54 protein-coding genes (2 of these 54 only partly in view) are annotated in these 56896 nt (G+C 60.3%); 32 read left to right on the top strand and 22 right to left on the bottom strand.

The features are described 5' to 3' along the window. Positions 1 to 50 carry the 5' portion of a helix-turn-helix domain-containing protein gene (locus tag PSH90_RS13770; RefSeq protein WP_305380785.1) on the bottom strand. Its footprint begins 847 nt before the window's first position, so only the first 50 of its 897 coding nucleotides appear in the window; the start codon lies at positions 48 to 50; the stop codon falls past the left edge of the window. 162 nt (positions 51 to 212) lie between these two features. On the opposite strand from PSH90_RS13770, the gene PSH90_RS13765 reads away from it, so the two are divergent. From PSH90_RS13765 to PSH90_RS13745, 5 genes are all read left to right on the top strand, one after another. Beyond that, entirely contained in the window at positions 213 to 1571 is a 1359-nt protein-coding gene (locus PSH90_RS13765) for a glutamine synthetase family protein (RefSeq protein WP_041480368.1), read from the top strand. 187 nt (positions 1572 to 1758) lie between these two features. Continuing rightward, the gene (locus PSH90_RS13760) at positions 1759 to 2847 is read left to right on the top strand and encodes a polyamine ABC transporter substrate-binding protein (protein ID WP_305380784.1); all 1089 of its coding nucleotides are present in this window, start codon (positions 1759 to 1761) and stop codon (positions 2845 to 2847) included. After that, positions 2844 to 4145: an FAD-binding oxidoreductase gene (locus PSH90_RS13755; RefSeq protein WP_150635323.1), complete on the top strand. Its 1302-nt coding sequence runs from the start codon at positions 2844 to 2846 to the stop codon at positions 4143 to 4145. The genes PSH90_RS13760 and PSH90_RS13755 overlap by 4 nt, the downstream gene beginning before the upstream one ends. A gap of 245 nt (positions 4146 to 4390) precedes the next feature. Continuing rightward, positions 4391 to 6046 (top strand): intermembrane transport protein PqiB, encoded by a 1656-nt coding sequence (locus PSH90_RS13750; RefSeq protein ID WP_095180020.1) that lies wholly within the window; start codon positions 4391 to 4393, stop codon positions 6044 to 6046. Between the two features lie 17 nt (positions 6047 to 6063). Then, a complete protein-coding gene (locus tag PSH90_RS13745) occupies positions 6064 to 6612 on the top strand; it encodes a membrane integrity-associated transporter subunit PqiC (RefSeq protein WP_305380783.1) in 549 nt (182 codons plus the stop codon). 6 nt (positions 6613 to 6618) lie between these two features. On the opposite strand, the gene xerC is transcribed toward PSH90_RS13745, so the two are convergent. Continuing rightward, positions 6619 to 7557, bottom strand: coding sequence for a tyrosine recombinase XerC (xerC, locus tag PSH90_RS13740; protein ID WP_305965242.1), 939 nt, complete (start codon positions 7555 to 7557; stop codon positions 6619 to 6621). 241 nt (positions 7558 to 7798) lie between these two features. Here xerC and PSH90_RS13735 point away from each other — a divergent pair, with 241 nt between their 5' ends. The 5 genes from PSH90_RS13735 to PSH90_RS13715 all read left to right on the top strand — a co-directional run bounded on the left by PSH90_RS13735 (position 7799) and on the right by PSH90_RS13715 (position 13936). Then, a complete protein-coding gene (locus tag PSH90_RS13735; protein ID WP_056785994.1) occupies positions 7799 to 9178 on the top strand; it encodes a UDP-glucose 6-dehydrogenase in 1380 nt (459 codons plus the stop codon). Between the two features lie 234 nt (positions 9179 to 9412). Next, on the top strand, positions 9413 to 10591 hold the full coding sequence (locus PSH90_RS13730; RefSeq protein WP_305380782.1) for an MFS transporter: 1179 nt from the start codon (positions 9413 to 9415) through the stop codon (positions 10589 to 10591). Between the two features lie 156 nt (positions 10592 to 10747). Further along, positions 10748 to 11434: an HPP family protein gene (locus tag PSH90_RS13725; protein WP_252880110.1), complete on the top strand. Its 687-nt coding sequence runs from the start codon at positions 10748 to 10750 to the stop codon at positions 11432 to 11434. Positions 11435 to 11674: 240 nt separating this feature from the next. After that, positions 11675 to 12781 (top strand): enoyl-CoA hydratase/isomerase family protein, encoded by a 1107-nt coding sequence (locus PSH90_RS13720; protein ID WP_305380781.1) that lies wholly within the window; start codon positions 11675 to 11677, stop codon positions 12779 to 12781. Positions 12782 to 12784: 3 nt separating this feature from the next. Continuing rightward, positions 12785 to 13936 carry an acyl-CoA dehydrogenase family protein gene (locus PSH90_RS13715; RefSeq protein ID WP_041480377.1) on the top strand — a complete coding sequence of 384 codons (1152 nt, stop codon included), beginning with the start codon at positions 12785 to 12787 and terminating at the stop codon, positions 13934 to 13936. A gap of 91 nt (positions 13937 to 14027) precedes the next feature. On the opposite strand, the gene PSH90_RS13710 is transcribed toward PSH90_RS13715, so the two are convergent. The 6 genes from PSH90_RS13710 to PSH90_RS13685 form a co-directional block, all read right to left on the bottom strand. Next, positions 14028 to 14801: an enoyl-CoA hydratase gene (locus PSH90_RS13710; protein WP_024012950.1), complete on the bottom strand. Its 774-nt coding sequence runs from the start codon at positions 14799 to 14801 to the stop codon at positions 14028 to 14030. Between the two features lie 15 nt (positions 14802 to 14816). Continuing rightward, positions 14817 to 15944 (bottom strand): acyl-CoA dehydrogenase, encoded by a 1128-nt coding sequence (locus PSH90_RS13705; protein ID WP_305380780.1) that lies wholly within the window; start codon positions 15942 to 15944, stop codon positions 14817 to 14819. Positions 15945 to 16086: 142 nt separating this feature from the next. Then, a complete protein-coding gene (locus PSH90_RS13700; RefSeq protein WP_305380779.1) occupies positions 16087 to 17280 on the bottom strand; it encodes an acetyl-CoA C-acyltransferase in 1194 nt (397 codons plus the stop codon). Between the two features lie 12 nt (positions 17281 to 17292). Continuing rightward, positions 17293 to 18054, bottom strand: a complete 762-nt coding sequence (locus PSH90_RS13695; RefSeq protein ID WP_041480381.1) for an SDR family NAD(P)-dependent oxidoreductase — start codon at positions 18052 to 18054, stop codon at positions 17293 to 17295. Between the two features lie 18 nt (positions 18055 to 18072). Then, positions 18073 to 19737 carry an AMP-binding protein gene (locus PSH90_RS13690; protein WP_305380778.1) on the bottom strand — a complete coding sequence of 555 codons (1665 nt, stop codon included), beginning with the start codon at positions 19735 to 19737 and terminating at the stop codon, positions 18073 to 18075. Between the two features lie 291 nt (positions 19738 to 20028). After that, positions 20029 to 21045: an AraC family transcriptional regulator gene (locus PSH90_RS13685; RefSeq protein WP_252884204.1), complete on the bottom strand. Its 1017-nt coding sequence runs from the start codon at positions 21043 to 21045 to the stop codon at positions 20029 to 20031. 273 nt (positions 21046 to 21318) lie between these two features. Between PSH90_RS13685 and efeU the strand changes: the two genes are divergently transcribed. The 4 genes from efeU to efeO (PSH90_RS13665) are packed head-to-tail and all read left to right on the top strand — an operon-like array spanning position 21319 to position 25518. Next, entirely contained in the window at positions 21319 to 22158 is an 840-nt protein-coding gene (gene efeU / locus PSH90_RS13680; RefSeq protein ID WP_041480384.1) for an iron uptake transporter permease EfeU, read from the top strand. An 8-nt stretch (positions 22159 to 22166) separates the two neighbouring features. Next, the gene (gene efeO, locus PSH90_RS13675; protein ID WP_305380777.1) at positions 22167 to 23351 is read left to right on the top strand and encodes an iron uptake system protein EfeO; all 1185 of its coding nucleotides are present in this window, start codon (positions 22167 to 22169) and stop codon (positions 23349 to 23351) included. A 17-nt stretch (positions 23352 to 23368) separates the two neighbouring features. Further along, positions 23369 to 24667, top strand: coding sequence for an iron uptake transporter deferrochelatase/peroxidase subunit (efeB, locus tag PSH90_RS13670; RefSeq protein WP_305380776.1), 1299 nt, complete (start codon positions 23369 to 23371; stop codon positions 24665 to 24667). Positions 24668 to 24693: 26 nt separating this feature from the next. Then, positions 24694 to 25518: an iron uptake system protein EfeO gene (gene efeO / locus PSH90_RS13665; RefSeq protein WP_095180004.1), complete on the top strand. Its 825-nt coding sequence runs from the start codon at positions 24694 to 24696 to the stop codon at positions 25516 to 25518. Between the two features lie 105 nt (positions 25519 to 25623). Here the strand turns inward: efeO (PSH90_RS13665) and pssA are convergent, their stop codons facing one another. Next, positions 25624 to 26967 (bottom strand): CDP-diacylglycerol--serine O-phosphatidyltransferase, encoded by a 1344-nt coding sequence (pssA, locus tag PSH90_RS13660; protein ID WP_305380775.1) that lies wholly within the window; start codon positions 26965 to 26967, stop codon positions 25624 to 25626. Positions 26968 to 27182: 215 nt separating this feature from the next. Between pssA and PSH90_RS13655 the strand changes: the two genes are divergently transcribed. From PSH90_RS13655 to PSH90_RS13645, 3 genes are all read left to right on the top strand, one after another. After that, positions 27183 to 27746, top strand: a complete 564-nt coding sequence (locus tag PSH90_RS13655; RefSeq protein WP_150742221.1) for a TetR/AcrR family transcriptional regulator — start codon at positions 27183 to 27185, stop codon at positions 27744 to 27746. Positions 27747 to 27800: 54 nt separating this feature from the next. Then, positions 27801 to 28280, top strand: coding sequence for a nuclear transport factor 2 family protein (locus tag PSH90_RS13650; RefSeq protein WP_305380774.1), 480 nt, complete (start codon positions 27801 to 27803; stop codon positions 28278 to 28280). 252 nt (positions 28281 to 28532) lie between these two features. Further along, positions 28533 to 29312 carry a TSUP family transporter gene (locus tag PSH90_RS13645; protein WP_016774706.1) on the top strand — a complete coding sequence of 260 codons (780 nt, stop codon included), beginning with the start codon at positions 28533 to 28535 and terminating at the stop codon, positions 29310 to 29312. Here the strand turns inward: PSH90_RS13645 and nudC are convergent. The 4 genes from nudC to PSH90_RS13625 all read right to left on the bottom strand — a co-directional run bounded on the left by nudC (position 29280) and on the right by PSH90_RS13625 (position 32654). After that, positions 29280 to 30110 carry an NAD(+) diphosphatase gene (nudC, locus tag PSH90_RS13640; protein WP_095180000.1) on the bottom strand — a complete coding sequence of 277 codons (831 nt, stop codon included), beginning with the start codon at positions 30108 to 30110 and terminating at the stop codon, positions 29280 to 29282. The genes PSH90_RS13645 and nudC overlap by 33 nt on opposite strands. A 7-nt stretch (positions 30111 to 30117) precedes the next feature. Continuing rightward, entirely contained in the window at positions 30118 to 30930 is an 813-nt protein-coding gene (locus PSH90_RS13635) for a crotonase/enoyl-CoA hydratase family protein (protein WP_095179999.1), read from the bottom strand. A gap of 205 nt (positions 30931 to 31135) precedes the next feature. Continuing rightward, positions 31136 to 32281 (bottom strand): PQQ-dependent sugar dehydrogenase, encoded by a 1146-nt coding sequence (locus PSH90_RS13630; RefSeq protein WP_305380773.1) that lies wholly within the window; start codon positions 32279 to 32281, stop codon positions 31136 to 31138. A gap of 52 nt (positions 32282 to 32333) precedes the next feature. Continuing rightward, positions 32334 to 32654: a hypothetical protein gene (locus tag PSH90_RS13625; RefSeq protein WP_042609927.1), complete on the bottom strand. Its 321-nt coding sequence runs from the start codon at positions 32652 to 32654 to the stop codon at positions 32334 to 32336. A gap of 188 nt (positions 32655 to 32842) precedes the next feature. On the opposite strand from PSH90_RS13625, the gene PSH90_RS13620 reads away from it, so the two are divergent. Next, positions 32843 to 33709, top strand: coding sequence for a Ku protein (locus PSH90_RS13620; RefSeq protein WP_073474486.1), 867 nt, complete (start codon positions 32843 to 32845; stop codon positions 33707 to 33709). A 131-nt stretch (positions 33710 to 33840) separates the two neighbouring features. Here the strand turns inward: PSH90_RS13620 and lpxO are convergent, their stop codons facing one another. After that, positions 33841 to 34740 carry a lipid A hydroxylase LpxO gene (lpxO, locus tag PSH90_RS13615; RefSeq protein WP_041480397.1) on the bottom strand — a complete coding sequence of 300 codons (900 nt, stop codon included), beginning with the start codon at positions 34738 to 34740 and terminating at the stop codon, positions 33841 to 33843. A 309-nt stretch (positions 34741 to 35049) separates the two neighbouring features. Between lpxO and PSH90_RS13610 the strand changes: the two genes are divergently transcribed. After that, positions 35050 to 35484, top strand: coding sequence for a hypothetical protein (locus PSH90_RS13610; protein ID WP_056785950.1), 435 nt, complete (start codon positions 35050 to 35052; stop codon positions 35482 to 35484). Between the two features lie 33 nt (positions 35485 to 35517). Here the strand turns inward: PSH90_RS13610 and PSH90_RS13605 are convergent, their stop codons facing one another. The 4 genes from PSH90_RS13605 to PSH90_RS13590 form a co-directional block, all read right to left on the bottom strand. Further along, entirely contained in the window at positions 35518 to 36462 is a 945-nt protein-coding gene (locus tag PSH90_RS13605) for a class I SAM-dependent methyltransferase (protein WP_305380772.1), read from the bottom strand. Positions 36463 to 36476: 14 nt separating this feature from the next. Further along, positions 36477 to 37844 carry an iron-containing redox enzyme family protein gene (locus PSH90_RS13600; RefSeq protein ID WP_305380771.1) on the bottom strand — a complete coding sequence of 456 codons (1368 nt, stop codon included), beginning with the start codon at positions 37842 to 37844 and terminating at the stop codon, positions 36477 to 36479. A 109-nt stretch (positions 37845 to 37953) separates the two neighbouring features. Continuing rightward, positions 37954 to 38883, bottom strand: a complete 930-nt coding sequence (locus PSH90_RS13595; RefSeq protein WP_056785943.1) for a ZIP family metal transporter — start codon at positions 38881 to 38883, stop codon at positions 37954 to 37956. A 15-nt stretch (positions 38884 to 38898) separates the two neighbouring features. After that, positions 38899 to 40125, bottom strand: a complete 1227-nt coding sequence (locus PSH90_RS13590) for a zinc-dependent alcohol dehydrogenase (RefSeq protein ID WP_056785940.1) — start codon at positions 40123 to 40125, stop codon at positions 38899 to 38901. Between the two features lie 376 nt (positions 40126 to 40501). Here PSH90_RS13590 and PSH90_RS13585 point away from each other — a divergent pair, with 376 nt between their 5' ends. Both PSH90_RS13585 and PSH90_RS13580 read left to right on the top strand, forming a co-directional pair. Beyond that, the gene (locus PSH90_RS13585) at positions 40502 to 42088 is read left to right on the top strand and encodes an ABC-F family ATPase (RefSeq protein ID WP_016774693.1); all 1587 of its coding nucleotides are present in this window, start codon (positions 40502 to 40504) and stop codon (positions 42086 to 42088) included. Positions 42089 to 42371: 283 nt separating this feature from the next. Further along, positions 42372 to 43559 (top strand): MFS transporter, encoded by a 1188-nt coding sequence (locus PSH90_RS13580; protein ID WP_056785939.1) that lies wholly within the window; start codon positions 42372 to 42374, stop codon positions 43557 to 43559. 127 nt (positions 43560 to 43686) lie between these two features. Here PSH90_RS13580 and PSH90_RS13575 read toward each other — a convergent pair whose 3' ends face one another. Then, positions 43687 to 44724, bottom strand: coding sequence for a dienelactone hydrolase (locus tag PSH90_RS13575; protein WP_150635350.1), 1038 nt, complete (start codon positions 44722 to 44724; stop codon positions 43687 to 43689). Positions 44725 to 44891: 167 nt separating this feature from the next. After that, positions 44892 to 45503 carry an FMN-dependent NADH-azoreductase gene (locus PSH90_RS13570; RefSeq protein ID WP_305383098.1) on the bottom strand — a complete coding sequence of 204 codons (612 nt, stop codon included), beginning with the start codon at positions 45501 to 45503 and terminating at the stop codon, positions 44892 to 44894. Between the two features lie 126 nt (positions 45504 to 45629). Here PSH90_RS13570 and PSH90_RS13565 point away from each other — a divergent pair, with 126 nt between their 5' ends. Further along, positions 45630 to 46538 (top strand): LysR substrate-binding domain-containing protein, encoded by a 909-nt coding sequence (locus PSH90_RS13565; RefSeq protein ID WP_305383097.1) that lies wholly within the window; start codon positions 45630 to 45632, stop codon positions 46536 to 46538. Continuing rightward, positions 46535 to 46894 (top strand): MmcQ/YjbR family DNA-binding protein, encoded by a 360-nt coding sequence (locus PSH90_RS13560; protein ID WP_110645259.1) that lies wholly within the window; start codon positions 46535 to 46537, stop codon positions 46892 to 46894. The genes PSH90_RS13565 and PSH90_RS13560 overlap by 4 nt, the downstream gene beginning before the upstream one ends. Positions 46895 to 47060: 166 nt before the next feature. Here the strand turns inward: PSH90_RS13560 and PSH90_RS13555 are convergent, their stop codons facing one another. Then, positions 47061 to 47489, bottom strand: coding sequence for a DUF1294 domain-containing protein (locus PSH90_RS13555; RefSeq protein WP_252887929.1), 429 nt, complete (start codon positions 47487 to 47489; stop codon positions 47061 to 47063). Beyond that, the gene (locus tag PSH90_RS13550) at positions 47486 to 48316 is read right to left on the bottom strand and encodes an undecaprenyl-diphosphate phosphatase (RefSeq protein ID WP_016774688.1); all 831 of its coding nucleotides are present in this window, start codon (positions 48314 to 48316) and stop codon (positions 47486 to 47488) included. The genes PSH90_RS13555 and PSH90_RS13550 overlap by 4 nt, the downstream gene beginning before the upstream one ends. 304 nt (positions 48317 to 48620) lie before the next feature. Between PSH90_RS13550 and PSH90_RS13545 the strand changes: the two genes are divergently transcribed. The 9 genes from PSH90_RS13545 to PSH90_RS13505 form a co-directional block, all read left to right on the top strand. Next, positions 48621 to 50255, top strand: coding sequence for a methyl-accepting chemotaxis protein (locus tag PSH90_RS13545; protein WP_095179989.1), 1635 nt, complete (start codon positions 48621 to 48623; stop codon positions 50253 to 50255). 726 nt (positions 50256 to 50981) lie between these two features. Beyond that, positions 50982 to 51545, top strand: coding sequence for a nicotinamide riboside transporter PnuC (pnuC, locus tag PSH90_RS13540; RefSeq protein ID WP_041479688.1), 564 nt, complete (start codon positions 50982 to 50984; stop codon positions 51543 to 51545). Continuing rightward, the gene (locus tag PSH90_RS13535) at positions 51542 to 52066 is read left to right on the top strand and encodes an AAA family ATPase (protein ID WP_305383095.1); all 525 of its coding nucleotides are present in this window, start codon (positions 51542 to 51544) and stop codon (positions 52064 to 52066) included. The genes pnuC and PSH90_RS13535 overlap by 4 nt, the downstream gene beginning before the upstream one ends. A 331-nt stretch (positions 52067 to 52397) precedes the next feature. Next, entirely contained in the window at positions 52398 to 52847 is a 450-nt protein-coding gene (locus tag PSH90_RS13530) for a hypothetical protein (RefSeq protein ID WP_150742105.1), read from the top strand. A 1-nt stretch (position 52848) separates the two neighbouring features. Then, a complete protein-coding gene (locus tag PSH90_RS13525; protein ID WP_095179986.1) occupies positions 52849 to 53421 on the top strand; it encodes an adhesin in 573 nt (190 codons plus the stop codon). 73 nt (positions 53422 to 53494) lie between these two features. Further along, positions 53495 to 54487 carry a heme utilization protein gene (locus PSH90_RS13520; protein ID WP_252869514.1) on the top strand — a complete coding sequence of 331 codons (993 nt, stop codon included), beginning with the start codon at positions 53495 to 53497 and terminating at the stop codon, positions 54485 to 54487. Between the two features lie 64 nt (positions 54488 to 54551). Next, on the top strand, positions 54552 to 55232 hold the full coding sequence (locus tag PSH90_RS13515; RefSeq protein ID WP_024012915.1) for a C39 family peptidase: 681 nt from the start codon (positions 54552 to 54554) through the stop codon (positions 55230 to 55232). 43 nt (positions 55233 to 55275) lie between these two features. After that, complete coding sequence (locus PSH90_RS13510) at positions 55276 to 56022, top strand: hypothetical protein (protein ID WP_252876272.1); 747 nt, start codon at positions 55276 to 55278, stop codon at positions 56020 to 56022. Positions 56023 to 56067: 45 nt separating this feature from the next. Then, positions 56068 to 56896, top strand: partial view of a hypothetical protein gene (locus tag PSH90_RS13505; RefSeq protein ID WP_110645251.1) — the 5' portion only. The gene runs 488 nt beyond the window's last position; the window shows 829 of its 1317 coding nt (coding positions 1–829); its start codon is at positions 56068 to 56070; its stop codon lies beyond the right edge, outside the window.

The raw sequence follows: 56896 nt of genomic DNA, 5'->3' as shown, positions 1-56896 counted from the left end.
ACATCGGCGGTATTGAACGCTTGAACCTGAAGCGGATTGCACGTTGTCATGGGGTGACCCTGCGCACTCTTTTGGTGCGCTTTGGTGCTGCTGAAAGTGGATAGATGGAATCGCAAGCCGCGCCCAAGATAGTCGCCAACGCGCCACAGGGGAAGGGGCGGAAGATGAAACCCGCCCTCCCCGGCGTCTACAAAGCCAATAACGAGGTCTTTATGAACGCCCCTTTCGATCAGCTGTTCACCTGGCTGAAAGATCACAAGATTACCGAAGTCGAATGCGTGGTCAGCGACCTGACCGGCATCGCCCGCGGCAAGATTGCACCGACCAACAAGTTCCTGCATGAGCGCGGCATGCGCTTGCCGGAGAGCGTGCTGCTGCAAACGGTAACCGGGGATTTTGTTGACGACGACATCTACTACGACCTGCTCGACCCGGCCGACATCGACATGGTCTGCAAGCCGGTTTCCGACGCCGTGTACGTCATTCCTTGGGCAATCGAGCCGACCGCCATCGTCATCCATGACACCTTCGACAAGTTCGGCAACCCGATCGAACTGTCGCCGCGCAATGTGCTGAAGAAAGTCCTGCAGCTTTATACCGACAAGGGCTGGAAGCCGATTGTCGCGCCGGAAATGGAGTTCTACCTGACCCAACGCTGTGAAGACCCGGACCTGCCGCTCAAGGCACCACTGGGTCGTTCGGGTCGTGCGGAAAGCGGTCGCCAGTCATTCTCGATCGATGCCGCCAACGAGTTCGATCCGCTGTTCGAAGACGTCTACGACTGGTGCGAACTGCAAGGTCTGGATCTCGACACGCTGATCCACGAAGACGGCCCGGCGCAGATGGAAATCAACTTCCGCCACGGCGATGCGCTGGATCTGGCTGACCAGATCACCGTGTTCAAACGCACCCTGCGCGAAGCAGCGCTCAAGCACAATGTCACCGCGACGTTCATGGCCAAACCGATCGGCGACGAGCCCGGCAGCGCCATGCACCTGCACCAGAGTGTGGTCGAGATCGCGACGGGCCAGCCGATCTTTGCCGATGCCGAGGGCAACATGAGCGAGCTGTTCCGTCATCACATCGGTGGCTTGCAGAAATACATCCCGAAAGTGCTGCCGATGTTCGCGCCGAACGTCAATTCGTTCCGCCGTTTCCTGCCGGACACCTCGGCACCGGTCAACGTCGAATGGGGTGAAGAGAACCGCACGGTGGGCCTGCGTGTGCCGACTTCCGGGCCTGAATCGATGCGCGTGGAGAACCGCTTGCCCGGTGCCGACGCCAACCCGTATCTGGCGATTGCCGCGAGCCTGCTGTGCGGCTACATCGGCATGGTCGAGAAGATCGAGCCGAGCGCGGCGGTCGAAGGCCGGGCCTATGAACGCCGCAACCTGCGCCTGCCCATCACCATCGAAGAAGCCCTGACGCAGATGGAAGACTGCCCGAAAGTCGCCGAATACCTGGGCAGCAAATTCGTCCGCGGTTACGTCGCGGTCAAACGCGCCGAGCACGAAAACTTCAAGCGCGTGATCAGCTCCTGGGAGCGAGAGTTCCTGCTGCTGAGCGTCTGACGGCGCAGCCGTCCCTGTGGGAGCGAGCCTGCTCGCGAAGACGGCCGCACAGTTGATCGTTCCCACGCTCCCGCGTGGGAATGCATCCCGGGACGCTCTGCGTCCCATCCAAAGCCGAACGCCGAGCGTCCGTTGCGGCATTCCCACGCAGAGCGTGGGAACGATCATTACAAGAAGAGGTGTCGATATGCGTCTATTGAAATCCGTACTCCCGGTCGCGCTGAGCGCGCTGTTCAGTGCCGTAGCCCACGCCGAGCCCCAGGTCAGCGTCTACAACTGGACCGACTACATCGGCGAAACCACCCTCGCCGACTTCCAGAGCAAGACCGGGATCAAGGTGATCTACGACGTCTTCGACTCCAACGAAACCCTTGAAGGCAAACTCCTCGCCGGCCGCACCGGTTACGACGTGGTCGTGCCGTCCAACCACTTCCTCGCCCGTCAGGTAAAGGCCGGCGCGTTCATGAAGCTCGATCGTTCACAGTTACCAAACTGGAAGAACCTTGACCCGAAACTGCTTGAATTGCTTGAGAAAAACGATCCAGGCAATGAGCACTCGGTGCCCTATCTGTGGGGCACCAACGGCATCGGCTACAACGTCGACAAGGTCAAGCAAGTGCTCGGCATCGACCACATCGATTCCTGGGCCGTGTTGTTTGAACCGGAGAATCTGAAGAAGCTCAGCCAGTGCGGTGTGTCGATGATGGACTCCGCCGACGAAGTCTTCCCGGCCATCCTCAACTACATGGGCATGGATCCGCGCAGTGAAAACCCTGAAGACTACAAAAAGGCCGAAGCCAAGCTGCTGAGCATCCGTCCGTACATCACCTATTTCCATTCTTCCAAGTACGTGTCGGACCTGGCCAATGGTGACATCTGCGTCGCGTTCGGTTACTCCGGCGATGTGTTCCAGGCGGCCAACCGCGCCAAGGAAGCGAAGAACGGCGTCAATATCGCTTACGCCATCCCCAAGGAAGGCGCCAACCTGTGGTTTGATCTGCTGGCGATTCCCGCTGATGCGAGCAACGCCAAAGAGGCCCATGCCTTCATCAATTACCTGCTTGATCCGCAGGTGATCGCCAAGGTCAGCGCCACCGTCGGCTACGCCAACCCGAACCCGGCGGCCAAGCCGTTCATGGATGAGGAACTGGTCAACAACCCTGAGGTTTATCCGCCGCAGTCGGTGCTCGACAAACTCTACATTTCCTCGACCCCGCCCCAGGCGATCATGCGTCTGATGACCCGGTCGTGGAGCAAAGTGAAGTCGAACAAATGAATCAGCACAATTCACAGCACGCCCGCTCCTGGTACGCCGCTTCTGCGCGGGCGAGCACGGCCTACCCTGCGCTAAACGGGGATTTGATTGCCGATGTCTGCGTGATCGGTGGCGGTTTCACTGGCGTCAATACCGCGATTGAGCTGGCGCAGCGCGGTCTGTCAGTGGTTTTGCTCGAGGCGCGACGTATCGGCTGGGGCGCCAGCGGGCGCAATGGCGGGCAGCTGATTCGCGGCATCGGCCATGAAGTCGAGGGTTTCGCCCGTTACGTTGGCCAGGACGGCGTGCGCTATCTGCAGCGCGCCGGCATCGATTCGGTGGAGCTGGTGCGCCAGCGCATCACTGACAACGCCATCGACTGTGATCTGCGCTGGGGCTTTTGCGAACTGGCCAACACCGCCGCGCAATTTGCCGCGTTCCAGCAAGAGCAGGACAGCCTTGCCGAACTCGACTATGCCCACGCAACGAGGCTGGTCGGGCCGGAGCAGATCCGGCAGCAAGTGGTCGACGCCGGTGTGTACGCCGGCGGATTGATCGACATGGGTTCGGGCCATTTGCATCCGCTTGATCTGGTTCAGGGCGAAGCGCGTCTCGCCGCGTCGCTGGGCGTGCGGATCTTCGAGCAGAGTCCGGTCCTGGAAATCCTCCATGGCCCGACCGTCGAGGTGCGCTGCGCCACCGGTTCAGTACGCGCCGGCAGCCTGGTGCTTGGCTGCAACGCGCATCTGGATGACCTCGAGCCGAAACTCAGCGGCAAAGTGCTGCCCGCCGGCAGTTACATCATCGCCACCGAGCCGCTGGACGAAAGCCGTGCCGCGCAGTTGATTCCACAGAACCTGGCGCTGTGCGATCAGAAAGTCGGGCTCGATTATTACCGTCTCTCGGCGGATCGACGTCTGCTGTTCGGCGGTGCTTGTCATTACTCCGGGCGCGATCCGGCGGATATCGCCGCCTACATGCGACCGAAAATGCTCAAGGTGTTCCCGCAACTGGCCGACGTGCGCATCGACTACCAATGGGGCGGGAAGATCGGTATTACCGCCAATCGTTTCCCCCAGGTTGGCCGGCTCAAACAGCACCCGAACGTGTTTTACGCGCAGGGCTATTCCGGCCATGGCCTCAACGTCACCCATTGGTGCGCGAAATTGCTGGGCGAAGCCATTCACGCCGGGCATAGCCAGGGCATGGACGTGTTCAGCAGCGTGCCGCACATGACCTTCCCCGGCGGCCCGGCGTTGCGTTCGCCGTTGTTGGCGCTGGGCATGTTCTGGTATCGCCTGCGCGAAATGCTCGGCTGAGCCCGCCACGACTCTGGCCCCAGTAGGAGCTGCCGAAGGCTGCGATCTTGGGACGCAGAGCGTCCCGGGCTGCATTCCCACGCAGAGCATGGGAACGATCAGGTCGCAACCTTCGGCAGCTCCTTGCACCGCAATCGCGTCCCACGCCAGCTATACACATTTGCTCTATCGCCAAGCACTTCTATATTGATGAAGTGCTTTTGCGTTCCTGACGCTCAGTGCCCGATTAATTGAGGAGGACATGGATGAAGTCGTCAGCCAGCGACGAGCCGCGAGCACCCGGTCAGGCGCCGGTCAAAACCCGCCGATTCGGTATCTCGCTGGTATGGATCGTGCCGATCGTGGCGGTGCTGGTGGGCATTTCGCTGGTGATTCACAACATCCTCCAGGAAGGCCCGACGATCACCGTCACCTTCAAGACCGGCGATGGCCTGACCGCCAACAAGACCGAAGTCAGGTACCGCAACGTAGTCATCGGCCATGTCTCCGATGTTGAACTGGCCAACGACCATAAACACGTCAACGCCACGATCAAACTCGCCAAGCAGGCCGAAGCCTTCACCCGCGAGGACTCGCAATTCTGGGTGGTACGTCCGCGCATCGGCGCCGGCGGGGTATCGGGCATCGACACATTGCTGTCGGGCGACTACATCGGTGCCGACATTGGCCAGGCCAATACCCGCTCAAAAAACTTCAAGGGTCTGGAGAACCCGCCGCCGATCACCTATGGCGAACCGGGCAAGCGTTTCACCCTGCACACCGCCGACCTCGGCTCGCTGGACATCGGCTCCCCCGTCTATTACCGCAAGATCCCGGTTGGCCAAGTGGTGTCCTATGCCTTGGACCAGGACGGCAAAGGGGTCAATATCGAAGTCTTCGTGCATTCGCCGAATGACGCCTACGTCACCGAAAACACCCGTTTCTGGAACGCCAGCGGCATCGACATCAATGTCGGTGCCAACGGCTTTGCGGTGAAAACCGAGTCGCTGTCGACCCTGCTGGTGGGCGGCATCGCTTTCCGCGCTCCGGATTACAGCCCCAACGATTCGCCAGCCAGTGAAGACAAGGGTTTCGAACTGTTCGCCGACCAGGCCACCGCCCTCGCCCCGCCCAACGGCAAGGCACAGTATCTGTCGCTGCGCTTCGATCAAGCCTTGCGCGGGCTCAAGGTTGACGCGCCGGTGGAGTTCCTCGGAGTTGAAATCGGTCGCGTGGTGGCAGTCAATCTCGACTTCGACGAGGTCAAGCGCACCTTCCCGGTGAATGTCGGCATCGTCATCTATCCGCAGCGCCTGGGTCGCGCCCACGCGAAAATGCTCAAGGCTTACCATGGCGACGAAAACGACGAGGCCACCGGCGCGCGCCTGATCGGCACGTTCATCGAAAACGGCCTTCGCGCCCAGGCCCGCAACGGCAACCTGCTCACCGGTCAGTTGTATATCTCGCTGGATTTCTACCCCAAAGCGCCGAAAGTCGCGTTCGACCCTACGGCACGGCCGGTCACCATTCCGACCGTCCCCGGCAGCCTCGAACAGTTGCAGGAAAAACTCGAGGCGATGGTGAACAAGATCAACGCGCTGCCAGTGGAGCGCATCGCCAGCAACCTCGACGGCAATCTGGTCGAGCTGCGCAAAGGCCTGAAGCAGTTCAACGCCAGGACTCTGCCGGGTGTACAGAGCACCCTCGCCGATGTCAGCAAGACCTTGCAGTCCGCCAATTCGACCCTGGCCGAGGATTCACCGCAGCGCGAGCAACTCACCGAGACCCTCGACGAGCTCGGGCGCATGTCGCGCTCGTTGCGAGAGCTGTCGGATTACCTCGGTCGCCACCCTGAGTCGCTGATTCGCGGACGCCCCGACAACGCCGCGCCGCTGGACCTCAAAGGGCCGCCACGCAATTGAGCACAGGAGCTGCATCCATGGTTTTACCGTTGAAGATCTCCCTGCTCGCTGCGCTCGTGCTGCTGGCCGCGTGCCGTAGCGACCCGATCAGCTTCCATACGCTGACCCCGGCGCAACCGGGCGCCAGCCGCACCGGCGCCGACATCGCCATCGAAAGCATCAGCGTGCCGCCGCAGGTCGATCGCGCGCAGATCGTGATTCGTCAAGGCAACAGCGGCGTGGCCATCCTGGATACCGATTGGTGGAGCGCCACCCTTGCCGATGAATTGCGCGGTGCGCTGGTCGATCAATTGAGCGGCGGCGTCGGCCAGCAGCGCGCTTCCGTGCGAATCGACGTGCAGCGCTTCGATTCGATTCCCGGTCAGTACGCCTTGATCGACGTGAAATGGCGAGTGCGCCCATTAGGTGCTGCGGACGCGGCCCTGCTGAGCTGTCGCTCGGTGTTGCAGACACCTTCAGGCCCGAGCATCGACGAACTGGTAACCGCGCAACAGAACAACATCAAACGCCTCGCTGCGCACATCGCGCAGGGTGCCAGCGGCTCGCGCTGCCCGCCGCAGACCTGACACCGTTTACAAATCGAAGCGATCCACCGCCCGCCGCCGCTCGTTGTCATCACGCACATCGTAGTTGGCAGTCGTCTGGATATTGCTGTGATGCGCCAGTTTCTGTGCGATCGACAGGTCGTGCTCTTCGATCACCCGGGTGATGAATGAACGACGGAAGTCATGGGGCATGATTTTCACCCCGACCTGCGTACCGCGCTGGCGGGCAATGTAGTAAATCGCGTGTTTGGTGATGCGCTCGCGGGTGATGTGGCTGCCCCGGCGAATACGGTTGAACAGAAACGCATCGTCGCTCTCGCCTTCCTTGAGCTGTGAACGACGCAGTTCCAGCCAGGCGTCGAGCTTGGCAAAGGCCCAGGCCGGCGCGTATTTGATCAACTGCTTGTTGCCTTTGCCGGTCACCGTCAGGCTGCGTTCGTGAAAGTCGACCTGGCTCAGATCCAGATCCACCGATTCCGACTTGCGCATGCCGGTGCCGTACAGCAGCGCTATCACCGCCGCATCACGCAGGCCCTGCGGGCGCGGGTCGGCAGCGCAGACTTCCATCAGTTCATGAATCAGCGTGCGCTTGAGGTTGCGCCCCTGGGACAGCCGCGTGCCGGCTATGCCCTTGACCGAACGCATCTTCAGCAGGTGATCCTGGCTGATCAGGCTCATGCGCCATGCTTCGTTCATCACCCCGCGTACGGCGTTCACGTACAGCGACGAGGTGTTCGGTGCATAACCATCGGCGCGCAAAGCGGCGACCAGCGCCACCACGTCTTCCGGTTGCAGGCCGTGCCAGGGGATTTCTTCGATATCGACGTCCTCGAAACCGAGGCGGTCAGCGGCGTCTTGCAGCACATAACGCATGGTCAACTGGCTGGAAGGTGCCAGTCGCGCCAGGTAAACGGTCAGCGGATTGTTGTTGGACGGTGCAGGTTGGGTACTCGACAAATCACTCAAACGAAACGGCCTTGAAATAAAAAACGATTCAACAAAAACAATAAATGCATGAAATGAAACGCAAAAAACGGCATGACTCGATGACAAGGGTTACCGCGAAAGGCCGACAACCTGCCGTTCGAGGCGGTAAAAGTCAATCGGGCATTCCCCGAACGGTCTGTTTGCTGATTCTTCAGCAGTAGGCGAACTGAAACATCGCGCTCTTATGTTCAGTGCAGGGAACTGCGAGCAGGAGTGCGGCATGAAGATCACGGTGTTTGGCAGTGGTTATGTCGGTCTGGTGCAGGCGGCGGTGCTGGCCGAGGTCGGTCACGAGGTCGTGTGCATGGATGTCGACGCGCAGAAGATCGAGCAGTTGGGCCAGGGGCACGTCAGTATTTACGAGCCGGGGCTGGCCAGTCTGGTGCGTGAAGGCCTGGATTCGAAACGCCTGCAATTCACCACCGATGAGCGGTTTGCGGTGTTGCATGGGCGTGTGGCGTTCATCGCGGTGGGCACGCCGTCACGCGAGGATGGTTCGGCGGACCTGCGCTACGTCCTCTCGGTTGGCGACGCGATTGCCCGACATCGCGAGCAGCCATTGATCGTGGTGGAAAAGTCCACGGTGCCGGTGGGCACGGGCGACGCTTTGCGCAGCCACATCGAAAAGGCCCTGATCAAGATTGGCCGCCTGCTGCAATTCGATATTGTCTCCAACCCGGAATTTCTCAAGGAAGGTTCAGCGGTTGCTGATTGCCGGCGACCGGATCGCATTGTCATTGGTTGCGAAGGCACTGAAGTGCGCGATGTGATGCGCGATCTGTACGCGCCGTTCAACCGCAACCATGACCGCATCCTGTTCATGGACTTGCGCAGTGCCGAGCTGACCAAATACGCCGCCAATTGCATGCTGGCGACCAAGATCAGCTTCATCAACCAGATCGCGGAACTCGCCGAGCACCTGGGCGCAGATATCGAAGCAGTGCGCCAGGGCATCGGTGCCGATACGCGGATTGGCTATCACTTTATCTATCCGGGTTGCGGCTACGGCGGTTCGTGTTTTCCCAAGGACATGCGCGCGTTGATTCACAGTGCCGAGCAGGCACATTGCTCCAGTGATCTGCTGCAAGCGGTCGAGGCGATCAACCAGCGCCAGAAGCACAAGCTGTTCGAGCGCATCAACGTGTTCTACCGGGGCGATTTGCGCGGCAAGACCTTTGCCCTGTGGGGCCTGGCGTTCAAACCCAACACCGACGACATGCGCGACGCGCCGAGCCGGGTTCTGCTCGAAGACTTATGGGCTGCCGGTGCCAGCGTGCGCGCGTTTGATCCGGAGGCCATGGTCGAAACGCAAAAGCTCTATCCAGATGAGTCGAAGCTGATGTTGATGGGCACGCCGGAATCGGTACTGGCCGGCGCCGATGCGTTGATCATCTGCACCGAATGGCAACAGTTCAAGGCCCCGGATTTCGAGCTGATCAAACAGCGCCTCAACAGCCCGGTGATCTTTGACGGCCGCAACCTGTACGACGCCGAGCGCCTGGCGCGCAATGGCTTTCAGTATTTCCCGATGGGGCGCGGTGAGTCTTGCAAGTTGCCGATCACCTTGCGGCAGTGGCCGGCAGCGTCTGATGTAGCCTGAACTGGCTCGCTGGTGGCCAGTGATGGCAGTGGACTGCACACAGACCCTGTGGGAGCTGGCTTGCCAGCGATGACGGAATATCAGCCGATTCAAATGTTGCCTGACACACCGCAATCGCTGGCAAGCCAGCTCCCACAGGGACAATGTGCATGGGGCGATGGGGGTTGACCGGTGGCGGCTGCCCAGAGAGGATGGCGTTCGCCCACGCTTCCCGAATAAGGACATTCCCCTTCCGTGGCCATCTATTCGCCGTTTATTCGCCGGTTGATGATCAGCTCGCTGACCGTGGTAATCAGTCGTGCTCTGATCAGTCCGTTGCTGACGCTGTTCCTCAGCAACAAGCTTGGCCTCGATCCGCAGGATGTCGGCTTGCTGCTCGGCATCGCCGTGTTCAGCGCAACATTGCTGTCGCTGTACGGTGGCTACATCATCGACAAGCTGGACAAGCGGCAGTTGCTGATCCTGGCCATGCTCTCCAGCGGTATCGGCCTGATCCTGCTGACCTTCGCGCAGAATCTGTATGTGGTCACCCTGGTGCTGATCATCAGCGAAACCGCGTCGGCGCTGTTCCTCATCGGCTCCAAGGCGATCCTCAGTGAAAACCTGCCGGTGGGCCAGCGGGTCAAGGCGTTTTCCCTCAATTACACGCTGACCAATATCGGTTACGCCGTCGGCCCGATGATTGGCGTGGTGATTGCCGGGGTGCAGCCGTCCGCGCCGTTCATCGTTGCCGGTGCGATCGCCATTGGCAGTATTTTTCTGCTGCTCGGCGCGACCAGGGATGCCAGTCCGATAACATCCGGCAGTGCGCCGCAAAGTTTCCTCGACACGCTGATGATCCTGAAAAACGACCGCACCATGGTGCTGTTCACCCTTGGCTGCCTGCTCAGCACGTTGGTGCACGGGCGCTTCACCCTGTACCTGTCGCAATACCTGCTGGTCACCCACACCCAGCAACAAACGCTCGACACCATGGCCGCCCTGCTCGCCTGCAACGCAATCACGGTGATCCTGCTGCAGTACCAGGTGGGTCGCTGGCTCAGTCGCGAACACCTGCGTCACTGGATTGCCGGCGGCACCGCGCTGTTCATCGTCGGGTTGATCGGTTTCAGTCTGGCGGACAGCCTGCTCGGCTGGTGCGTGGCGATGTTCATCTTCACCCTGGGCGAGATGATCATCTACCCCGCCGACTTCCTGTTCGTTGACACCCTCGCCCCGGAGGCACTGCGCGGCAGTTACTACGGCGCGCAGAACCTGTCAGCGCTTGGCGGGGCTGCCAGCCCGGTAATGTGCGGGTTTCTATTGATGCACACGCCTGCGCCGAGCATGTTCTACGCCCTGAGCGGTTTGGCGGCGCTGGGTGGATACCTATGCTTCGTCAGCGCTCGGCGCACCGCTTCAATGCAAAAATAGTGCACTAAAACTGCATTTATATGAATTTGTCAGCATCGATTTTGATCGGCAAACTACGCGCGTTCCTCCCCCAATGTTGGAACGCTTCTAGGGCTTTCCGGATTTGCCGGACAAGTCCTTTTTTTTGCCCCGGATTTTGTAAAGGATCAGTTCTACATGCTTGCTCGCTGGTTGCCCGCTGCCATCAACACCCGCCCCACTGAATGGAGCCGTGCCGCGATCGGCATGGGCCTGGGCACGCTGTTCAGCGTGTGGATGTGCGCGCAGGTGTTCGGCCATGACGTTGCGTTTCACCTGGTCGGCCCGCTCGGCGCTTCGGCGGTGCTGCTGTTCGCGGTGTCCTCAGGCGCCCTCGCCCAGCCATGGTCGATTCTTGGCGGCTACCTGTGTGCTGGCGTGGTCGCCTTGCTGGTCGCCCATGTTCTTGGCCGTACGCTGGGCAGCGCCTGCCTTGCTGCCGGCATGGCGGTGATTCTGATGTGCTGGCTGCGTTGCCTGCACCCACCGGCCGGCGCCTTGGCGTTGACGCTGGTGCTGGCCGACCCTGCGACCATCGCCATGGACTGGAAAGCCATGGAGCCGGTGATGCTCGGCGCCCTGTGCATGCTCGCCAGCGCGCTGGCCTATAACAACCTGACCCGCATCCGCTATCCGAAACGCGCTGCTGACCCGGCTCCGCCAGTGGTCCCGATCGATAGCCAGGCGATCACCGCCGCAGACCTGAAACTGGCGCTGGCCGACATGGAAGCCTTCATCGACGTCACCCCCGAAGACCTCGAACGCCTGATTCACGCCAGCGAACTGCACGCCAAGCGCCGCAGCATTACCGAAACGTTCAGATGATCCCTTTGTAGGAGCTGACGAGTGCAACGAGGCTGCGATCTATTGATTTCAAAAAACAAGATCAAAAGATCGCAGCCTCGTTGCACTCGTCAGCTCCTACACGGACAGCGGCGCTAAGAGAAAAACGCAGATTCCCCCTGCACATATCCCCGTTGTACACGACAAATTTGCACTGTTACGATCCGCTAACGCCCGCGCGCGGGCTTTTCGAATAAAGACAATAAAAGCAGGGAGTTACAGATGACAGCTCAGGCTTCATCCCGGCGGACCCCGTCCATGGATGCCATGCAAAACGACGTGCTGGCCGAGGTGCGCAACCATATCGGCCACCTGACCCTCAACCGCCCTGCGGGCCTCAATGCAATCACCCTCGACATGGTGCGTCTGCTGCAACAGCAGCTCGATGCCTGGGCGTCTGACGCCGATGTGCACGCCGTGGTATTGCGCGGCGCTGGTGAAAAGGCCTTCTGCGCCGGTGGCGATATTCGTTCGCTGTACGACAGCTACAAGAGCGGCGACACGCTGCACGAAGATTTCTTCGTCGAGGAATATGCCCTCGACCTGACCATTCATCACTACCGCAAACCGGTGCTGGCCTTGATGGACGGTTTCGTCCTCGGCGGTGGCATGGGCCTGGTGCAAGGCGCCGATCTGCGTGTGGTCACCGAAAAGAGCCGTCTGGCGATGCCGGAAGTGGCCATCGGTTATTTCCCTGATGTCGGCGGCAGTTACTTCCTGCCGCGCATCCCCGGTGAGCTGGGGATTTATCTGGGCGTCAGCGGCGTGCAGATCCGCGCGGCCGATGCGCTGTACTGCGGCCTCGCCGACTGGTACCTGGACAGCAGCAAACTGGCGCTGCTCGACGACAAGCTCGACCAGATGGAGTGGCAGGACACGCCGCTCAAGTCGCTGCAGAACCTGCTGGCCAAGCACGCTGTGCAAACCCTGCCGGATGCGCCGCTTCAAGCGTTGCGCCCGGCCATCGACCATTTCTTTGCCCTGCCCGACGTGCCGAGCATGATCGAGCAATTGCGCGCCGTCACTGTCGCTGACAGCCATGAATGGGCGGTCACCACGGCGGATCTGCTGGAAACCCGCTCACCGCTGGCCATGGCCGTGACCCTGGAAATGCTCCGTCGCGGCAGACATTTGAGTCTGGAGAATTGCTTTGCGCTGGAGCTGCATCTGGACCGCCAGTGGTTTGCCCGTGGCGACCTGATCGAAGGCGTGCGCGCCCTGCTGATCGACAAGGACAAGTCACCGCGCTGGAACCCGCCGACCGTCGCTGAGCTGGACGCTGCGCAGGTTGCGAGCTTCTTCCATGGTTTTGATGAGAGCGGGAGCTGAGTCATGCACGATCTCGAACTGACTGAAGAACAAGTGATGATCCGCGACATGGCCCGGGATTTTGCCCGTGGCGAAATCGCGCCCCACGCCCAGGCCTGGGAAAAGGCTGGCTGGATCGACGACGCCCTGGTGGCGAAGATGGGCGAGTTGGGCTTGCTCGGCATGGTTGTGCCGGAAGAATGGGGCGGCACCTACGTCGATTACGTCGCTTATGCGCTGGCGGTTGAGGAAATCTCTGCCGGTGACGGCGCGACCGGCGCGTTCATGAGCATTCACAACTCGGTCGGCTGCGGCCCGGTGCTCAACTACGGCAGCGACGAACAGAAACAGACCTGGCTGGCCGATCTGGCCAGTGGGCAGACCATCGGTTGCTTCTGTCTGACCGAACCCCAGGCCGGCTCCGAAGCACACAACCTGCGCACCCGCGCCGAACTGCGCGACGGCCAATGGGTGATCAACGGTGCCAAGCAATTTGTCAGCAATGGCAAGCGGGCGAAACTGGCGATCGTCTTCGCGGTAACCGATCCGGATCTCGGCAAAAAAGGCCTGTCAGCGTTTCTGGTGCCGACCGACACACCGGGTTTCATCGTCGATCGCACCGAACACAAAATGGGCATCCGCGCCTCCGACACCTGCGCGGTGACGCTGAACAACTGCAGCATCCCCGAGGCCAATCTGCTCGGCGAACGCGGCAAGGGCCTTGCGATTGCCCTGTCCAACCTTGAAGGCGGACGCATCGGCATCGCCGCGCAGGCATTGGGTATCGCCCGGGCTGCTTTTGAAGCGGCGCTGGCTTATTCGAAAGACCGGGTGCAATTCGACAAGCCGATCATCGAGCACCAGAGCATCGCCAATCTGCTGGCTGACATGCACATGCAGATCAACGCCGCGCGGTTGCTGATCCTCCATGCAGCGCGGCTGAGGACGGCGGGCAAACCATGCTTGTCCGAGGCTTCGCAGGCCAAGCTGTTCGCATCGGAAATGGCCGAGAAGGTGTGTTCGTCGGCGATCCAGATTCATGGCGGCTATGGCTATCTGGAGGATTACCCGGTCGAGAAGTACTACCGCGATGCGCGGATTACCCAGATCTATGAAGGGTCGAGCGAGATACAGCGGATGGTGATTGCGCGGGATTTGAAGAACTATCAGTTGTAAAAGCTTCGCGAGCAGGCTCGCTCCCACATTGGACGGTGCAGATCCTGTGGGAGCGAGCCTGCTCGCGAAAGCGTCAGCTTAGGCACCGCATCTATTTGCCTTGGAATGCAGCCTCACGCTTGGCAATAAACGCCGCCATCCCTTCCTTCTGATCCTGCGTCGCAAACGCGGCATGAAACACCCGGCGCTCGAAACGCACGCCCTCGGTCAGGTTGACCTCGAACGCGCGGTTGACGCTCTCCTTGATCATCATCGCAATCGGCAGTGATTTGCCGGCAATCACCGCCGCGACTTTCAGCGCTTCATCAAGCAGCTCATCGCTTGGCACGATCCGCGCGACGATGCCGCAGCGCTCGGCTTCCACCGCGTCGATCATGCGCCCGCTCAGGCACATTTCCATGGCTTTGGCTTTGCCCACGGCGCGGGTCAGGCGCTGGGTGCCGCCCATGCCCGGCAGCACGCCGAGGTTGATTTCCGGCTGGCCGAATCTGGCGTTGTCGCCAGCCAGGATGAAGTCGCACATCAGCGCCAGTTCACAACCGCCGCCGAGGGCAAAACCATTGACCGCGGCGATAATCGGCTTGCGGCGGTTGGCCACGCGATCGCTGTCGCTGAACAGATCGTCCATGTAGATCTGCGGATAGGTCAGCTCAGCCATTTCCTTGATGTCGGCGCCGGCGGCGAAAGCTTTTTTCGAACCGGTGAGGACGATGCAGCCAATGTGCGCATCGGCTTCCAGCGTATCGAGGGCGTGGTTCACTTCGCTGACCAGCTGCGCGTTCAGCGCGTTCAGCGCCTGCGGCCGGTTGAGGGTGATCAGGCCGACGCGGTCGCGGGTTTCCAGCAGAATCGTTTCGTAAGTCATGAATAAAATTCCTTGTCAGAGATTGCGCGAAATGACCATGCGCTGAATGTCGCTGGTGCCTTCGTAGATCTGGCAGACGCGCACGTCGCGGTAGATGCGTTCCAGCGGAAAGTCGTTGAGGTAACCGTAACCGCCAAGGGTTTGCAAGGCCATGGAGCAGACCTTCTCAGCCATTTCCGAGGCGAACAGCTTGGCCATCGACGCCTCGACCAGCGCCGGTTGGCCGCTGTCACGCAAGGCTGCGGCGTAATGCACCATTTGCCGGGCGACGGCAATTTGCGTGGCCATGTCCGCCAGGCGAAACGCTACGGCCTGATGCTCGATGATCGGCTTGCCGAAGGTGTCACGCTCGCGGGCGTAATCACGGGCGGCTTCGAACGCGGCGCGGGCCATGCCGACGGCTTGCGAGGCGATGCCGACGCGGCCGCCTTCGAGGTTGGCCAAGGCGATCTTGTAGCCCTCGCCCTCCTCGCCGAGGCGGTTGGCGACCGGCACTTTCACATCTTCGAAGAGGATCTGGCAGGTGTCGGACGCGTGCTGGCCGAGTTTGTCTTCGACCCGCGCGACCTTGTAGCCTGGGGAGTCGGTCGGCACGATAAACGCGCTGATCCCGCGTTTGCCGGCGCTCGGGTCGGTCACGGCAAACACGATCACGATGCCGGCGTTCTGCCCGGAGGTGATGAACTGTTTGCAGCCGTTGAGCACGTAGTGATCGCCTTCCAGGCGGGCGCGGGTTTTCAGGCTGCTGGCATCGGAACCGGCCTGCGGTTCGGTCAGGGCGAAGGCGCCGAGCATCGCGCCGCTGGCCAGCGGTTTGAGGAAGCGCTCGCGCTGATCGTCATTGCCGAACTTGAGAATCGGCACGCAGCCGACCGAGTTGTGCACGCTCATGATCGTCGAGCAGGCACCGTCGCCGGCGGCGATTTCTTCCAAAGCCATGGCGTACGCGAGGTAGCCGGTGTCACAGCCGCCCCACTGCTCCGGCACGAGCATGCCGAAGAAGCCCAGCTCAGCCATCTCGGCGATGGCTTCCCTGGGGAAACGGTGCTCGCGATCCCAATCGGCGGCGAACGGCTTGAGCCGTTCCTCGGCAAACTGCCGGGCCATGTCGCGGATCTGGGTCTGGTCTTCGTTGGGGATCATGGTGATTCCTTGAAATCTGAGTACGACATTGAACCCTGTGGGAGCGAGCCTGCTCGCGAAAGCGGTGTATCAGTCACGCATGTGCCGGCTGAAACGACGTCTTCGCGAGCAGGCTCGCTCCCACAGTTGATCGGCGATGCCTTCAGTAAACGCATTCCACAGCCATGGCCGTGGCTTCGCCGCCGCCAATGCAGATCGCTGCAATGCCGCGCTTGAGTTGTTTCTGCCGCAGCGCCGCGAGCAACGTCACCAGAATCCGCGCCCCCGAGGCGCCGATCGGATGGCCCAGCGCGCAGGCGCCGCCATGCACATTGAGCTTGTCGTGGGGAATCTCCAGGTGCGTCATCGCCGCCATGCCGACCACGGCAAACGCCTCGTTGACTTCAAACAGATCCACCTGATCCAGCGCCCAACCGGTCTTGTTCACCAGTTTCTTGATCGCGCCAATCGGCGCGGTGGGAAACAGGCCCGGTGTATCAGCGAACGCAGCATGCCCATGGATCACCGCCAGCGGCTTGAGGCCCAGTTGCTGCGCGTGAGACTGGCGCATCAGCACCAGCGCCGCCGCGCCGTCGGAAATCGAGCTGGAGTTGGCTGCGGTGACCGTGCCGCCCTCGCGGAACGCCGGTTTCAGCGAGGCAACCTTGTCGAGTTTGGCTTTTGGCGGCTGCTCATCGTTGCTGATCACCACCTGCTCTTTGCCGACGGTCACCGTCAGCGGAACGATTTCGTCGGTGAAGCTGCCATCCTTGATCGCCTGTTGCGCGCGGGTAGTCGAGGCAATGGCGAAAGCATCCTGCGCTTCGCGGCTGAAGCCGTTGGCCTCGGCGCAATCCTCGGCGAAGGTGCCCATCAGGCGGCCCTTGTCGTAGGCGTCTTCGAGGCCGTCGAGGAACATCGAATCGAGCACGCGGCCATGGCCCATGCGATAGCCGGCGCGGGCGCGATCGAGCAGGTACGGCGAGTTGGACATGCTTTCCATGCCGCCGGCGATCACCACGTCGGCGCTGCCGGCAAGCAGCATGTCGTGAGCCATGATGGTGGTCTGCATGCCCGAGCCGCACATCTTGTTGACCGTGGTGCAGCGCGTCGATTTATCCAGCCCGGCGCCGAGTGCGGCCTGACGTGCCGGCGCCTGGCCGAGGCCGGCGGGCAGTACGCAACCAAACAGCACTTCATCAACCGCGTCGCTGGCGACACCGGCGCGTTCGACCGCAGCCTTGATCGCCGCCGCGCCGAGTTGCGGTGCGGTAAGGCTTTTCAGTTCACCTTGAAAACCACCCATCGGCGTGCGGACAGCGCTGACGATAACAATCGGATCATTGGACATAGTCATGACTAATCCTCCTTACTTGGCGGCCATGCGCAAGGCGCCGTCGAGACGGATCACCTCGCCGTTGAGCATGCTGTTTTCGATGATGTGGCGCACCAGCGCGGCGTATTCGGCAGGCTTGCCCAGACGCGGCGGGAACGGCACACCAGCGGCCAGCGAGTCGCGCACTTCCGGGGTCATGCCGGCCATCATCGGCGTTTCGAAAATGCCCGGTGCGATGGTCATCACGCGGATGCCGAAGCGCGCCAGTTCGCGGGCGGCTGGCAGGGTCAGGCTGGCGATCGCGCCTTTGGATGCCGAGTACGCAGCCTGGCCAATCTGACCATCAAACGCTGCGACCGAGGCGGTGTTGATGATCACGCCACGCTCGCCGTCAGCGTTGGCTTCGCTCTCGGCGATCGCCGCCGCAGCCAGGCGCAGCATGTTGAAACTGCCGATCAGGTTGACGTTGATCACTTGCGCAAAGCTGCTGAGCGCGTGCGGGCCGTTCTTGCCGAGAATTTTCTCGCCGCGAACGATGCCGGCGCAGTTGATCAGGCCGTTGAGGCTGCCAAATGCGGCAACGGTCGCCTGCACAGCGGCTTCGGCGGCGGCTTCATTGCTGATGTCGGCAACCACGCTTTGCGCACCCAGGCGCTGAGCCTGAGCGGCGACGGCTTCGGCGTTCATGTCGACCAGCATGACTTTTGCGCCGGCACTGACCAGCAATTCAGCGCTGGCGGCACCGAGGCCTGACGCGCCGCCGGTGACGATAAAAACCTTGTTCTCGATCTGCATGACGGTGTTTCCTTGGATTCAAGCTGAAACGTTGTGCGCCGCGGCCTCTTGAGCCTTGGCGATTTCCTGGTTGCGCAAGATAAAGCGCTGCAATTTGCCACTCGGGGTTTTGGGCAACTCGCTGACAAATTCGATTTCACGCGGGTACGAATGCGCGGCCAGACGCTTGCGCACGTGTTGGCGCAGCTCTTCGGCCAACTCCGGCGCGGCGCGGTACTGCGCGCTCAGCACGACAAAGGCTTTGACCAGTTCGGTGCGTTCCGGGTCGGGCTTGCCGACGACCGCCGCTTCGACCACGGCCGGGTGTTCGATCAGGGCACTTTCCACGTCGAACGGGCCGACGCGGTAGCCCGAAGTGGTGATCACATCATCACTGCGGCCGACGAAGCTGATGCTGCCGTCCGGATTCCACTCCACGGTGTCGCCGCTCAGGTAGTAGTTGCCGACGAAGGCCTTGGTCGGCGCGCCTTCGTAACCGCCGAACCAGCACATCGGCGACTGCGGGCGGTCGATGGCGAGAATGCCGGGTTGACCGACGCCGAGTTCGTTGTACTGGTCATCGAGCACGACAATGCGATGGCCCGGCGAAGCGAAACCGGCCGCGCCGACATGCACCGGGTGCTCGAGGCCGTGATGATTGCACAGCACCATGCCCAGTTCGGTCTGGCCGTAATGATCGTGAATGACCACGTCGAGGTTATCGGCGAACCAGCGGATCACTTCCGGGTTCAGCGGCTCACCGGCGCTGCTGACGATGCGCAGTTTGCCCTTGATCGATCTGGCGAACTCATCGCCACCGGCAATCAGCAAACGATAGGCAGTGGGCGAGCCGGTGAGATTGGTAATGCCGTATTTGTTGATCACCCGGCAGGTGCTTTCGAGGGTGAACGGGCCATCATAGAAGGTAATCGGGTGCCCCAGCGCCAACGGCCCGGTGACGCCGAAATAGATGCCATAGGCCCAGCCCGGATCGGCGACGTTCCAGAACGCGTCTTCGGGGCGCAGGTCCACCGTATCGCGGGTGTAACTCTGGAAGGCGACGATGGCTTTGAGCGGCACTGACAGCGCTTTCGCCGGCCCCGTCGTGCCCGAGGTGAACATCAGCAGGAACGGGTCTTCGCCGGTCAGCAATACCGGCTCGCAGACATTGGAATAGTTGGCCAGCTCAGCCCAGAAACTGAAATCACCGCGAACAATGCCCTGACCTTTGGCGCCGGCCACGGTGACGATGGTCGGGCATGCGCTGACTTCATTGAGCTTGGGCCGATTGAACGCATCGGTGACCACGATTTTAGCCCCCGAGCTGTTCAGGCGGTGCTCTAGCGCTTTCGGCCCGAATGCGGTGAATAGCGGCTGATACACCGCGCCGATGCGCCAGGTGGCGAGCACGGTGATGAGCAATTCGACGTTGCGTGGCAGCAGGCCAGCGACTTTATCGCCCTTCTGCACGCCCTGGGCGAGGAGGAAATTGGCGAAACGCGCGGCTTTGTCTTGCAGATCAGTGAAGGTGTAAGTCGCACTTGAGCCGTCGCGACCTTCCCAGAACAACGCAATGCGCCCGGGCAAGGCATGGCGGTCGCAACATTCAACGCAGGCGTTGAGTGCCGCCAGCGTGCCGCTGAGCGACGCATCGACGGTGTGCTGATAGTTGAACTGTTCGGTGGCAGACAAGTAATCGCGCATTGCCAGAATCCCTCGGTGTTTTTATTAGGCTGGGAACCGTAAACAACACAGGGATAGTCGCGCCGCGCGGGCCTTGGGGCAATGGTCAAAGCTATCAACGTGGTTGACTGGTTTGGCCAAGAGGTTGCGGCCGCATGCCCTGTAGGAGCTGACGAGTGCAACGAGGCTGCGATCTTTTGATCTTGATTTTTACCATCAAGTACAAGATCAAAAGATCGCAGCCTTCGGCAGCTCCTACAGGGGAACGCATTTCCAAAATGAGGGAGCGAGCCTGCTCGCGAAGGCGTCGGGTCAGACCACCTCATTGAGGATCAGTGTGCGGTAATGCCCCGGGTTCGACCCCGACCACTTGCGAAACGCTTTGTAGAACGAACTGGCATCAGCAAAACCCAGCCGTGCAGCAATCTCGACAAAACTGATCGAAGGCTCCGCCAGCCAAGTAATCGCCAGCTCTTTGCGCACGCTGTCTTTCAGCCCCTGATAAGTCTGCCCTTCCTCGGCCAGACGCCGGCGTAATGTCGACGCGGACATGCACAGTTGCTGGGCCAGCGCCTCGGTTTCCGGCCATTGCTCGGCGGGGAGCTGCCGCAGATCCTGCTTGATCCGGCTGGCCAGGCTGTCGGGGTCGCGGTACTTGACCAGAATGTTGGCCGGCGCCTGGGCGAGAAAGCGCTTGAGTTCTTCGGCGCTGCGCTTGATCGGCAGATCGAGGCAATCGGCGGAAAAGATCATCCGCGTACGTGGGCGTTCGAAGCGCAGGTTTTCCGAAAACATCACCCGATAATCGTCGATGAAGTCCGGTTCCGCGCAGCGCAGTTCAATCGCCAGAATCGGAATCCGCCGCCCGGCCAGCCAGCACGCGACGCCGTGCACGATCATCCAGTAAGTGAAATAGGTGAAGGCGCGGCGCGGTTCGGCGTCGTCTTCGAGCAGGACGATTTCCGCAAGGCTCTGCTGATGCACCAGTTGCGCCGGCAGTTTTTCCAGCATCAGCGACAGGAACGTCAGACCAGTATCCAGCGCCGCCGCCAGCGTCGGTTGCGCCATGGCGCTGCGACACAAAAACGCCAGGCTGCCGGATTTGAGCGGGCGCGGGTCCATGCCGAAGAACTCGTCATCACCGCGTCGCGCCAGCAGGCGCCAGAGTCTGGCGTATTGCGAGGCCGGCACCCTGCCCTCATCGGCCGCTAACAAAGCCGGATCAATGCCGACCTTGGTCAACGCCTCATCCGTTGCCGCACCCGGGGCACAACTTTGCAGCAGCGCTTCGCGCACCAGTTGAATGGCAATGGTGTCTTTTTCTGCCATGGAGCGAGGTGAACCTTGTTGTTTTTTGGGTGGTGGGCATCTTAACCCAGCTGCTGAAGTCATCGCAGGGCCAATGTGGGAGCGAGCCTGCTCGCGAACGCGATGCGTCAGATAAAGAAATGTCACAGGCATACCGCATTCGCGAGCAGGCTCGCTCCCACAGGAATCACAGTCGTTCAGCTAAGGTTCAGCTAAATGTCAATGAATGCCATTTGGGAATGAGTGTCATTATGTTACAACTTAGCCTCCTATCTAAATCGCTGTGGCTAGCCAATGCTCGTTCCCTTTTTGATCATGTTGCGCGAAGGCATCGAAGCCGCGCTCATCGTCGGCATCATTGCCAGTTATCTGCAGCAGACCGGCCGCGGTCAATGGATGCCGGCGGTGTGGATCGGCGTCTTCCTCGCTGCTGCCCTTGCGCTGCTGGTCGGCGGTGGCCTGGAGCTGGTGAGCGCTGAATTCCCACAGAAGCAGCAGGAGTTGTTCGAGGGCGTGGTCGGTCTGGTCGCCGTGGGCATCCTCAGTTCGATGGTGTTCTGGATGCGCAAGGTCGCGCGGTCGATCAAGCACTCGCTGCAAGCCTCGCTGGATCAAGCGCTGACGCAATCCAGGCATCAGGTGATTGCATTGATCGCCATGGTTTTCTTCGCCGTCGCTCGCGAAGGCCTGGAAACCGTATTCTTCCTGCTCGCCGTGTTCCAGCAAAGCGAAGGCCCGGGCGCGCCGATCGGTGCCCTGCTCGGCCTGATCCTGGCGGTGATCGTCGGTTTCCTGATCTACAGCGGCAGCATGCGCCTGAATCTGTCGGCATTCTTCAAGTGGACCGGATTGTTCATCCTCGTGGTCGCCGCCGGAATACTCGCCAACTCGGTGCAGGCGCTGCATGAAGCCGGGCTGTGGAATCACCTGCAAACGGTGTTGTTCGACTTCAGCGCGACGCTGCCGATGGACGGCCCGCTGGGCTCGGTGCTGGCCGGCATGTTCGGTTACCAGGATGCGCCGACCGTCAGCACCCTGGGTGCGTATCTGATTTATCTGCTGCTGGCGCTGGTGATGTTCTTCATGCCCGCGCCGCGCCAGGCGACGCCAACGACTTCCGTTTCCAGCCAATAAGGCCCTTCATGTCTACTACCCAAACCCCTCCGGCCCTGCGTTGGGCGCTGGCCGGCTCGGTGCTGCTGATGGTCGCCGCCGGCGGGCTGTTCTGGTACGCCTCGAACATGGCCGCCGCCAAGCGTCAGCACAACCATGACGAAATCGTCGTCAACATCCATCCGCACAGTTGCGAGCCGAACACACTGACGGTGCCCGCCGGCCGCGCCAGTTTCCGCATCGTCAACCGCTCCGAGCGGGCGGTCGAGTGGGAAATTCTCGACGGCGTGCTGGTGGTCGAAGAGCGGGAAAACATCGCGCCGGGCCTGAGCCAGGTGATTAACGCCAACCTGCAACCGGGCGACTATGCGATCACCTGCGGCTTGCTCAGCAACCCGCGCGGCACCTTGCACGTGACGGCGACGGCAGCCTCGGATGCCGCCGCCAAGGCCAAGCCGTCGATGGTCGCGTTCGTCGGGCCGCTGTCGGAATTTCGCGTGTATCTGGCCGTTCAGGGCAGCGCGTTGATCAAAGCGGCGACGGCGCTGAATCAGGCGATCGCCAGTGGTGATCTGGCCCAGGCGCAAGCGTTGTACCTGCCGGCGCGTGCCGCTTATCAGCGTCTGGCGCCGGCGGCGCAGCGCCTGGCCGAGCTGGACAATCAGATCAATGCCCGCGCCGATTATTTTGAAAAGCGCGAGCAGGATCCCGCCTTTGTCGGTTTCCATCGCCTCGAATACGCGCTGTTCCAGCAGCGCAATCTCGACGATGTCACGCCGATTGCCCAGCGCTTGCTCGCAGATGTCACCACCCTCAAGCAACAGTTGCTTGCGCAGTCACTGCCACCGGAGCAACTGGTGAGTATCGTCGTGCGCAACCTCAACAGTCTCGCCGATGTGCGCGCCGGCAGCGGCGAAGAAGAACGCTACAGCCACAGCGACCTCAACGGTTTCGCCGCCAACGCGCAGACCGCGCGCAAGGTCGTCGACCTGTTGCGCCCGATGCTGAGCAAATCCTCCGCTGACGTGTTGGCGAATGTCGACCAGGCCATGAGTGACTTCGACAGCCAGCTCAACGCGTTCAAATCCGCCGATGGCTACGTCAGTTACGACGCCGTGACCGCCGCGCAACGCCAGCAGATCGCCGCCAAAGCCAAGGCTCTGGCCACGGCACTGGATGGCATCGACCCCGCCCTCGGCCTTTCCGGCCTGTAAGCAGAAGACCACGACAGATGAACGATTCAGAACCTCTCAACCTGCAACGGCGCCGCGTGCTGATGGGCATGGGCGCCGCCGGTGTCGCCCTCGCCGGATCGGCGCTGAGTTGCCCGGCCATGGCCGCGCTGCCTGCGCAAGTTACCGAAGCACCGAGCAGCGACAAGACCGAAGACCGCCACGATTTTCACGGCTTGCACCAGGCCGGCATCGTCACCCCGCGCCCGGCCTCCGGGATGCTGGTGGCGTTCGATGTGCTGGCCAGTGATCGCGAAGACCTTGAGCGGCTGTTCCGCACTCTCAACGAACGCATCGCGTTTTTGATGAAGGGCGGCCCGGTCGCGCAGATCGACCCGAAACTGCCACCGCTGGACTCCGGCATCCTCGGCCCGGTGGTCACCCCGGACAACCTGACCATCACCGTTTCCGTCGGCGACTCGCTGTTCGACGAACGCTTCGGTCTGGCAGCGGTGAAGCCCAAGCGCCTGCAACGCATGGTCGGCTTTCCCAACGACGCGCTGGACGCCGATTGCTGCCATGGCGACCTGAGCCTGCAGTTCTGCGCCAACACCGCCGACACCAACATTCACGCCCTGCGCGACATCGTCAAAAACCTGCCTGACCTGCTGCTGGTGCGCTGGAAACAGGAAGGCAGCGTCCCGCCGCAAGCGCCGGCCAAACCCGGCGTACCGGCGCAGTCGGCGCGCAACTTTCTCGGTTTTCGCGATGGCTCGGCCAACCCTGATTCCAACGACGCCAAGGCCATGGACCGCATCGTCTGGGTGCAACCGGGCAGCGACGAGCCGGCCTGGGCTGCCCATGGCAGTTATCAAGCGGTACGCATCATCCGCAACTTCGTCGAGCGCTGGGATCGCACGCCGTTGCAGGAGCAGGAAAGCATTCTCGGCCGGGTCAAGAGCAGCGGCGCGCCCATCGGTGGCCACACTGAAAGCGAAGTGCCGGATTACAGCAAGGATCCGGCCGGCAAGCTGACCAGGCTCGATGCGCACATCCGTCTGGCCAACCCGCGCACCGCCGCGACCCAGGCCAATCTGATCCTGCGCCGGCCGTTCAACTACTCCAACGGCGTCAACAAGAACGGCCAGCTCGACATGGGCCTGCTGTTCATCTGTTACCAGGCTGACCTGGAAAAAGGCTTTATCACCGTGCAAACCCGACTCAACGGTGAACCGCTCGAGGAATACCTCAAACCGGTCGGCGGCGGTTACTTCTTCACCCTGCCCGGCGCTACCGGCGATGACGACTTCATCGGTCGCTCGTTACTCGCTGCCACCTCCCAAAACAAAACCGCATGACACCCAACCGACACAGGAGCCGCCCCATGAAAAAGACGCCACTCGCATTATTGCTGACCCTTGGTTTGCTCAACACCCCGCTGGCGGCGTTCGCCGCGACCGCGCCGCTGGATCTGGTGGGGCCGGTGTCGGACTACAAGATTTACGTCACCGAGAAACTCGATGAGCTGGCCAGCCACACCCAGCAGTTCACCGACGCGGTGAAGAAAGGCGATCTCGCCACCGCGCAGAAGCTCTACGCGCCGACGCGGGTGTATTACGAGTCGATCGAGCCGATCGCCGAGCTGTTCAGCGATCTCGATGCGTCCATCGACTCGCGCGTCGATGACCACGAAAAAGGCGTAGAGGCTGAAGACTTCACCGGCTTCCATCGCATCGAATATTCGTTGTTCGCGGAAAAAACCACCAAGGGTCTGGATGCATTGGCCGACGGTTTGAACAGAGACGTGCAGGACCTGCAAACCCGTGTGGCCGGTCTGACCTTCCCGCCAGAGAAGGTCGTCGGCGGCGCTGCTGCGCTGTTGGAAGAAGTCGCGGCGACGAAGATTTCCGGCGAGGAAGACCGCTACAGCCACACCGACCTGTACGACTTCCAGGGCAACATCGACGGGGCGAAGAAGATCGTTGATCTGTTCCGTCCGCAGATCGAACAGCAGGACAAGGCGTTTGTTGCCAAGGTCGACAAGAACTTCGCCACGGTCGACAAGATCCTCGCCAAGTACAAAACGGCAGATGGCGGGTTTGAGACCTATGACAAAGTGAAGGACAACGACCGCAAAGCGCTGGTCGGGCCGGTGAATACGCTGGCGGAGGATCTTTCGATGATGCGCGGGAAGTTGGGTCTGAACTGATTTTTTAGCCTCTGGTCTGGCCCCTTCGCGAGCAGGCTCGCTCCCACAATTGGAATGCATTTCCCTGTGGGAGCGAGCCTGCTCGCGAAAGCTATTCCGGACGCGCTAGAGAATCCTGTAGAGCAACCGCTCAATCCTCACCCGACTCACCCGTTTGAGAAACTTCGCCACCCCGGCCGGGTAATCCGGCAGCGTTTCAAGCGACTGGAAGTTATCGATCCGCGTGGTATGGCGGAAGATGTTTTCCAGCTCTTTCGCCCGTGGCTCCAGCCACTCGCCTTTCGGGTCTTCGATCAGCAGCGCGTTTTCCAGGTCGAGGCGAAACGCGCGCGGATTGAGGTTGTTGCCAGTCAGCAAGGTGTAGCGCTGATCGATCCACATGCCCTTGAGGTGATAGGTGTTGTCACCGTCGCGCCACAAGTGCAGGTTCAACTGGCCGCTGTCGATGCTGTGCTGATGGCGTTTGGCGAAGCGGCGCAGGCTGATTTCGTATAGATACGGCAGCGCGGCGATCACCTTGAACGGCTCGCTCGGCGGAATGTAGAAATCGTTGGCGGTCTTGTCGCCAACCACGATGTCGATCTTCACGCCACGGGCCAGCGCGCGGTTGATCTCACGGATCACGCCCAGTGGCAGGTTGAAGTATGGCGTGCAGATGGTCAGCTGCTTTTGTGCGCTGGCGATCAGTTCGAGAATCGCCCGGTTCAGCGGGTTGTTCTTGCCGACGCCGAGCAGTGGCGTGACCGACAGCCCATCTCTGCTGGTGCTGCCGGCGCCGGTGTCGTAGGTCGCATACTTGAGGCGACTGCGCAGGTCGCCGATGTCGTTGCGCAGGCTGCGCGTGCTCGGCAGGTTCGGCAGGTCGAGGCGATGCACGGCTTTCGATTCGATCAGTCCGTGCTTGACCAGATGATGCATCGAATCCGCGAGCTCGCGACTGTGCAGCACGTGGTAGCGGTCGAAGCGGTACTTGTCGAGTTTGTGCAGGTAGACGTTGTTCAGGCTCGCGCCGCTGTAGACCACCTTGTCGTCGATCACGAAGCCTTTGAGGTGCAGCACGCCGAACAGCTCGCGGGTCTGCACCGGCACGCCGTAGACCGGCACTTCGCTCTGATGCGTGCGGGTCATGTCCTGATACCAGGCGGCGTTGCCCGGCTGCTTGCCCGCGCCGATCAGACCGCGCTGGGCACGCAACCAGTCGACCACCACGGCGATTTCCAGCTCGGGACGCTTGAGCTTGGCTGCGTGCAGGGCATCGAGGATTTCCTGACCGGCTTCGTCCTGCTGCAGATACAGCGCGACGATGTAGATGCGCTGCGTCGCTGCGGCGATTTGCTCGAGCAGGCAGCGTCGGAATTCGGCAGCACTGGACAGAATGCTCACCGCCTCGGCGGTCAGCGCGAAGCTGCGCAGTTTGGGCAGCAGAGAACGTTTGAAAAGCAACGGCATAAGGCTCGCAAGGTTCGATTCCGAAGAGTTTGAGAGCTTACACCATCGTCTGCGCCGGGTCTTGTCAGTGTCCGTAATGGCCCCTTCGCGAGCAGGCTCGCTCCCACCGTTGAAATGCATTCCCCTGTGGGAGCGAGCCTGCTCGCGAAAGCGTTTTCACACACGCTGAAGAAATTCGCTTGACCAAGGAGAACAGTCGTTCTACTGTTCGCCACATGAACGAATCAATCAGCAATGACACACGCGACATCATTCTGGATGTCACCGAAAAGTTGATCTACAAAAGTGGCATCGCTGCCACCAGCATGGATCTTCTGGTGAAGACCGCCGGCGTCTCCAGAAAAAGCATTTATCGTTACTTTGCCGACAAGGACGCACTGGTTGTCGCGGCCCTTCAGCGACGCGATGTTCGCTGGATGCACTGGTTCACACATGCTGTCGACCAGGCCGAGACTCCGGCCGATCGCCTGCTCAACCTGTTTACCGTGCTCAAGGGCTGGTTCGACTCGGAAGGCTTTCGCGGCTGCGCCTTCATCAACACCAGCGGCGAAACCGGTGATCCACAGGATCCAGTGCGGCTGGTGGCCAAAGAACACAAACAGAAGCTGCTCGACTACGTGTGCGAGCTGTGTGCCGAATATGGTGCCGAGGATCCGCAACTGCTGGCCAGACAGTTGCTGATCCTGATTGAAGGCGCCATTACCGTAGCGCTTGTGATGGGCGATCACAGTGCCGCCGATAATGCGCAATGCATGGCGCGAAAGTTATTGGGCCTGTAACTCTTAACAAGCCGGACTTGTTGTTCAAACATTAAATGAATCAGGAGATTGAACATGTCGACTGCAGCCCAGATACGTCCGCCATTGCCCCCGTTCAACCATGCGTCAGCCATCGAGAAGGTGCGTCTGGCCGAGGATGGCTGGAACAGCCGCGATCCGGAAAAGGTTTCGCTCGCCTATACCCTCGACACCAAATGGCGCAATCGCGCCGAGTTCGCCAACAACCGCGAAGAGGCCAAGGCATTTCTGACGCGCAAATGGGCGAAGGAACTGGATTATCGCTTGATCAAAGAACTCTGGGCCTACTCCGATACGCGTATCGCGGTACGTTATGCCTATGAATGGCACGACGATTCCGGCAACTGGTTCCGCTCGTACGGCAACGAGAACTGGGAGTTCGATGACAACGGCCTGATGTTCCAGCGCTATGCCTGCATCAATGACATGCCGATCAAGGAAAGCGAGCGCAAATTCCATTGGCCTCTGGGCCGCCGGCCGGATGATCATCCGGGGCTGAGTGAACTCGGTCTCTAAAGCCAACCCACCCCTGTGTAGGAGCTGCCGAAGGCTGCGATCTTTTGATCTTGATTTGATCGTTCCCACGCGCAGCAGCCGGGGCGCTCCGCGCCCCAGAAGATCGCAGCCTTCGGCAGCTCCTACACAGGAATGTATTCCAGACTGTAATTGACGACGGCATGCTCTGGCTCGCCGCAACAGTTCGATACAGGTAACATAACCGCCCTCCCCGCAGCCCACGTTCTGCGCCTTGCCGAATAAGCCGACTCCATGCCTTTCGAACTCAGCGTTGACCTCACCACCCTGGCCATTCTGGCTGCTGTTGCTTTCCTTGCCGGTTTCATCGATGCCATCGCGGGCGGTGGCGGTCTGTTGACCACGCCGGCGCTGCTGACGGCGGGCCTGCCGCCGCATCTGGTGCTGGGCACCAACAAGCTGAGCTCGACCTTCGGTTCGGCGACCGCCAGCTTCACCTTCTACAAACGCAAACTGTTTCATCCACGCCAGTGGACCCACGCGATTGTCGGCACCCTGGTCGGCGCGCTCACTGGCGCGGTGGTTGCGCATTACCTGCCGGCCGAGTGGCTGAACAAGATGCTACCGGTGATCGTTTTCGCCTGTGGCCTGTATTTGCTGTTTGGCGGCACGCCGAAAGCGCCGCTGGACAGCGACGCGCCGATCAAAAAGAAATGGCAATCGACCCAAGGCTTCAGCCTCGGCTTCTACGATGGCGTGGCCGGCCCCGGCACGGGCGCGTTCTGGACCGTGAGTAGTCTGCTGCTGTACCCGATCGACCTGGTCAAGGCCAGCGGCGTGGCGCGCAGCATGAACTTTGTCAGCAACATCGCGGCGCTGTCGGTGTTCATCTTCTCCGGACAGGTCGACTGGATCATTGGCCTGTGCATGGGCCTGTCGGTGATGGTAGGGGCTTTCTTTGGCGCGCGCACCGCGATCAGCGGCGGCGCCAAATTCATTCGTCCAGTGTTCATCACCGTAGTGCTTGGCCTGACTGTGCGCCTAGCCTGGCAGCACTGGTTCAGCGTGGCCTAAGCGCCGCGCGACGTAGACGTCGATCAGGTAACGGGCAATCGAACGCGACGCCGGCAACGGCGGCAAGTCATGCACGTTGAACCACTGGGCGTCCTCGATCTCGTCTTCCTGACAGACAATTTCGCCACCGGCATATTCGGCATGGAAGCCGAGCATCATCGAATGCGGGAACGGCCAGCACTGGCTGCCGATGTACTGGATGTTCTTCACTTCGATCTGCACTTCTTCACGCACTTCGCGAATCAGGCAATCCTCGGCCGATTCCCCCGGCTCAGCGAAACCGGCCAGCGTGCTGTAAACCCCGGTGACGAAACGCGGCGAGCGCGCCAGAAGGATTTCGTCGCCACGGGTGATCAGCACGATCATGCTTGGTGAAATGCGCGGATAACTGCGCAGATCGCACGGCTGGCAATACATCGCTCGTTCGCGCGGGACTTGCGTCATCGGCTGGCCGCAGTTGCCGCAGAAGCGATGCTCTCGTGCCCAAGTGCCGATCTGTGCGGCATAGCCGAGCACTTTGTACAACGTGTGATCGCCTTCGAGCATGAACGCTCGCAGCCCCTTCCAGCCGCAACCGGGCACATCGCTGACGCTGTGCAACTCAAGCAGATAGACCGGTTCGCCGTCGAGATGACCAATCCCGTGCTCAGCGAGGACTGAAAGGTCCTGGCGCTTGAGCCACTCGCGCGGGAACAGTGCGCCGTTGTCATCGAACAGGAAGCCTTCGGGGCTGCGCGCTACGGCCCAGCCGCCGGGTTGATCGGTGTCGAGTACTGCAGTGGTCCAGCGAGAGATCATGGTTAACTCAATCCAGAAATTCGGGTTTCTGTTTGCTCATGTGGGCGGCCATGGCCACGCGCAGATCGGTGGATTGCAACATGGCGGCGTTCCAGGTGGCAACGTATTCAAGACCATCGTCGATGCGATGGTCGCGCATGTAGCTGATCATTTCCTTGGTACCGGTCACGGCGATCGGCGACTTCGCTGCGATGTCACGGGCGATGCCGAACACGCCTTCGAGCAGCGTGTCCTTATCGCCGTAGACGCGATTGACCAGGCCCATGCTGCGTGCTTCCTCGGCGCCAAAGGTGCGACCGGTGTAAGCCAGTTCACGCAGCATGCCGTCTCCGATGATTCGCGGCAACCGTTGCAACGTGCCGACATCAGCGGCCATGCCGATGTCAATTTCCTTGATGGAAAATTGCGCGTCCTCGGCGGCATAACGCATGTCACAAGCCGAGATCAGATCGATTGCCCCGCCCAGGCAATAGCCCTGAATGGCAGCAAGCACCGGTTTGCGGCAATTGTCGACGGCGTTGAACGAGGCTTGCAGATTGAGAATCTTGCGCCGCAGCAGGCGCGCATTGCGGCCCACGTCCTTGCCCAGTTCATTGGCGACACCGGCGAGCATCATCAGGTCGATGCCCGATGAAAAATGCTTGCCGTTACCACTGAGGACCACCACGCGGACTTCGTCGGTATCGTCGATCCACTGGAAGATTTCGACAATCTCGCTCCAGAACGCCGCATTCATTGCGTTGATCTTTTCCGGGCGATTGATCTGCACATGGGCGATGTTGTCGGCCAGTTCGACGCTGAAGGCGGAGTATTGAGTCATGGCAGTGATCCTTTACCGGGCTGGGAAATAAGCCTCGAAATATAACAAGGCAAGGGGGCGGCGGTTCGGCCAAATGCGGGACTGCCCGAAGTCTGCGCAAGATGCGCGGGCCTCTTCGCGAGCAGGCTCGCTCCCACAGGGAGACTGCATTTCAATGTGGGAGCGAGCCTGCTCGCGAAGGCGTCGGATCATTCACCGCACGCAATTATTTCAGCCCCAGCCTGTACAGCGAGCCATTCTCTTCATCTGTCAGCACATACAGATAGCCATCCGGCCCTTGGCGCACGTCACGGATACGCTGATTCAACTCACCCAGCAAACGCTCCTCATGGACTACCTTGTCACCATCGAATTGCAGGCGAATGAGTTCCTGGGACACCAGTGCGCCGATAAACGCGTTGTGCTGCCACGGCGTGAAGCGATCGGCGTCATAGAAGGCCATGCCGGTAACCCCGGGGGATTTTTCCCAGACATGGTGCGGCGCCACGGTGCCTTCAGCGGTTTTGCCCTTCGCCTCAGGAATCGGTTGCATCGAATAGTTGATGCCATGGGTCGCCAACGGCCAGCCATAATTCTTGCCACGTTCGATGATGTTCACTTCATCGCCGCCACGTGGCCCGTGCTCGTTCTCCCACAGCGTGCCGGTCCACGGATTGAGCGCCGCGCCTTGCGGGTTGCGCAGGCCATAGGACCAGATTTCAGGCCGGACACCGGATTGGCCAACAAAAGGGTTATCGTCCGGCACCTTGCCATCCGGGAAGATGCGTACGACTTTGCCTTGCAACTTGTCGAGGTCCTGCGCAGTCGGCCGATCGTTGTTTTCGCCGAGGGTGATGAACAGATACCCGTCGCGATCGAACACCAGCCGCGAACCGAAATGGTTGCTCACGGACAATTTCGGCTCCTGACGGAAGATCACATTGAAGTCCTTCAGCGTCTTCAGGTCATCGGAAAGCCGTCCGCGCCCTACCGCCGTACCAGCCTTGCCGCCCTCACCACCGCCTTCGGCATACGACAGATAGACCATGCGGTCCTGCTTGAAGTCTGGCGACAGCGCCACATCAAGCAAACCGCCCTGCCCTTTAGCCCAGACTTGCGGCACGCCACTGATCGGCTCCGACAGTTTGCCGTCCTTGCTCACAACGCGCAGATGACCCGGACGTTCGGTCACCAGCATGCCCTTCTGATCAGGCAGAAACGCCAGTGCCCAGGGATGTTCCAGGCCTTGGGCAATGGTGGTGACTTCAAGAATGCCCTGCTCGCTTTTCAGCTCTTTGGGCGCGGCGGCGAACGCCGGAACACTGATCAGCGCGGCGGCGCAGCAGGTGGCTAGTAGGGTTTTACGCAACATGCACGATTCCTTTTGTTCGTGTGAAAGGCTGACAGAACATCAGTCCTGCCGTTCAACGGTTGCTGCCGGTGCCCCGTGAGGGCGGGTTGGGAATGAAGGTTGGCGGATTGCTCGGCACCGAACGAATCGGTTGACCATTGCCGATGCCGCGATTTTCAACGGTCGGCTGACGTGGCACGGGAACGGTGTTCGGCCCGCGAAGGGGCGGAGCGCTGGGCTGGGTGCCCTGCATGCTGTTGGGATTGGCCCGGCGGATCGGGCTGTTGTAGGGATTGTTGCTGTTCCCGGTGGGGCTTTGTGCGAGCACGACATCGGCATGAACCAGGCCACCACTTAAGGCGAGGACGGCGATGCCAATCAGAAACCGGTTCATGGGAATACCTCTCGATGTGCGTGGACTAGAGCCTTGGAGCCCAAGCTACGCCGTGGGTTCGGATTTGTTAACCCTCGTGCCTTAAACAACATGTAACACGGCTTGACCGTACCGCTGGAAGCCGCGCAATCACTGGAAACTTTCTCGCCGCGCCACGGGTCACCTGATCATCACTCGGAGGACAAGTCATGGCTCGGGCAATCTGGAAAGGCGCAATCAGTTTTGGACTGGTACACATCCCCGTGGCGCTGGTTTCAGCGACGTCGTCCCAAGGCGTGGACTTCGATTGGCTCGACAGCCGCAGCATGGACCCGGTGGGCTACAAACGCATCAACAAGGTCACCGGCAAGGAAGTCACCAAAGAGAACATCGTTAAAGGCGTGGCCTACGAAAAGGGTCGCTACGTGGTGCTCAGCGAGGAAGAAATCCGCTCGGCGCACCCCGTCTCGACACAGACCATCGACATTTTCTCTTTCGTCGACGCCGAGCAGATTCCGCTGCAGAACATCGACACGCCCTATTACCTGGCGCCAGACAAGCGCGGCGGCAAGGTTTACGCGTTGCTGCGCGAAACCCTGAGCAAAACCAACAAGGTCGCCCTCGCCCGCGTTGTCCTGCATACCCGTCAATACCTGGCCGCGTTGATGCCGCTGGAGTCGGCGCTGGTTCTGGTGAAACTGCGCTGGCCGCAGGAAGTGCGCAGTCTTGATGAACTGGCGCTGGGCAGTGAAGTGACCAAGCCGCAATTGGCCAAGGGTGAGCTGGACATGGCCAAACGTCTGGTTGAAGACATGACCTCGGAGTGGTCGCCTGAGGACTACAAGGACGAGTTCGAAGACAAGATCATGGCGCTGGTCGAGAAAAAAGCCCACGAAGGCAAGATCGAGGACGTCGAGACCACCACTGGCGAGGAAGAACGCAAGACTGCCGATGTTATCGACTTGACCGAGCTGCTCAAACGCAGCCTCGGTGGCAAGGCACCGGCCAAGCCCAAGGCCAAATCAACCAGTAAGGCGGCGCCGGCGAAGAAGACTCGGAAGGCGTCCGGGGAGTAAGCGTTGGGCCAGCTAGAGGTATGTTTGAAGTGAAGCCGCCTTCGCGAGCAGGCTCGCTCCCACAGGGGAACGCATTCCAGATTGTGGGAGCGAGCCTGCTCGCGAAGAGCCCATACTGACACCTTAAATCTTCAGATCAGAATAAAGATCGCCAACAACGCCGCAAAAATCGCCCATTTTTCCAAGTAGTAACGCGTACGGTTGCGCTTCTTCAGCTCTTTGCCGCGCAAACGGATCTTGTAGATTTTGGTAAACAAGCGGTTGATGCCGCCAGTCTTGTCCCCCGCATCATTCGGCGCGCCTGCCGCTGACATCACGGTGCGGCTGAACCAGCGGTTGAACGCCGCCGCCCAGCGGTACTTCAACGGCCGCTCAATGTCACAGAACAGAATGATCCGGTTCTGATCCGTGGTGTTTTCAGCGTAATGAATAAACGTCTCGTCGAACATCACCGCTTCGCCATCGCGCCAGTGATAGTTCTCGCCGTCGACATTGATGTAGCAGCCAGGATCGTTCGGCGTATCCAGACCCAGGTGATAACGATAGGAACCGGCGTACGGATCGCGGTGGCGCACCAGCTTCGAGCCCGGTGGCAGCTCGGCAAACATCGCCGCCTTGATTGAGCCGATGCTCTGCACCAATTCAGTGGTGCGCGGGCACAGCTTCATCGCCGATGGATGGCTGTCGCCGTACCACTTGAGGTAGAAGCGCTTCCAGCCAGTCTTGAAGAAAGAGTTGAAGCCGACATCGTCATACTGATTCGAGCGCTTGATCTCGCCGGCACGCAGCAGATTCTGGCCTTCCTCGCGAATCTCTTGCCAGTGCGCCTGCAACGGGCTCAGATCCGGGAAATCCGCCGGATTCAGGTACGGCTTGTTGGGAATCTTCGAAAACAGATAAAGGAAGCAGTTGATCGGCGCGAGGAACGTCGAGTGGTCACTCAGTTGCCGCCCCAGCTTGTGGCGCACGCGTCCACGCAAGTGAACGTAAGCAATGGAGATGACATAAACAGCGGCAATGATGAGTTTCACGGAAAAGGGTCACACGTCAAAAGTGAACAAACTGCGCGCGTGGCGACCTGAGGCCCAGCGTCTTATGCAGCGGTCTTGATGCACAGGGCGCGTCCATGGCCCGCGCCGTTTCCGGGCGCTCGGTGAAAGGGTGGCATTTTAGCCACAGTTCGTAACCGATAGTGAACCCTCAACTGTGAAAAACTGTCTTGCGCGTTTGCGTGTAAAGCTCCAGCACACTTGAATCCATACAAACGCCCGTTGCTCATTTGGATGGAACCACGCTTGGCACGCGCTCCTCTATCGCTTACCAATAACGGAGGAACCCCCATGATCGCCCCACAAACCGGTATGAAACCAGGTCAGCGCTATCGAATTGAAAGCGTCGAGCGCGCGCCGCAATTCTCTGGCTTTTTTCTCGATGGAAAGTATTACCTGGGCCCTGAATTGCAGACTGCCGTCGGCTGGCTTGAAGGGCAAATGTTTTTCTACGACCAGCTCGACCCTACCGGTGAGCCGGTTTACCCGGGCAGGATTGCCGGCACGATCGAAGGGCTGACGCTGGTGATGCCGGACGGCTTACGCCTGGAGATCGAAGAAGCGCCTTATCTGGCGGAACCTCTTGCGCCGGTGCGCGCCTCCCTCACCGGGCGCATCGAGCGTATCTCGCGGCAGCCAATTCGCCCTTCGCCGCTGTTGGTAGCCGGGGCCGCGATGCTGGTAGGAGTTTGCCTGCTGACGATCTCGCGCATCAGAAATCGCTGAAGGCCACCGCGCGAGCAGTGGCCCAACTATCGGTCACTGCTCGCGGGTTACCGTCAGTGAGACCACGGCGATGCGCTCGGCGCGCTCATATTCAGGCTTGAGCAGTTCCTCACTGAACACATCCGGATCAAGCTCACGATAAGTCCAGCCAAAACGTTCGCCCTTGAGCAGAGGCGCCACGGCCTCGCGGAACGGATCCTGCCCGGCCACGATCGCCACGCCGGTGTACACCAGCAACGTGCCGCCGACTTCCAGACGTGGCAACGCTTCACGCACGATACGCACCGACAAGCCTTCGCCCAGCGCCCCGCCGCCGTGGCGATAAGCGCGCTGTTGCTGGTCGTTCATATACGGCGGGTTGGCGATGATCAAGTCGAACTGACCTTCGACACTGGCGAGCAGATCGCTGTGGTACACCGACACGTTGTTGGCCCCGGCCAGCTCAGCGTTGACGGCACTCATGCGCAACGCCTGCGGATTGATATCCACCGCCAGCACTTGGGCATCCGGCCGCGCCTTGGCGATGAGCACCGCCCCGGCACCGCTGCCGCAGCCGATGTCCACTGCGCGCCTGATCGGCGAAAAGCGCTGCTGCAATTGCGCTTCGATGGCCTGAGCGAAACGGTAGGTATCCGGACCGAAGAACACCGCATCGCTCGCGGTTGTCGGGAAGGCGGAATGAGCGAACAACCGCTCATTGAGCGTCGACCAGCGCACTTGACTGCGCCACACCGCGCCATCGCGTGCAACTACGCCGGCCTGCTCCAGCGTGGCCAGTTCTTCTGCGCGAAACAGCTCTGAAGGAAACGGCATCGACCAGCCAAACACATCACGCAGATCTTTCGCCAACGGCGTGGCAAAGCGCTGCAGAAAACGTTCGTGGGTCAACGGCGTTGGGGTAATGAAGTGATAACCGCTGTCGAGCAGGCGCTTGCCCAGCTCGAACAGCGCTCTGTCCGATGTTTCTTGTGCCGACATGAAGCCTCCTTGTTTCAACGCAAGCGGGCGCGCAGTTGCATGAAGCGACGCGTCGCGAAAAGTCCGGCCGGACGCCAGTGCCGCTGGGGTTGCAGCCATGGCATCAACAATGACATCTGTTCTGCGGCAGGCTTGTCGGCCAGTGCCGCTTCCAGGTTGAGCAGATCGGCGTCATCGTCAAAGGTTTCTTCGACGGCAGCTTCGCGGCGTACGTAAGGCCGAGGCCGGGAGGCCGGGCAATCCTGAGTGATCCAGTCGCGCAACAGCTGTTTCTCATAGCCATTGAACACCCCGAACATCGCCGCATCGCTGCCGTCGATCAAACGCCAGAAACGACTTTCTTCCACCGCCTCACCGCGTTTGATCCAGCTTTTGCGCTCCAGCGCCGAAAGAAACTCGCCCATCTGTCCCGGCGTGGCCAGCCACTGATTGATGGTGCGGTTTTCGATACGGCAGTAGTCGGAATGCATGTGCCGGCCAAAGACCGCCTTGCGCTCAAGCATGGCGATGACTTCGTGGTCCAGATCGAACTCTGTGATCACCGCGGTTGTGCCTTTGCCGACATCATTGAGGCGATAACCGACAGCCATGCGCCGGTAGAACTCATCGCGTTCATCGCCAAGTGGCAACAGCTCGAGCATTGATTGCACTGCCTTGCGCGCATGGCCGGTGCTGGCGTTGTCGATGGTCACGTGCAGGCGGAAATAGTGCGGATCGATGCCCAGCTCCGCTAGCTCATAAGCACTGATCAACAAGTGCAGCGGCAGTTGCTCGTAGCCGAGGTTGAAGCCGATGACTTCTGGCAGAAACTGCCCGCCGAAACGTCCCAGTGCCAGCTGCACCGCGCCTTGCAGAAAATACTCGTCGGCAAGACCGCTCAGATCAGAGCATTCATGCTCGGCGAGCAGCTTGCGATAGATCACCACATGATTCTGCCGTGGCACGCCCTCGCCCAGCTCTTCCAGATAGGTATCGAGCAAATCGTCGAAACGCGGGTCCTGCCACTGCGGCAACAGCCCAGCCAGCCAAGCGCCATCGACCTCTTTGGTCGGTGCCACATGCAAGATGAAATACAACGCGTGGGATTTGTTGCGGAAATAGCGGCGCGGCGCGCCCTGCTGACGTTGTTCGAGGTAATCGGCGTACTCGGCCGCCACGCTAGCGCAGCGGGTTTCCGACCATTGCAGCAGCTCTTCGGCGCTGGCCGGCAAATCGTCAGACAGCGCAGCCGCCTCGCTCAGCTGCCGGCGCAGGAAGTCCAGTGCCGCACGATCAACCGTGGAGTCTTCCGCCAGCAATCGGTCATAAAGCCGGCGCTCGGTATCCGCCGGCGTGGATGTTTTACCCGAAGACTTCCTGGTCGGGATTTCGATCAGCGACATGACTCATTCCCCTGCGTTATTGGCATTGCCTATAAACGAAAGAGTGATTGGCGCTGAAAAAAATTCCTTTTTTGTGCGAGACGATAGGCTCAGTGGTGCACGTCGTTTTTTAACCCAAAGCGGTATCGAGAAACATCATCACGCCGAACCCAAGCATCAGCCCGAGCGTGGCAGGCGTCTCGTGGCCGTTGCGGTGAGTTTCCGGGATCACTTCATGCGACACCACAAAGATCATCGCGCCCGCCGCCAGGCCCATCGCCACCGGAAAACCCAACGCAAAACTGTTGGTGATGCCCAATCCGACAATCGCGCCCAACGGTTCCATCAATCCTGAAGCGGCGGCAATCAACGCTGCACGCCCTGCGGAAATGCCGGTCACGCGCAATGCCAACGCGACCGCTAGTCCTTCTGGAATGTCCTGAATGGCGATCGCAGTGGTCAGCGGCAAGCCGATTTTCATGTCGCCGGTGGCGAAGCTGACGCCGATCGCCATGCCTTCCGGCAGGTTGTGCAGGGTGATCGCCAGCACGAACAGCCAGACTCGATTGAAGCGCTTGGCTTCGGGGCCGCGCCGGCCGCTCTTTTCGTGTTCGTGGGGGACGAAGCGGTCGAGGCCGACCATCAACGCTACGCCCAAAGCCATGCCGGCAACTACGACGGCAGCGGCGAGCATGGGACTGCTCACCGCTTCCTTCGCCGCCGCAATCCCCGGCAGGATCAGTGAAAAGGAACTGGCAGCCAACATCATCCCTGCCGCAAACCCGAGCATGGTGTCTTGAGTTCGCGAAGTAATCGCCCGCAACGCCAGGGCCAGCAACGCACCGATTGCCGTGGCGGCAAAACCCGACAGACCGCCGAGAGTGGCGAGGCGTAGCGTGTCGCGGCCGGTACTGACCAAACCGGTGTAGCCGCTGATCAGCAACAACACGGTTACACCGACCAGGGTCAGCCAGAAAATGCGCCCTCCCCAGCCCGTGCGCGACAGGTTCACAAACCATGCTCGCACGGGAGCTGCGAACGAAGATGACGGTAGCGCCATGAAAAGTCCTCGGTTTCAGGTGGCCGGTACGAACGGCGTGGTTTCATCCAGCTGCGCCAGCGGAACATCGCTGCCACCCGGCGTCAGAATCACCTTGCGGCATTCTTCCTGCTTTTTATTGAAGATCTTGTAACCCTCGGCGGCCTGCTCCAGCGACAGCCTGTGGGTGATGATCGCTTCAGGCTGCAACTTGCCGGTTTCGATATAGCCAAGCAGCTCCGGCAGAAAACGCTGTACGTGAGTCTGGCCCATTTTGAAGGTCAGGCCCTTGTCAAAAGCATCGCCGAACATGAAGCCATGGATAAACCCGGCATACACCCCCGGAACGCTGACCACACCGCCACGGCGGACGGCGGCGATGCACTGGCGCAAAGCCTTGCCGCTGCTGCCTTCAAGCTTGAGTGTAGCCATGACCGTTTCGGTGGTGCTGCCCTTGGCTTCAAGGCCGACGGCATCGATCACGGCATCGACGCCGCGATGGCCGGGAGTCTGGCTGGTAATGGTGTCGGCCGGGTCATCATCTTCATCGAAGTTGATCGGAATCACGCCGTAGGTGCGCTGGGCATAATCGAGGCGGTACTGGTGATGGTCGACCATGAAAATCAGCTCAGCACCGAGCATTCTCGCGCAGGCTGCGGTGAGCAAACCGACCGGCCCGGCGCCGTAGATCGCCAGACTCGAACCCTGTTTAACGCCGGCGTTGATCACCGCTTGCCAGGCAGTCGGCAGGATGTCAGAGAGAAACAGCACTTTCTCGTCCGACAGCGTGCCCGGTACCTTGAACGGGCCGGTATTGGCTTTCGGCACGCGCACCAGTTCCGCCTGGCCACCGGGAATTCCGCCATACATACGGCTGTAGCCGAACAGCGCTGCTGGCGGCGGAATCATTTTCTTGTTCAGCGCCGCGCCGGGGCCTTCGTTGGTGGTCTCGCAAGCGGCGTAAAGCTCTTGCTGGCAGAAGAAGCAATCGCCACAGGCGATCACGAACGGAATTACCACGCGGTCGCCGCGCTGCACGGCCGTGACGGCTGGCCCGGTTTCTTCGACGATGCCCATGAACTCATGACCGAAGATATCGCCGTGCTCGACGGTGGGTATTTTGCCTCGGTACAGGTGCAGGTCCGATCCGCAGATGGCGGTAGCGGTGACGCGCAGGATGATGTCGTCGGCGGCTTCAAGTTTCGGGTCCGGTACGGTTTCGACGCGCACGTCATGGGCGCCGTGATAGGTCATTGCTCGCATGGCTTGGTCCTCACTCGTTTGAACGAAAATGGCTGCTGCTCCACTTTCCGAAGTGAAAATGGCCGAGTGAGTTCATTCGGGTTTTCGAGATTTTGATCAGCGGATATCGGGGACTGCTCGGACGAGCCGATGCGTACGCCCGTTTGCCTGCCATATAACTGCCGTCTGAGTTATGCGACAATGCGCGCCAATGTCCAACAAGAACCCCGTACTCGTCGCTCAGCAGCTTGCCTTCAACGGCCCCAGTTGCGGACGGCTTATGCGCGTTGGCTCAACTCAAGCACAGACTGGGGGGAGCTGGAAAAGCTCCAGATTGGTATTCAAGTCCGGTACCAAGCACCACAGACCAGCTCTAACCCATTGATAGGTAAGGTAATTGATCTCCACAGCTAACATCACGATGCAGTTTGGCGCCAAGCCGCTGTTCGAAAACGTTTCGGTCAAATTCGGCGCAGGCAATCGCTACGGCCTGATCGGTGCCAACGGTTGCGGCAAGTCGACCTTCATGAAAATCCTCGGCGGCGATCTCGATCCGTCCGGCGGTCAGGTCATGCTTGAGCCGAACGTGCGTCTGGGTAAGCTGCGCCAGGATCAGTTCGCCTACGAAGAATTCACCGTGATCGACACCGTGATCATGGGTCACGAAGAGCTGTGGAAGGTCAAGGCCGAGCGCGATCGCATCTACTCGCTGGCTGAAATGTCCGAAGAAGACGGCATGGCCGTCGCCGAGCTGGAAACCGAGTTCGCCGAGATGGACGGCTACACCGCCGAATCCCGTGCCGGCGAATTGTTGCTGGGTCTGGGCATTCCGCTGGAACAGCATTTCGGCCCGATGAGCGAAGTCTCGCCAGGCTGGAAACTGCGCGTGTTGCTGGCGCAGGCACTGTTCTCCGATCCGGAAGTGCTGTTGCTCGACGAACCGACCAACCACCTGGACATCAACACCATTCGCTGGCTGGAAAACATCCTCACCCAGCGTAACAGCCTGATGATCATCATCTCCCACGACCGTCACTTCCTGAACAGCGTGTGCACGCACATGGCTGACCTGGATTACGGCGAGCTGCGCCTGTTCCCGGGCAACTACGACGAGTACATGACCGTGGCGACCCAGTCCCGCGAGCAACTGCTGTCGGACAACGCCAAGAAGAAAGCGCAGATCTCCGAGCTGCAATCGTTCGTCAGCCGCTTCTCGGCCAACGCCTCGAAAGCCAAGCAGGCCACCTCCCGCGCCAAGGCGATCGACAAGATCCAGCTGGCCGAGGTCAAGCCTTCCAGCCGCGTCAGCCCGTTCATTCGTTTCGAGCAGAACAAGAAGCTGCACCGACAGGCGGTCATGGTCGAGAAAATGGCCAAGGGTTTCGATGGCAAGCCATTGTTCAAGGACTTCAGCTTCCAGGTTGAAGCCGGCGAGCGCGTTGCGATCATCGGCCCGAACGGTATCGGCAAGACCACCCTGCTGCGCACCCTGGTCAACGAACTGACCCCGGATGCCGGTAGCGTGAAATGGACTGACGCCGCTGAACTGGGCTACTACGCTCAGGACCACGCTCACGACTTCGAAGACGACGTCACCCTGTTCGACTGGATGGGTCAGTGGACCCAGGGCGAGCAGATGATTCGCGGTACTTTGGGCCGGATGCTGTTCTCCAACGACGAGATCCTCAAGTCGGTCAAGGTCATCTCCGGTGGTGAGCAAGGTCGCATGCTGTTCGGCAAGCTGATCCTGCAAAAGCCCAACGTGCTGATCATGGACGAACCGACCAACCACTTGGACATGGAATCGATCGAAGCACTGAACCTGGCGCTGGAAAACTACCCGGGCACGCTGATTTTCGTCAGCCACGACCGTGAGTTTGTATCGTCCCTGGCCACGCGCATCATCGAGCTGAGCCCGAACGGCGTGACCGACTTCAGCGGCACTTATGACGACTACCTGCGTAGCCAAGGCGTCGTTTTCTAAGAGCAGCTTTTAGTTTCAAGCTGCAAGCTGCAAGTTAAAAGCCCTGTCCTCTGTGACGGGGCTTTTTGCATTCGGCGTTTGGACATTGCTGGTGCGCAGATATTCGCGAGCAGGCTCGCTCCCACAGGGGAATGCATTTCAAATGTGGGAGCGAGCCTGCTCGCGAAGGGGCCGTCAGCAGCCCCATCAATCCCAAGGGAAAGTAGTTAGCCTGCTTTCTTTTATCCCAGCCCCGCGCCATGATGTCGGCAACTCTCCCACCGCCGCCCGCGAACGAGTGCTCATGTCTGCGCAGCCACTGCCACCGCAAAGCTCCCTGGCGATCACCCTGCAGATCGTCTCCATCGTTTTCTATACCTTCATTGCCTTTCTCTGTATCGGGTTGCCGATTGCGGTACTGCCCGGTTATGTCCATGAGCAACTGGGTTTCAGTGCGATCATTGCCGGGCTGGTGATCGGTTCGCAGTACCTCGCCACCCTGCTCAGCCGGCCAATGGCCGGGCGCATGTCAGATACCCTGGGCACCAAGCGGGCGATCATTTATGGCTTGTGGGGGATTGTCCTCAGCGGCGCGCTGACGTTGCTGTCGACCTTGCTGCAAAGTTTTCCGCTGACCAGCCTGTTGATTCTGATTGCCGGGCGCCTGCTGCTTGGCATTGCCCAAGGCCTGATCGGTGTCGGCACCATCAGTTGGTGCATGGGCCAGGTCGGTGTCGAGCACACGGCAAAATCCATCGGCTGGAACGGCATCGCTTCTTACGGCGCGATTGCCATTGGTGCGCCACTGGGCGTGGTGATGGTCGCTGAATATGGCTTTGTCAGCCTTGGCATCGCGCTGTCGGCGTTGGCGGCAGGCGCGCTGTGGTTGATCCGCAACAAACCTTCGGTGCCGGTGATTCGTGGCGAGCGCCTTTCGTTCTGGGCCGTATTCGGCAAGATTGCGCCGTACGGCACCAGCCTGACGCTGGCCTCGATCGGCTACGGCACGCTGACCACGTTCATCACCCTTTATTATCTCAACCGAGGCTGGACCGGTGCGGCGTACTGCCTGACCGTGTTTGGCGTGTGTTTCATTCTGTCGCGGCTGTTGTTCATCTCGGCGATTGCCCGGTTTGGCGGGTTTGCCTCGGCCATCGTTTGCATGTCGGTTGAAACTGTCGGGCTGGTGCTGTTGTGGCTGGCGCCCTCCACTGCGTATGCGTTGATTGGCGCAGGGCTGGCGGGGTTTGGGCTGTCTCTGGTGTACCCGGCGCTGGGGGTTGAAGCGATCAAACAGGTGCCGAGTTCCAGTCGTGGTTCAGGGTTGGGGGCTTATGCAGTGTTCTTCGATCTGGCGCTGGCGATCGCGGGACCGTTGATGGGCGCGGTGGCGTTGAATCTGGGCTATTCGTGGATTTTCTTCAGCGCGGCGTTGTTGTCGGTGACCGGGTTGGGCCTGACCTTGTTGCTCAAGCGTCGTGCACTTCCCTGAAAACAGACAATTCAATCTCCGTGGGAGCGAGCCTGCTCGCGAAGGCGTCGTGTCAGAGAAAGATGCGCTGGCTGACTCACCGCTTTCGCGAGCAGGCTCGCTCCCACAGGGGAATGCGGTGTTTGAGTTATTGATCCGCCGTCTGCATCCCCGCCCTGCTCGATTTACCCAGTGCCTGGGCAAAAAACCGTCCGGCCTCGGAGATCAGGTTGCGGTGTATATCCTCGCGATCCACCCCGTCGGCATCGGTACACAACGCCGGCATGGCGCGGATCTGCTCTTCGGTGCACGGCGCCATGAACACGAAGTGCCCTGCTCCGGCGAGCAGTTTGAAGTCCGGCGCGGTGGGCAGTTTGCGCGCCAGGGCGGCGGCGTTTTTATCGAAGGCCACCAGTTTGTCGCCGTCGCCGCTGTAGAGCAGCACCGGTACGTGCACATCGGCAAGGGTGTGGCGGCCGAACTTCAGGCTCAGCGGTGCCATCAGCAATAACGCGTGAACCCGTGGATCGGCCACTGGCTGCAAGTCATCGCGATCAACAATCAGTTCACCCTGGGTGTTACAGGCATCGTGATCGTCCGGGCGTTCCTGGCAATAGCGGCGCAGACGATCCAGATCCGGTTGCGCCCCGGAAAGAATCAACGCGGTCTCGCCTCCAGCCGAATAACCGATCACACCAACCTGATCAGCATTGACGAACGGCGCCAGCATGTTGTCTGCGAGCGTCGCGGTGATCGCTTGGGAAATCTGGATTGGCCGCCCGTAGAGATTGCTCAAAGTGCCAAGTCGGCTATGGTCGCGCCAGTTGTCGCCGGGATGAATCACCGCCACCACGACAAACCCCTTGCGCGCCAGCGAAGTGGCCAGATCATGCAAGGCCAGCGGCGTGCCGGTATTACCATGGGAGAGCATCAACATGGGAAAGCGGCCGATGGCAACTTTGGTGTCTTCTCCAGCCTCGACCGAATAGCCCTCAAGCAAACTCATATGCTCACGGTCACTGGACGGGTAAAAAGCGATGGCGCGCATCGGTTGCAGATCGAGCGGGTCGAGAAAGGTCATCTCGTGATAACCGACGCTCCAGACAGGGTGCCGCCCCGGCGCGGCCTGCACTGAATTCAGGCTGCCCAGCAGGCAAATCAGCAACATTGCACAAAGATGCCTCATGAATGCCCCACCCTGTCGGACCACATCGTCGGATGTGCTGAAACTGCATAACCCGGGCCAGATTATGTAACAGCCAGAAACAAAAAACTCCGTAATCAGCCCTTGCGGAATCAGAATACAGAGTTTTTTGGGGATTGCCTGAACAGACGCTGTTCTTTACGCAAGCCTTACGCGGCGGCGAACAGTTGCTCGCTGATCTTCGCTTGCGCAGCGCTCATGGCGTTGTTGCGCACTTCTTCGCCATAGGCCAGACCTTCAGCGCGGACGATTTCGATATCGGTGATGCCGAGGAAGCCCAGTACCAGCTTCAGATACTCTTCGTGAGCGATGCCGCTGGCCTGACCGGCATGGATGCCACCAGAGGTCGACACAATCACCGCTTTCTTGCCGCCGCACAGGCCTTCAGGGCCGGCTTCGGTGTAGCGGAACGTCTGGCCGGCGACGGCGACGCGGTCGATCCACGCTTTGAGCTGGGTTGGAACGGTGAAGTTGTACATCGGCGCGGCAATCACCACGGCGTCGGCAGCGATGAATTCGGCCAGGGTCGAAGCGCTCAGCTCGGCTTCGTGCTGTTGCGCAGCGTCGCGCAGTTCGGCGGTGGTGCCGGCGGCAACCAGCGTGGTCGACGAGAAGTGGCTGATCGCATCGGCGGCCAGGTCGCGGTAGGTGACCACGGCGCTCGGCTCGGCGGCTTGCCAGGCGTCGACGACTTGACGGCTCAACTGACGGGAAGCCGAGTTGTCGCCGAGAATGCTCGAATCGATGTGCAACAGTTTCATGTGGGTTCTCCTGAAAGAATCGCCGGCGGCGACGGAATGGAGACAATCCTACGCAACAAACCAATAGCTGATTAGTCGCCGACAATGCGATAGTTCGTCCCATTGATAGAACGACTGGAAACGCGCATGCAGGACCTCAACGATCTCTACTATTTCGCCAAAGTGGTCGAAGCCGGCGGTTTTGCCGCCGCCGGGCGTTTGCTCGGTATTCCCAAGTCACGGCTTTCGAGAAGAATTGCCGAGCTGGAAGAGCGCCTCGGTGCACGTCTGCTGCAACGCACTACCCGCCAACTGAGCCTAACAGCCGTGGGCGAACGCTACTTGCGCCACTGTCAGGCGATGCTGCTGGAAGCGGAAATGGCTGACGAGGCGGTGGCGAGCATGTCCAGCGAGCCTCGCGGACGCTTGCGGGTGTCGTGCCCGACCGGTCTGGCCCATGAAATGCTGCCGACGGTGATCAGCGACTTTCTCGGCAAGTTTCCTCAGGTGCAGCTGGAGGTCGTCCTGCTCAACCGCCGGGTCGATCTGGTCACCGAAGGCATCGATGTCGCCTTGCGTGTGCGCGATCACGGTGATGAAGATCCTTTGCTGGTCACCCGGCGCTTGCGTCAGGCTCAGGCGGTGGTGATCGCCAGCCCGGCGTTCATGCAAGGCAAGACGATCACTCATCCGCAGGACCTGAAAAACCTGCAGGTACTCGGCGCGCTGGAAGCCGACCGCATGGTTCATGTGCGTCTGCTCGATCAGCAAGGCAAGAGCGTCGATCTGAGCATGGAAGCGCGGCTGGGCATTGATGACTTCGTGGTGCGCAAGGCCTGCGTGCTCGCCGGTCAGGGCTTTACCGTGCTGCCGATGATGTTCTGCGAAACCGAATTGCGTAACGGCACACTGGTGCAAGTGCTGCCGCAATGGTCATTGCCTGGCGGCTGGCTGCAAGCGGTCTATCCGCACCGGCGCGGGGTAATGCCGGCGGTGCGCGCATGGATCGATCACCTGGTCGAATCGTTCAATGCCTGCGGGGAAAGATTTCTATGAAACAAGGAAGAATGAGCGAAGCCGAAGTTGCCGAGTTTTGTCTTGCCCTGCCCGGCGCGCGGGAAGATTACAAATGGGGCGGCGTGCGGGTGTTCTCGATTGCCGGCAACAAGATGTTTGCCTTGCAGGGATTACGTGGGGATTCGCTGGCGTTCAAGGTCGACAAGGATCTGTTTCTCGGCCATTGCGACCGCCCGGGGATTCATCCGGCGCCGTATCTGGCGCGGGCGCAGTGGATCATCATGCACCCGCCCTACCCGCTGGGTGCCGAGGAATTACAGGGTTTGTTGCAGCGATCGCATCAACTGGTGGTGGGCAAGTTGCCTAAGAAAACCCAAATCGGCCTGCTTTTGTAAGCACGCAAATCCTGTGGGAGCGAGCCTGCTCGCGAAGGCGGTTTGTCAGGCGACTCATCAGCGAGGATTGATCGTTCCCACGCTCTGCGTGGGAATGCAGCCGGGGACGCTCTGCGTCCCAAAAGATCGCAGCCTTCGGCAGCTCCTACAGAGGTAAGTGTGTTCTTTAGATCAAAGACAACAGGTTGGAACCGAGGAAAATCTGGTCAATCCAGAACACCTGATGCAGCAACACGATCGCCCAGAACAGAATCTGAAACGATACCTTGCGCGTCTTGTGTCGGAATACCTGCTGCGCGATCAAAGCACCCGGCCAGCCACCCGCCAGTTCTACCGCATGCAGTATGTTTTCCGGCGTGCGCCAGGCATCGGCGCGGGCTTTGCGTTTGTCGGCCCAATACAGAAAGAACGCCAGCACACTGACAATCCCGTACGCCGCCAACGGCACCCGCGAGATGCCGCTGAACCACATCGACAGCGAGCCGAACAGCGGCAGCGCGCAGACGATCAGCAGCACCCCAAGCTTCAACTTCAGATGCTGAAGGCACCCGCCTGAAGGTCGTCCCTCAGGGCGGCGCGAGCGGGAATCGTTCATGCCTTGGCCGCCGACCAGTCCACCCAGCCGAACTGCCAGGTCGCCAGAATGAAAAGGCCGAAGGCAATCCGGTACCAGGCGAACGCTGCATAACTGTGGCTGCCGATGAACTTGAGCAGGCCGCGTACAGCAATCATGGCGAAGATGAACGCCGTGACAAAACCAATGGCGAATACCGGGAAATCCGCCGGTACGAACAGGTCGCGGTATTTGTAACCGGAATACACCGCCGCACCGACCATGGTTGGCATGGCGAGGAAGAACGAGAACTCGGTGGCCGTCTTGCGCGACAGGCCGAACAGCAACCCGCCAATAATTGTCGAGCCGGAACGCGAGGTGCCGGGAATCATCGCCAGGCATTGCGCGAAGCCGATTTTCAGCGCGTCGGTCCAGCGAATCTCGTCGACGGTTTCCGCATGCACTTCATGCTGGCGCTGTTCGGCCCACAACATGATGATCCCGCCGATGACCAGCGCCGCCGCGACGGTAATCGGGTTGAACAGGTATTCGTGGATCAGATCGGCAAAAATTACGCCGAGCACTACGGCCGGCAGGAAGGCGATCAGCAGGTTGGCGGTGAAACGTCGTGCGCTCGGCTGGGTCGGCAGGCCGATCACCACGTCGAGGATCTTGCGCCGAAACTCCCAGACCACCGCGAGGATCGCGCCGAGCTGGATGATGATGTTGAACGCCATGGCCCGTTCGCCGCCGAAGTTCAGCAAATCGGCGACGATGATCTGGTGTCCGGTACTCGAAATGGGCAAAAACTCCGTCAGCCCTTCTACAACTCCTAGAATCAGTGCCTGCAAGGCGGTCCAAAGATCCATCAATCCCCCAAAGAGCGATGCACGCGGGCATGCCCCGATAGTATTTTTTCGTTCACTGCGTCCAGCGTAGCCGGTAAAAGCTGTAGCGATTGCGCGCGCACAGGATCCACACGAAACGGTAAAAATTCCGTGAAATATCAAAACCGGATTCAGGTTTTCGCGCGCGGGGCCGAAATCCTAACAGACAAGCCTTAATAGCGCTCCCCGCGTTAGGCGGCTCAAGTCGCGCAATCGCGAGCCCACAGCGGTGGCTGGATGCTGGCGATCGTTTATTACAAGAACAAGAATCCGGAGTGACAGCGTTATGAACAGCTTGCGCAGTGTGTCGATCAGCCGACGCTTGTGGCTCATCTTGATCGTGGCGGTGGTCATGTTGCTGACCTTGGGCGTGCTGATGCTCAAGCAGATCCATGACGACCTCTACCACGCCAAGGCGCAGAAAACCCAGCACGTGGTGCAGACCGCCAGCGGCCTGCTCACCTATTACCAAGGTCTTGAGACCGCTGGCACCCTGACCAGGGATGCCGCGCAAAAGCAGGCGCTGACCGCGATCCGTGGCCTGCGCTACGACCAGAGCGACTACTTCTGGATCAACGACCTCACGCCCGTGATGGTCATGCACCCGACCAACCCCAAACTTGAAGGCCAGAACCTCTCGGCGATCCGCGACCCGGACGGCTTTGCGGTGTTCAACGAAATGGTCGCCATCGCCAAGGCCAAAGGCGCGGGCATGGTCAATTATCGCTGGCCGAAACCGGGGGCGACTGATCCCGTTGCCAAGACCTCGTATGTGAAGCTGTTTGAGCCGTGGGGCTGGGTGATTGGTTCCGGCGTTTACGTCGACGATGTGCAGGCAGAATTCCAAGGACAAATGATCAAGGCGTCGGCGATCGGCCTGGCGATTGCGCTGATCATGGCGCTGCTGGTGATCCTGATCGCACGCAGCATCGTCCGTCCGTTGCAGGAAACCGTGAATGCGATGGCCAACATCGCCAGCGGCGAAAGCGACCTGACCCGCAGCCTCGATACCCATGGCAAGGATGAAGTCACCGAACTGGCCCATCATTTCAATGCCTTCACGGCCAAGCTGCGCCGAGTGATTGGTGATCTGCAGGTCTCGGCCAGCGCTTTGGGCCAGTCTTCCAGCGAGCTGGGTAACGATGCCTCGCAGGCGCAGCAGCGCAGCCAGCAGCAGTCGCAGCAGATGGAACTGGTGGCCACAGCGATCAACGAAGTCACCTACGGCGTGCAGGACGTGGCGAAAAACGCCGAACACGCCGCCGCAGAAATGCGCGATGCCGAAGCGCAGGCGCAACAGGGGCAGATCAATATTGACGGCAGCCTGCAACAGATCGACAAGCTCTCGGGCACGATTGATCAAGCGGTGGAAGTGATCCGCACCCTGGCGGCGGAGAGTACGCAGATTGGCAGCGTGCTGGAGGTGATTCGTTCGATTGCCGAACAGACCAACCTGCTGGCCTTGAACGCGGCGATTGAAGCGGCGCGCGCGGGAGAACAGGGTCGCGGGTTCGCCGTAGTCGCCGATGAGGTGCGCTTGCTGGCCCAGCGTACGCAGAAATCGACGGCGGAGATTCAGTCGATGATCGAGCGTTTGCAGAATCATTCGGAGGCTGCGGTGAAGGTGATCGGCGACAGCAGCAAGGCCTCGCAACTGACCATTGAACAGGCGGGACTGGCCGGAGCGAGCCTTAATGCGATTGGCCAGGCGTTACGTAATCTCAACGGTCTCAATGCGTCGATTGCCAGCGCTACGCTGCAACAGGCGCAGGTGGTTGAGGACATTAACCAGAACGTCACCCAGGCGGCCGGGCTTTCCCATAGCACCGCGTTGGCGGCTGAGCAGTCCAGTGCAGCCAGCCTGCGGCTTGGGCAACTGAGCGAACAGCTCAACGGGTTGCTGCGCCAGTTCCGGGTCTGACCGGTCACCGAGGTGAGCCCACCCCTCACCCCAGCCCTCTCCCCGAGGAGAGGGAGCAGATCACTGCGCTTTTCATGATCTGCGTTCGACGCGTTATTCCAGGTCGGCGTACCTCGACCAAACAACGCGCTCAGTTCCCTCTCCCTCCGGGAGAGGGTCAGAGTGAGGGGCTTTTGATCGCAGATCACTGCGCTTTTCATGATCTGCGTTCGACGCGATATTCCAGGTCAGCGTACCTCGACCAAACAACGCGGTCAGTTCCCTCTCCCTCCGGGAGAGGGTTAGGGTGAGGGGCTTTTGATCGCAGATCACTGCGCTTTTCATGATCTGCGTTCGACGCGATATTCCAGGTCGGCGTACCTCGACCAAACAACGCGGTCAGTTCCCTCTCCCTCCTGGAGAGGGTTAGGGTGAGGGGCTTTTGATCGCAGATCACTGGGCTTTTCATGATCTGCGTTCGACGCGTTATTCCAGGTCGGCGTACCTCGACCAAACAACGCGATCAGTTCCCTCTCCCTCCGGGAGAGGGTTAGGGTGAAGGGCTTTTGATCGCAGATCACTGCGCTTTTCATGATCTGCGTTCGACGCGTTATTCCAGGTCGGCGTACCTCGACCAAACAACGCGATCAGTTCCCTCTCCCTCCGGGAGAGGGTTAGGGTGAGGGGCTTTTGACCTGACTAATGCAGTACAATCCGCCCCCTTCTCAACTCCCCCAAGGATCACTCATGTCCGGGCTTGAACTGTTTGCCGCTGCCCTCGGTGTCATCGCCGTGTGGCTGACGGTCAAGCAGAATCCGTGGTGCTGGCCGATCGGGCTGGTCATGGTGTTGCTCTACAGCTGGATCTTCTTTGAGGTGAAGCTGTATTCGGACATGTTGCTGCAAGTGATCTACGCCGCGCTGCAGATCTACGGCTGGTGGCAATGGACCCGCGCCGGGACGATGCATGACGGTCGCCAGGTTACCCGCCTCGATCCACGCTCGATGGTGCTCGGCCTCGGCGTTGGGGCGATCGGCAGTGTGTTGCTGGGCGCGGCGATGGCGCACTGGACCGACGCCGCACAGCCGTGGCTCGATGCCGCGCTCACCGGTTTCAGTCTGGTCGCGCAACTGTGGATGGCGCAAAAACGTCTGCAATGCTGGGCGCTGTGGTTCGTCCTCGATGTGATCTTTGTCGGCCTGTTCATCTACAAAGGCCTGTACCTGACCGCCGCCCTGTACGCGCTGTTTACCCTGCTCGCCGTGCAAGGCTGGCGGGAATGGCGTGCCGATCCGGCATTGCGCACATGAAAGTCGTCGTTCTCACCGGCCCGGAATCCACCGGCAAGAGCTGGCTGGCGGCAGGGTTGGAGCAGCGTTTCGGCGGCGTGCGCGTTGATGAATATGTTCGTCGGTTCATCGAAGACAACCCACGCGACACTTGCCTTGCGGATATCCCTGATATCGCCCGGGGCCAGTTGCAATGGGAAGATCAGGCGCGCGCAAAACAGCCCCCACTGCTGATTCTCGACACCCACCTGCTCAGCAACATCCTCTGGAGCCAGACTCTGTATGGCGACTGCCCGGCCTGGCTGGAAACCGAGTTACTGGCGCGCCATTACGACCTGCACCTGCTGTTGTCCCCGCAACAGATCGACTGGACCGAAGACGGCCAGCGCTGCCAACCGGATCTTGCGGATCGCATGGCGTTCTACGAAGCCACCCGCGTTTGGTTGATCCAGCACCAACAGCCGCTGCAAGTGATCAAAGGCAATTGGGCCGAACGCCAGACACAAGCCTTTGCGGCGGTCGAGCGTTTGCTGTCCAGATGAGCCGCCCGGCAGCTTTTAACGCAAAACTGTCCGTTTTTGAAACACTCCCGACCGCGCAAAGGCCCCGCCCAAGCGTCATTCATCCTTGCGTCACGTGATCTGTTACGCCGATGAAACACCTCGGCGCAAACCCTTGTTCCAGAGCTTTCCGGCGCCCATTGCCCCGCAAGCGATCCGCCCTGTGTCTCAGCGCTGAAACAGTGCCCGCAACAGGGAACTTCCCAAAGTATTTAAGCCGTTGAAATAAAAAGATAATTCAAAACCGGCACAGCTTTCGCTCTCTCCTTCACAACGCTGAATAACCCAGCCCACTGAAGAAGGAATTGCAGCCGTGGGGAAATTCAATAAAGGCCTGACCTGCCTCCTGCTGATCGGATCAGCCGCCAGCGCTTTGATCAGCGTCAGCGCCCAGGCTGAAGGCAACGGCGTGATCGTCCTTAACCGCGACGTTCAACCCATCGCGATCGGGCGCAATGGCGGCAAAGACCCCTATCCGACCACGGTCAACGCCAACCCTTCGGCGCGGATCAACCAGACCCTCAGCAGTACCGAACTCACTGACGGTGATTTCGCCAGTGTCGCCAGCGGCTCATCGATTCGCGGCAACATGACCACGCCCAGTTCCAACCTGCCCGGCATGAACACCCTGACCAATCAGAACGGCCTGCCCGGCATGCGTACTGGCAGCGGCGGTGGTTCTGGCGCCTCGATCTCCAACACGGTCAACCGGGCGATGAGTACCGGGCTGGCGCCTCTGACTCGCATGGCCGGAGGCCAATGACATGAATCGCACCCTGCTGCTTCTTGCCCTGCTCGGCTGCACCAGCGCCATGGCCGATTCGGCTTCAGTCAACAAGGCAAACATTCAGGATTCCGGCGCTCAGTATCGCGGCAACTTCAATGTCAACCAGGCTGCCGGTGACCAGATGCAACAAGCCAACACCAAGGCGATTGCCATCGGCACCGAAGCCCATGCCACCACCAGCGTCAGGCAAACCATCGACACGCCCGCCAGCCGCGCCATCGACGCGAGCGCCAACATCGGCGGCAACTCTTTCAGCAATGGCAACGGCATCCTCGGTGTTAACCAGGGCGCCGGTGCCAACAACCAAATGGCCAACGTTACGCGCGTCAGCATCAGTGCCGGCCCGCAGAGCGTTGACGACAGCGCCCTTTCACAACAGAACGTGGCGTTTATACCGAGCTCAGGAGCAACTGGTACCTCAATCGGCAGTCGCCAGGTCACGACCAGTGATCAGGCCTTCACCGGCAGCCGCGGGGTAATCCAGGTGAACCAGAGTGCCGGGGTGGGGAACCGCATGGCTAACACCCTGAGCATCCGGGTCGCAGACTGACCCAAACAAAAAGCAGTGCAATTAGAAAAGTCCCAACACTTAACCAACTAATAAGCACGACGGAGAAACAACCATGAAACCTACAATGGCTCTCAAACCACTGGTTTTCGCACTCGCAGCAGTGATGGCAATGGCAGCACAGGCTGGCGGCCGTGGTGACAACGACGGTCATGGTAACGGGCACGGCAATGGTCACGGCCAGCCACAAGGTCCGAATCTTGAACAACTGCTGCAGATCACCGCAGGCGCCGGCGCCGCTGTACTTGACGCACAAAACAGCGACGGCAACGTGGTGAAAAACCAGGGCACCCTGAACAACGCCAATGCCAGCGACTCGCTCAACGGCTCCAACGGCAACATGGGTGCCAACGTGGCGGGCGGCGACGGCAACCAGCAGGACAACGCTGCTGCGCTGGCTACCGCTGACGAAAGCTTCATCTTCGGCAATGCTGTTGCCGCCTCGAGCGCGACTCAGGTGAACAACAACAACTACGTGAAAAACTCTTCCACCTTCAACAACGCCAACCTCACCAATACTGGCAACAACGGTTCCGGCAACATCGGCATCAACGTGACCGCCGGCAACTTCAACCAACAGAAAAACAACCTCGCCATCGCCGTTTCCGGTGGTCGTGTAGCGCAGGCTGCCGCCTCTGCCAACCAGTCCTCGACTGGCCTGGTCGTGGAAAACAAAGGCGTGCAGGCTTACAAAACCGACACCCTTACCGGTACTTATGCAGCCGCTGGCGTGTTCAAAGCCAAAGGCACTGCGACCATCGAAGACGACAACGACCATGGTGGTTGGGGTAACCGTGGCGGCGGCCATGGTGGCAACGATGATCAGAAAGCCAAGTTCGAAGCCGTGGGTACTTTTGGCCTCGCTGGCGTCACCACCCAACAAGTGTTGACCAAAGATGGCTGGAAAACCCCTGTCGTCAACAACGCCAACATGACCAACTCGATGAACAACTTCTCCGGCAACGGCGGAGCCAACGTCTCGGCGGGTGTGGGCAACCAACAAAGCAACTCGCTGTCCATCGCCGCAGGTTGCAAAGCCTGCATGTAATCGCGATCGAAACGAAAGCCCCGGCAACGGGGCTTTTCCTCGGTTCCACAAGGCGTATTCGATCATGCGGACTCCTGCCCTCCTCGCTCTGCTTTGTCTGTGCGGCCTGACTCAGGCGGCCCAGATGCCCGTCGCTGCCCTGCCGGGTGGCGTGCTGGTCTACAAGGATGTGCAAAGCATTCGTGAGCGCAAGTTTGCCGACATCGTCGAACAGAAAACCGACTTCAGCTGCGGCGCTGCTGCACTGGCGACGGTCCTGCGCCAGGCCTATTGGCTCGACGTCGATGAGGAGCACATCATCAAAGGCATGCTGGTCAACGCTGACCAGGACCTGGTGCGAACCCAGGGTTTCTCCATGCTCGACATGAAGCGCTACGTAGAAAGCATCGGCATGCGCGCCCGTGGCTACCGGATCCCGCCCGAGAAACTCGAAGCGGTGACCATTCCGGTGGTGGTTCTGATGGACATTCGTGGTTACAAGCATTTCGTCGTCCTGCAGCGTTCGGACAAGGATTGGGTCTACATCGGTGACCCGGTTCTCGGCCACAAGCGCTACAAGCACGACGACTTTGTCAAAGGTTGGAACGGCATTGTCTTTGCCATCGTCGGCCCCGGTTACGACAAGGCCAACGCCTTGCGCAGCCCTCCGGTGCCGCTGACGGCGAAGAACTCGCTGGACAGTTTCAACCCGGTCAAAGATGCGGAATTGATGGATTTCGGGTTCATTCAGAGCGACTTCTTTTAATCGCCGAGTTAGAGAATGGGACTGGATGTCCCGGGAGCAGCAGATGAAAAGCTCATACTGGCTGGCCGCCGCCTGCCTGGCAGCGAGTGCGTCAGGTTTAGCCCATGCCGGATTCAAACCCATCGAAATCAAGGACCAGGAGCTCGCCGAGCTGCGCGGTCGTTACGTCATGCCGGGGCGGATCATCAGCTTCGGCATTGTCATGAGCAGCACCTGGCGCAACGCCAGCGGCGACTTGATCGGGGCCGCGACCTCGATGCAGATCCAGGCCGCAACCGTCAAACCGGAATTCTACGTCTCGACCATCAAGGAGTCGGGCAACGGCGGCGCCCTCACCGCAGGCACCGGCAGCGTAATCGGTGGCGCCGGCCTCAACAGCAGCCAGGGTGTGACGCAAAGCGTACGCGCCGCCGGCGATGGCAACACCGCCAACAACAACGTCGCGATCAACGTCAGCGAAGCCAGTCAGGCGCCGGCACTGGTGCCATCGCAAGGCCAGGCCCTTATCGCCGGACAAACCATTACTGGCAGCAACGGCGCCGGCAGTGTCGCGGTTTCGGCCAATGGTGGTGGCGTGCAAATGGCCATTCAGGCCAGCGGCAATCAGGGCACCGCGCTGCAACAGGTCGCCCAGGGCGGGCTGCTGCAGAACACCCGATTGCTGGGCAGCGCCAACGTTGTCAACAACCTTACGCAACTCAACGTCGTACTTAACAATAACGGCAGAAGCGCCGGTGCACTGGATTGCAACCTGACCCAACTCGGGGCCCTACGCAATATCGGATATTGAACTACGCTGAGTCTCGATCATTGGGCTTAAAGGGACGGCTTATTCATGTATCGATCAGTATCACTGCGTGCCGCAGTGTGTTTGAGTACCCTTCTCCCGGCGGCAATGCTGCAAGCAGCACCCGACGCCGATGTAGAAGCCCTGAAACGGGAACTTCTGGAACTGAGACAACGATACGAACAACAACAACAAGCGCTGGCGGTACTTGAACAACGGGTCCGCCAGGTAGAAGAGACACCCTCTGCCCCACCGCCAAAACGGCTGGCGAAATCGCCGTCCGACATGAAAGGCAATCGCGTCGCCGCCGGAGCCGCCACAGGCACCGGTGCGGCCGCTGCATCGGGAGGCGCCGCCGGGGGCAGTGGCGCTTCCTACGGTCAATCGCTGGCCGATGATTCACAACCGGCGCAGAGCGTTTCCAACCTGTATGACGAAGCCAGCGGTTTCTTCGGCGGCGGCAAGTTCAGCGTGGAAACCGGCCTGACCTATTCGCGCTATGACACCCGCCAGTTGATCCTCAACGGGTTCCTTGCGCTGGATTCGATCTTTTTGGGCAACATCAACCTCGACCGGATCAAGGCCGACACCTGGACCCTGGACCTCACCGGCCGCTACAACTTCGATAACCGCTGGCAGTTCGACCTGAACGTGCCGGTGATCTATCGCGAGTCGACGTATCAATCCGGCGGCGGCAACGAGGGCGCGGCTGGCGTAACAACAGAAGAAACCGTCACCAAGGATCCAACCATCGGCGACGTCAACTTCGGTATCGCCTACAAGTTCCTCGACGAATCGGTCAACACCCCGGACGCCGTCGTCACCTTGCGCGTCAAGGCGCCGACCGGCAAAGACCCGTTCGGCATCAAACTGCGCC

Source organism: Pseudomonas sp. FP1762, assembly GCF_030687105.1.
Taxonomy (GTDB): Bacteria; Pseudomonadota; Gammaproteobacteria; order Pseudomonadales; family Pseudomonadaceae; genus Aquipseudomonas; species Aquipseudomonas siliginis.
This window is presented reverse-complemented; position numbering and strand designations above follow the sequence as displayed.

Excerpts from the sequence above, each read along its gene's own strand:
- PSH90_RS13765 (WP_041480368.1), top strand. The coding sequence starts at position 213 with ATGAACGCCCCTTTCGATCAGCTGTTCACCTGGCTGAAAGATCACAAG.
- PSH90_RS13760 (WP_305380784.1), top strand. The coding sequence starts at position 1,759 with ATGCGTCTATTGAAATCCGTACTCCCGGTCGCGCTGAGCGCGCTGTTC.
- PSH90_RS13755 (WP_150635323.1), top strand. The coding sequence starts at position 2,844 with ATGAATCAGCACAATTCACAGCACGCCCGCTCCTGGTACGCCGCTTCT.
- PSH90_RS13750 (WP_095180020.1), top strand. The coding sequence starts at position 4,391 with ATGAAGTCGTCAGCCAGCGACGAGCCGCGAGCACCCGGTCAGGCGCCG.
- PSH90_RS13745 (WP_305380783.1), top strand. The coding sequence starts at position 6,064 with ATGGTTTTACCGTTGAAGATCTCCCTGCTCGCTGCGCTCGTGCTGCTG.
- PSH90_RS13735 (WP_056785994.1), top strand. The coding sequence starts at position 7,799 with ATGAAGATCACGGTGTTTGGCAGTGGTTATGTCGGTCTGGTGCAGGCG.
- PSH90_RS13725 (WP_252880110.1), top strand. The coding sequence starts at position 10,748 with ATGCTTGCTCGCTGGTTGCCCGCTGCCATCAACACCCGCCCCACTGAA.
- PSH90_RS13720 (WP_305380781.1), top strand. The coding sequence starts at position 11,675 with ATGACAGCTCAGGCTTCATCCCGGCGGACCCCGTCCATGGATGCCATG.
- PSH90_RS13715 (WP_041480377.1), top strand. The coding sequence starts at position 12,785 with ATGCACGATCTCGAACTGACTGAAGAACAAGTGATGATCCGCGACATG.
- PSH90_RS13710 (WP_024012950.1), bottom strand. The coding sequence starts at position 14,801 with ATGACTTACGAAACGATTCTGCTGGAAACCCGCGACCGCGTCGGCCTG.
- PSH90_RS13705 (WP_305380780.1), bottom strand. The coding sequence starts at position 15,944 with ATGATCCCCAACGAAGACCAGACCCAGATCCGCGACATGGCCCGGCAG.
- PSH90_RS13700 (WP_305380779.1), bottom strand. The coding sequence starts at position 17,280 with ATGACTATGTCCAATGATCCGATTGTTATCGTCAGCGCTGTCCGCACG.
- PSH90_RS13695 (WP_041480381.1), bottom strand. The coding sequence starts at position 18,054 with ATGCAGATCGAGAACAAGGTTTTTATCGTCACCGGCGGCGCGTCAGGC.
- PSH90_RS13690 (WP_305380778.1), bottom strand. The coding sequence starts at position 19,737 with ATGCGCGATTACTTGTCTGCCACCGAACAGTTCAACTATCAGCACACC.
- PSH90_RS13685 (WP_252884204.1), bottom strand. The coding sequence starts at position 21,045 with ATGGCAGAAAAAGACACCATTGCCATTCAACTGGTGCGCGAAGCGCTG.
- efeU (WP_041480384.1), top strand. The coding sequence starts at position 21,319 with ATGCTCGTTCCCTTTTTGATCATGTTGCGCGAAGGCATCGAAGCCGCG.
- efeO (WP_305380777.1), top strand. The coding sequence starts at position 22,167 with ATGTCTACTACCCAAACCCCTCCGGCCCTGCGTTGGGCGCTGGCCGGC.
- efeB (WP_305380776.1), top strand. The coding sequence starts at position 23,369 with ATGAACGATTCAGAACCTCTCAACCTGCAACGGCGCCGCGTGCTGATG.
- efeO (WP_095180004.1), top strand. The coding sequence starts at position 24,694 with ATGAAAAAGACGCCACTCGCATTATTGCTGACCCTTGGTTTGCTCAAC.
- pssA (WP_305380775.1), bottom strand. The coding sequence starts at position 26,967 with ATGCCGTTGCTTTTCAAACGTTCTCTGCTGCCCAAACTGCGCAGCTTC.
- PSH90_RS13655 (WP_150742221.1), top strand. The coding sequence starts at position 27,183 with ATGAACGAATCAATCAGCAATGACACACGCGACATCATTCTGGATGTC.
- PSH90_RS13650 (WP_305380774.1), top strand. The coding sequence starts at position 27,801 with ATGTCGACTGCAGCCCAGATACGTCCGCCATTGCCCCCGTTCAACCAT.
- PSH90_RS13645 (WP_016774706.1), top strand. The coding sequence starts at position 28,533 with ATGCCTTTCGAACTCAGCGTTGACCTCACCACCCTGGCCATTCTGGCT.
- nudC (WP_095180000.1), bottom strand. The coding sequence starts at position 30,110 with ATGATCTCTCGCTGGACCACTGCAGTACTCGACACCGATCAACCCGGC.
- PSH90_RS13635 (WP_095179999.1), bottom strand. The coding sequence starts at position 30,930 with ATGACTCAATACTCCGCCTTCAGCGTCGAACTGGCCGACAACATCGCC.
- PSH90_RS13630 (WP_305380773.1), bottom strand. The coding sequence starts at position 32,281 with ATGTTGCGTAAAACCCTACTAGCCACCTGCTGCGCCGCCGCGCTGATC.
- PSH90_RS13625 (WP_042609927.1), bottom strand. The coding sequence starts at position 32,654 with ATGAACCGGTTTCTGATTGGCATCGCCGTCCTCGCCTTAAGTGGTGGC.
- PSH90_RS13620 (WP_073474486.1), top strand. The coding sequence starts at position 32,843 with ATGGCTCGGGCAATCTGGAAAGGCGCAATCAGTTTTGGACTGGTACAC.
- PSH90_RS13610 (WP_056785950.1), top strand. The coding sequence starts at position 35,050 with ATGATCGCCCCACAAACCGGTATGAAACCAGGTCAGCGCTATCGAATT.
- PSH90_RS13605 (WP_305380772.1), bottom strand. The coding sequence starts at position 36,462 with ATGTCGGCACAAGAAACATCGGACAGAGCGCTGTTCGAGCTGGGCAAG.
- PSH90_RS13600 (WP_305380771.1), bottom strand. The coding sequence starts at position 37,844 with ATGTCGCTGATCGAAATCCCGACCAGGAAGTCTTCGGGTAAAACATCC.
- PSH90_RS13595 (WP_056785943.1), bottom strand. The coding sequence starts at position 38,883 with ATGGCGCTACCGTCATCTTCGTTCGCAGCTCCCGTGCGAGCATGGTTT.
- PSH90_RS13590 (WP_056785940.1), bottom strand. The coding sequence starts at position 40,125 with ATGCGAGCAATGACCTATCACGGCGCCCATGACGTGCGCGTCGAAACC.
- PSH90_RS13580 (WP_056785939.1), top strand. The coding sequence starts at position 42,372 with ATGTCTGCGCAGCCACTGCCACCGCAAAGCTCCCTGGCGATCACCCTG.
- PSH90_RS13575 (WP_150635350.1), bottom strand. The coding sequence starts at position 44,724 with ATGAGGCATCTTTGTGCAATGTTGCTGATTTGCCTGCTGGGCAGCCTG.
- PSH90_RS13570 (WP_305383098.1), bottom strand. The coding sequence starts at position 45,503 with ATGAAACTGTTGCACATCGATTCGAGCATTCTCGGCGACAACTCGGCT.
- PSH90_RS13565 (WP_305383097.1), top strand. The coding sequence starts at position 45,630 with ATGCAGGACCTCAACGATCTCTACTATTTCGCCAAAGTGGTCGAAGCC.
- PSH90_RS13560 (WP_110645259.1), top strand. The coding sequence starts at position 46,535 with ATGAAACAAGGAAGAATGAGCGAAGCCGAAGTTGCCGAGTTTTGTCTT.
- PSH90_RS13555 (WP_252887929.1), bottom strand. The coding sequence starts at position 47,489 with ATGAACGATTCCCGCTCGCGCCGCCCTGAGGGACGACCTTCAGGCGGG.
- PSH90_RS13550 (WP_016774688.1), bottom strand. The coding sequence starts at position 48,316 with ATGGATCTTTGGACCGCCTTGCAGGCACTGATTCTAGGAGTTGTAGAA.
- PSH90_RS13545 (WP_095179989.1), top strand. The coding sequence starts at position 48,621 with ATGAACAGCTTGCGCAGTGTGTCGATCAGCCGACGCTTGTGGCTCATC.
- pnuC (WP_041479688.1), top strand. The coding sequence starts at position 50,982 with ATGTCCGGGCTTGAACTGTTTGCCGCTGCCCTCGGTGTCATCGCCGTG.
- PSH90_RS13535 (WP_305383095.1), top strand. The coding sequence starts at position 51,542 with ATGAAAGTCGTCGTTCTCACCGGCCCGGAATCCACCGGCAAGAGCTGG.
- PSH90_RS13525 (WP_095179986.1), top strand. The coding sequence starts at position 52,849 with ATGAATCGCACCCTGCTGCTTCTTGCCCTGCTCGGCTGCACCAGCGCC.
- PSH90_RS13520 (WP_252869514.1), top strand. The coding sequence starts at position 53,495 with ATGAAACCTACAATGGCTCTCAAACCACTGGTTTTCGCACTCGCAGCA.
- PSH90_RS13515 (WP_024012915.1), top strand. The coding sequence starts at position 54,552 with ATGCGGACTCCTGCCCTCCTCGCTCTGCTTTGTCTGTGCGGCCTGACT.
- PSH90_RS13510 (WP_252876272.1), top strand. The coding sequence starts at position 55,276 with ATGAAAAGCTCATACTGGCTGGCCGCCGCCTGCCTGGCAGCGAGTGCG.